Source organism: Aureisphaera galaxeae (genome assembly GCF_028561275.1).
Classification (GTDB): Bacteria; Bacteroidota; Bacteroidia; order Flavobacteriales; family Flavobacteriaceae; genus Aureisphaera; species Aureisphaera galaxeae.
This window is the reverse complement of sequence record NZ_JAQQTF010000019.1, coordinates 1-57,281: the sequence shown is the minus strand read 5'-3', so window position 1 is coordinate 57,281 and position 57,281 is coordinate 1. Positions and strand designations below refer to the sequence as shown.

Below are 57,281 nucleotides of genomic sequence, written 5' to 3'. Positions count from 1 at the left end.
CAGTAAAGGATTGAAAATGCCGGAATCACCTATAAGAAAGCTGGTTCCATTCGCCGAAAAAGCCCGTAAAGAAAACAAACATATCTACCATTTAAACATCGGGCAGCCCGATATAAAATCGCCAGCTATTGCCATGGAAGCCGTAGCCAAGCACGGGATCGATGTGTTGGCGTATTCGCGTTCTGAAGGTTCGGAAGAATACCGTGAAAAGATTGCTGCCTATTATCACAAAAACGACATCCATGTGGAGGCAGATGATATTATCGTAACCACAGGAGGAAGTGAGGCACTATTGTTCGCCATGGGTAGTATTTGTGATGCTGGAGACGAGGTCATTATCCCAGAGCCTTTCTACGCCAACTACAATGGTTTTGCAACGGCCTCTGGCGTTAACATCGTTCCGGTAATCTCCAAAATCGAGGATAATTTCGCCCTTCCTCCCATTTCGGAATTCGAGAAATTAATCACTCCCCGCACCAAGGCTATCTTAATTTGCAATCCTGGAAATCCAACTGGATATCTCTATTCCGAAGAGGAAATACAAACGTTGACACAAATCGTGAAGAAACACGATCTGTTCTTGGTGGCGGATGAAGTATACCGTGAGTTTGTTTATGACGGATTGGAGCACTATTCTATCCTTCAGGAAGAAAGCATGGCCGAAAATGGAATCATTATCGATTCGGTTTCCAAAAGATACAGCATGTGCGGTGCCCGTATTGGGTGCTTGGTATCTAAAAACAAACAGGTAATTTCTACTGCCCTTAAATTCGCACAGGCTCGTTTAAGCCCTCCTACCTTTGCCCAATTGGCAAGTGAAGCGGCATTGGACACCCCTCAAAGTTATTTTGACGATGTGATCGAGGAATATGTAGACCGCAGAAATACGTTGGTATCCGAATTACAAAAAATACCAGGGGTAACCGTTGGAGTTCCTAAAGGTGCATTTTACTGTATTGCCCAACTTCCGGTAAAGAATAGCGACCGATTCGCACAATGGCTGTTGGAAGAATTCGACCTAGACGGGGAAACCATCATGGTAGCACCAGCAGCAGGATTCTATTCTACCGAAGGCGTTGGATTGAATCAGGTAAGGATTGCCTACGTACTGAAAAAAGAAAGTCTCTTAAAAGCCGTTGAAATACTGAAAACCGCTTTGGAGCAATATCAAGATTAATGTTAATTGAAGAACATAAATCCCTAAAACCCTTCAATACCTTTGGGATCGATTGCAAGGCCCGATACTTTGCATCGGTGACTTCTGTTACTAAACTGAAGGAACTATTATCCCAAAACATACATCCCTCTCGCTTCATTTTGGGCGGAGGCAGCAATCTATTACTTACTCAGGATGTGGACGCCTTGGTTATTCACGTGAACCTAAGGGGTATCTCTATACTTTCTGAAGAAAACGGACAGGTGATCTTGGAAGTAAATGCTGGTGAAAACTGGCACGAGTTTGTCATGCATTGCATTGAAAATGGATATGGCGGCGTTGAAAACCTTTCTTTGATTCCCGGAAATATAGGAACCGCACCCATACAGAATATTGGGGCCTATGGGGTGGAATTGAAAGATGTCTTCGTGAATTGCAAAGCACTTGAAATTGAAAGTCTGGAAGAACGAACTTTCGACCATTCCGAATGCGAATTTGGATATCGGGATTCTATCTTTAAGAATGAAGCTAAAGGCAAATACATTATTACAAGCGTTACACTGAGGTTAACAACCCAAGATCATACCTTGAGCACTTCGTATGGTGCCATAAAGACTCAGTTGGAAAAACAGGGGGTCACAACACCTACTATCAAGGATATTTCGGATGCTGTGATTACCATACGCAAATCCAAACTGCCCGATCCTGCAGAGATAGGAAATAGCGGTAGCTTTTTTAAAAATCCTGTGATTGGTTCGGATGACTTTCAGCAATTTCGATTGTCTTATCCCAATGCACCTTTTTATGAGGTCTCCCCTACTGAGTTTAAAATTCCAGCGGGATGGCTTATTGAACAGGCTGGATTTAAAGGGCAACGCTTTGGCGATGCAGGAGTGCATAAGAACCAGGCTTTGGTATTAGTAAATCATGGCAATGCCTCCGGTTCGGAACTCTGGGAACTGGCCTTAAAAATTCAGAAAAAAGTAAAAGAGGATTTCGGGATCTACATTGAGCCCGAAGTGAATGTTATTTAACCGGTGATTTCGATACAATTTTCTATCGAAAATCACTCAATCACCTAATGACTTTTCGAAACGTCACGCGGATCCCTGAGTGTTCTGCAAAGCAGAATGTATCAAAGGGCATGTGACACTCGAAGTTCGGTGTAACAACGAACTACTTCACATTCACACTCAACACCTTATCCAAAAGGTGCAGCTTTCCATTAGAAGCTAGAATATCTGTTTTCCCTAAAGTGGCTTCGTTTCCCTTGGCGTCGGTCAAGAAAATGTTCCCATCTTTCATAGAAACTTTCAATACGGCGTCTCCCAGTGTTTTTACCTCGTAATTGCTACTTTTTTTGGCATTTTGCAACAGATCGGCCGAGCTTAGATCGCCTTCAATGATGTGGTTTTTAATGAGTGTTATAAACGCTTCCTTGTTGGTAGGATTCAGATAAAAATTCAAATTGTTTTTGTTCATTGCGTCGAAAGCAGCAACCGAGGGAGCAAATACCGTGTAAGGCCCTTCATCATCCAATACATCCGATAAGCCCGTGGTCACTAAAGCACTGGTGAATGTCTTTGCTTCTTGGGTAGCCATGGTCTTCACCAATAAATTCTTATTATTCAGTTGTTTCACAACAGTTTCCTCCTTAGCTGGAGCGTTGGTATCTACCTGATTCTCTTGTTTTTCGGGATCGGACTTACAAGAAATCAGGATAAGGCCGGCACATAAAAAACTAAGGGTAAAACGGATCATTTTCATCATGGATTTTCGTTTAATCGAGGCTAAAAATAGACAAATTCTTACCATTTCCGTAAGAAAGGTTGTATTTTTGCCTCCTAATTATTTTTTATGGGAATTCTACTTATAACCCTAGTTCTTTTGTTGTTGGCATTTGCAGGAATCGCTATAAAATTATGGGCGAAGAAGGATGGTAAATTTGCAGGAACCTGTGCAAGTCAAAGTCCTTTTTTAAACCAAGATGGTGAAAATTGCAGTTTTTGTGGAAAGTCCCCAGATCAGTTTTCCACCTGTACCGAAAAAGAACACAACTAATTTGTAGCCTGCTGCTATGTTGCTACTATGGGTATTTATTGCCGTCGTACTTATTAACGCGGCCTATTTTCTCCTTTTTTCCAAATTCACATTCGCTCAGCCAGAGACTTTGGAAAAGAAAGGATCGTTCCCTGTTTCCATTATTGTCTGCGCCAAGAATGAAGCAGAAAACCTTAGAAAAAACGTCCCACATTGGTTGGCCCAAGACTATCCCAATTTTGAGCTGATCCTTATCAATGATGCCTCTACCGACGACACCTTGGAAATCATAGAGTCCTTTGCTCAAAATGATGCTCGGGTTCACACGGTTAATATCGAAAACAATGAGGCCTTTTGGTCCAACAAAAAATACTCACTTACCTTAGGAATAAAGCGTGCAGTAAATAAGCGAATGCTTTTTACGGATGCCGATTGCCGTCCCGCCAGTAATGATTGGTTATCGCTTATGACCTCGGAGTTATCCAACGAAACAGAGCTCATTCTCGGCTACGGAGCTCACGAAAAGAAAAAAGGGATATTGAATCGGTTGATCCGTTTCGAAACCCTCATGACTGCGATTCAATACTTTTCCTATGCCAAGGCAGGAATGCCTTATATGGGAGTGGGACGCAATATGGCTTATACGAGTAAACTATTCTACGACAATCGTGGTTTTATGTCTCATATGGACATCCCTTCGGGAGACGACGATCTCTTTGTAAACGAATCGGCTTACAAGGATAATACCTCCATAAGCTTTCACCCCAATGCTTTTACATATTCCGTTCCAAAAAGCTCGTTTGGAAAATGGTTTACACAGAAAAGAAGACATGTCTCCACAGCGAAACACTATAAACCGAAGCACCGATTCCTATTGGCTTCCTACTACATTACCAATCTTTTGTTTTGGGTACTTGCTGGACTGTGCTTTGCCTTTGCCGATTGGAAAATGACATTGGGTATTTTTATCTTCCGAATCGCCCTTCAATACATTTTTATTGGGAATGGAGCAAAAAACCTTAAAGAAAAAGATCTCACTCCTTTTATTCCTTTATTGGAACTATTCTTGGTATTATTTCAATTAACTATCTTTATTACCAATTCCATTTCAAAACCGAAACGGTGGAAGTAAATAAGGCCGAGGTAAAAGAACAAATAGAAAAAGCAAAAGAGGGAAGCCAGAGCGCCTTCAATTTTCTTTTGGATCGATTTTGGAACACCGTATATGGCTTTCAGCTAAAGCGGATACAAAATGAATATGATGCGGAGGACATCACTATAGAAACCTTCTCCAAGGCTTTCGACAAGATTTCCAGTTTCAACCCGGATTACAACTTCAGCACCTGGCTGGTGACCATTTCAAAAAACATTCAAATAGATAAGAGTCGTAAGAAGAACGCATCTATCCACATGCAAACTACCGAGGCTACGGAAGAGCAAGTACATAAAATTGTAGATAGCACACCTTCCCCAGAGGATAGGCTCATTCGCGAGCAAAATCTGGCTGAATTGCTTCGCTGCATCAAGGAATTAAAACCGGATTATCAGGAAATCATTAACCTTCGGTACTTTCAGGAAATGAGCTACAATGAGATATCGGAAGCCTTGAAAGAACCATTGAGCAATGTTAAAGTACGATTACTTCGCGCCCGGAAACTGCTGCTGGAAGTCATTACCAAAAACAGACAGAATTGAGAAAAACCCTTAAAAAGTTAGGCCCCGGATTTCTATTCGCAGGTGCGGCCATTGGTGTATCGCATTTGGTACAATCGACCCGGGCTGGTGCCGATTTTGGATTTGCCCTTCTATGGGCCTTACTTCTCATTAATTTGGTAAAGTACCCTTTCTTCGAGTTCGGACCCCGTTACGCCAGTGCTACGGGTGAAAGTCTTCTTAAGGGATACGAAAAGATGGGCAAGGGTGTTCTCATTGCCTATTTCGTAGTCACCTTCGCCACCATGTTCACCATACAGACGGCCGTAACCATTGTAACCGCAGGAATCGCTTCTTCCCTATTTGGTGGCAATCCAAAACTTTGGACCGCTATCATCATTGGTATTTGCTTCGTAATCCTGCTCTTGGGCCGATATAAAGTATTGGACAGCTTAATGAAGATCATCGTTATTGGCCTTACCATTAGCACTATAACGGCTGTTACCTTGGCTTTTCAAAAAGCAGACAGCGTCTCCTTTACTCAAGTAATCCCTACCGATGCCATTTCACTAGGCTTTCTCATTGCTTTTATGGGATGGATGCCGGCACCTCTGGACATTTCCATCTGGCAAAGTATCTGGACCGTAGAAAAGAAAAAATTGGATCCCGATATCACTCCAGCTCAGTCGAAATTCGATTTTAATGTAGGTTATATAGCCACGACCATTTTGGCTATTGGTTTTGTGGCTTTGGGCGCCTTGATCATGTTTAATTCTGGGAGTACGTTTTCCTCAAATGGGACTCAGTTTGCCAATCAGTTGGTAGCCATGTACACTTCCAGTTTGGGAGATTGGGCCAAAATAGTTATTGGCGTGGCTGCTCTTACTACCATGTTTAGCACTACCCTTACTACCTTAGACGCCTCCCCAAGGGTCATGCATCGCACCAGTGAGATATTTGCCAAGAAGCCTTTGAAAAATGGATACCTCTCTTGGCTTTTGGTTTTGGTTTTGGGAACGCTATCCATCTTTTTCTTTTTCATTGCCGAAATGGGACTACTCATAAAAATTGCTACGATATTATCGTTCTTAACGGCTCCTTTTTATGCGATCCTTAACTACAAACTAATTCGCGGAAAGCATACCCCAAAAGAAGCACGACCTAAAAAGGGCTATAGCATTTACAGTATGGTTTCCATTCTCGTGCTTATCGGATTCAGTATTTGGTACCTCTACACCATCTCGGGCTAATCCGCACTCATTTTTTGAAACCATGTCGTTGGAATATGGAAATTTTAAGTAGTATCTTTGCATAGCTATGGAGACAACATCCCTTGAAATACAAAAACCCACACCCAAGCCAAAATGGTTACGGGTGAAATTACCAACGGGTAAGAAGTATACCGAATTACGTGGACTGGTAGACAAGTATAACCTGCACACTATTTGTACCTCCGGAAGCTGCCCTAATATGGGAGAATGCTGGACCGAAGGAACCGCTACGTTTATGATATTGGGTAATATCTGTACACGATCCTGTGGATTCTGCGGGGTAAAAACAGGACGCCCCGAAACGGTAGACTGGGACGAACCCGAAAAAGTGGCCCGCTCTATCAAGATCATGGATATTAAGCATGCGGTGATCACATCGGTAGATCGAGATGATCTTAAGGATATGGGATCCATTATTTGGGCAGAGACGGTGAAGGCCATCCGTAGGATGAACCCTGAGACTACTTTGGAAACACTCATCCCAGACTTTCAAGGAAACACACGAAACATAGACCGCATTGTGGAGGTAGCTCCCGAAGTGGTATCGCATAACATGGAAACGGTAAAACGTTTGACGCGTGAAGTGAGAATCCAAGCAAAATACGAGCGTAGTCTTGAGGTGTTGCGTTATTTGAAGCAAGAAGGTATTGGTCGCACGAAAAGTGGGATTATGCTAGGATTGGGAGAAACCGAGGACGAAGTACTGCAAACCATGGAAGATTTGCGCAGCGTAGGATTGGATATTGTTACCATAGGACAGTACCTGCAACCTTCGAAAAAGCATTTGCCCGTAAAGGAATTTATTACTCCAGAACAATTCAAAAAATATGAGGAAATCGGACTGGAAATGGGCTTCCGTCACGTTGAGAGCGGTGCTTTGGTACGATCCTCCTATAAAGCTCAAAAGCACCTCACCTAACTTCCCCGCTTTATGAAAGGCAAAATAACGATTGGAATTAACGGTTTTGGACGAATCGGGAGGAATCTCTTTCGGCTACTTTTAAATCATCCTACCATCGAAGTGGTGGCCGTAAATGATATTTCGGATGCCCGAACCCTAAGCCATTTATTGAAATACGACAGTATTCATGGGGTTTTGGAACAAAACGTATCCCACGGAGCGGATTATATCGAAGTGGACGGAAAAAGGGTACGGTTTACCTCCGAAAAGCAAATCGAAGATATTTCCTGGCTGGGAGTTGATATTGTGGTAGAAGCCACAGGAAAGTTTAAGGATAGAGACAATTTGGAAAAGCACCTCGTTTCAGGCGCTAAAAAGGTGATTCTATCGGTACCACCTATCGAAGATTCTATAAAAACCATTGTTTTAGGCGTTAACGACCATATTATTGATAATGGCGAGACCATTGTCTCCAATGCCTCCTGTACTACCAATAACGCAGCCCATATGCTGCGAATCATACACGAGCTATGTGGCATTAAACAAGCCTATATCACTACGGTACACTCCTATACTACGGACCAGAGTTTACATGACCAGCCACATAGGGATCTAAGAAGAGCCCGGGCTGCAGGACAATCCATCGTGCCAACGACTACAGGAGCTGCCAAGGCCTTGACCAAGGTATTTCCCGATTTGGCCGATGTTATTGGAGGTTGTGGTATACGGGTACCCGTTGCCAACGGATCATTAACGGACATTACCTTTAATGTCTCGGAAAACACAAGTATTGAAGCGGTAAATTCAGCTTTTAAGCAGGCCGCAGAAAATGAACTAAAAGGAATACTTCAATATACGGAAGACCCAATTGTATCTATTGATATTGTGGGAAACCCACATTCCTGTATCTTTGATGCTGGAATGACGTCGGTTATCGGAAATATGGTGAAAATCATCGGATGGTACGATAACGAGATTGGATATTCATCAAGAATTGTAGATTTAATCTTACAATTATCGAGGAAATAACTATATTTATCGGCGAAGTACGTTAAAGTTAATGCTTTACTTACGAAAAATATACCCGCTACTTGCCCTTCTTTTTGCTTTCCTACTTTCCCCTCAATGCGTGTTGGGTCAGCAAAAGGACCAAGATACTTTATCCCTAATTAAAAAGTACCATACGGAAGCAATGTCTTCGCTATCCGTGCAAAGTTATGACCTGGCGATCATCAACCTGAACAAGGCCTATAGACTTGCCAATTCTGCTAAATATCAGGATGAACGGGTGGAAGTACTCTTCAGCATTACGCAGGTTAATTACTTTATTCAGAATTACGACAAGGCTGCTGCCGAAGGGCAACGAATCATTACAATTTTAGAAAATAAGGGAGATAAGCAGGCCCTTGCCGAAGCCCATACCATTATGGGGCTTATTACCACAAGAATGGGGGAATTCGAAAAATCTGAAAAATTCCTACGAAAAGCAGATGACTGGTTTACCGCCAACAATGACGAAAAATATAGGGCCCAGGTGCTGCTTGGCTTTGGAATTTTGGAACTAGAAAAGGAGCATTACAAGAATGCTGTCAATTATTTCGATGCTGCATTGCCGCAATTTGAAGATCCCAGATCCGCCTATCAAAAGGCCTTCACCTTAATGAATAAATCCGATGCCTTATTGTATCTAAGCGATTTGGATATAGACAATAGCCTTGGGAAGTCTAAGAAGGCCATGGAGGAAGCCTTGGAGATTATCGAAGCCAAAAATTACACCCGACTGGAAATTGACAGTTATAGAATTAGATCCTACATTGCTTTAAGGGAAGATAAATATGCATTGGCCAAAGAGAATATGCAGATTTATGAAACCCGCAACGATTCACTATATCGTATTTACATTAATGCCGTTTCCAAAGGTATCGATGCAGAAACTGAGGTAGGTGACCTAAAATTACAAATTGCAAGCCAGCAGGACGATATTAATAAACAGCAGCGTTCCATTAATTTCGGTAAGATGACCACTGGCTTAAGTATTGCCCTAATTGTGATTCTATCGTTGCTAACGCTTTCCCTCTATAAGAACAACAATCTACGGGCAAAGGCAAACGAACTCCTGCAGGATAAGAACAACGAATTGCAACTTGCCAAGGAAAAAGCGGAAAAGGCATCGCTGGCCAAAGCCCAGTTCCTTTCTACCATTACTCACGAACTTAGGACACCACTCTATGCGGTAACAGGACTTACCCATCTATTGCTGGAAGAAGACCCGAAACCCCACCAAAAGGAGCACCTTAATTCATTGAAGTTTTCAGGGGAATACCTGTTGTCCCTGATCAATAACATTTTGGACCTCAACAAACTTGAAGCCAATAAGGTGGAAGTTGAGAAAACGTCCTTCAATCTTAAGAAGCGTACCAACGACGTATTGGTAGCCTTGAAGAAGTCTGCAGATGATCGAAAGAACAACCTGCACTTCGAGTTCGACGAAAGCATTCCAGAAAAATTAATGGGAGACCCGCTAAAACTCTCTCAGATACTTATCAACCTTATTGGTAACTCCCTGAAATTTACGCAGAATGGTGATGTACATGTGCGAATCAAGAAACTGGGAGAGACGAAAGAACGCGTAGCACTTCGATTCGAAATCGAGGATAATGGAGTGGGTATTTCCAAAAAGAAACAGAAGAGCATTTTCGAAACCTTTTCGCAGGCTTCCCTACAAATTAACCGTAAATTCGGTGGTACCGGACTTGGTCTTTCCATTGTGAAGAATCTATTGGAATTAATGGGTAGTAAGATTCAATTGGAAAGTCAGTTAGGAAAAGGTTCCAAATTCTGGTTCGAGATCAACTTCGCGGTGGTAGAAGAGGTGAAGGAAGTATCCAACCCACAGAACATCATCTATGATGTAGATTATGTGGCCTTGGAGAACCGAAATATTCTTGTGGTTGAAGATAACAAGATCAACCAAATGATCACCAAGAAGATTCTTGAAAAGAACAAGATGAAGTGCTTAGTGGCCGACAATGGTTCTGACGCCGTAGCATTGGTGAAGGAAAACAACTTCGATGTGGTACTTATGGACATCCACATGCCAGGCATTAGTGGTATCGAGGCCACACAAGAGATCCGTAAGTTCAATAAGGACTTACCTATCATTGCCTTGACCGCTGTGACGATCGATGAGAACCTTGACGATTTCTACCGAGCTGGTTTCAATGAAATCATACCGAAGCCTTTTAAAACGGAGGAATTCTTCGAAAAAATCTACCGTACCCTAGAAAGCCGAAATCTTTTGGTAAACTAGGACTTTCCAAATCCTTCAATAGCATCCAACACCTGCTCATTCAAAGCGAATGATTGACTGTTTAGTATTTCTGTCGTTATGGGTAAATAGTACAATGCGAACTTATCCAATTTCGGTTGGAGTCGCATATAGTCCTTTTCAGTAGTTAGGATGATCTCTTTTTTCTTAAGTGTATTTATTTCTGAAGGGGTAAAATCATGGTGGTCCGGAAACTTCAGGTGTTCAAAACTGTATTGACGTTTCTTTAAGTGTTGTACCAAGGGTTTAGGATTGGCGATACCCGTAACCAAGGAAAAAGGTTTGTCCATAAGATACTCCACGGGAAGTTCTTCGGTTTTTCCTTTTATGAAATTCCCGTACCCAATCCTGGAAAAGAAAAGACTTTGCTCTGTAGACAGTTCCATTCTATACTGAATCTCCTGAAGGCTCGCATAGGGAACATCGGGAGGGCATTTGGTAACGATCACCATATCGGCTCGCTTTATTCCTGACCGGGACTCCCGAAGATTGCCAGCAGGCAGTAAATGGTCATTTAAATACAAATCATCGAAAGGGGTGAGCACAATCGTAAAGGAAGGCTTTACCCGCCGATGTTGAAACGCATCATCCAGAAGGATAACACCTGCCTTTTTCTTCAATTCTTCTATACCTTGCCTTCTATCCGCACAAACAGCCACCGTCACTTCCGGAAATTTCTTTTTGAATTGAAGGGGCTCGTCCCCTACTTCATCGGCCGTACTATGGGTTCGGACTTCCACATAGCCCGAGGTCTTCCTTTTGTACCCCCTACTCAACACGGCTACATTGTATTTCTCTTTCAGAAATTGCAGTAAATATTCGATCATGGGCGACTTCCCGGTTCCTCCTACCGAAAGGTTCCCAACACAGATAATAGGAAGATCATACGACCTACTTTCTTTCCATCCAATATCGTAGGCGTGGTTCCGCAAAGCGGTAACGCCATCGTATAAAATGGAAAAGGGATAAAGGAGTTTCCGAAAGTTCATACAACGAAAGTATACTTTTTTATCTTTACGGTAAAATACTCCCTTATGAAGGTAAAAGATGTCATTCATGCGCTGGAAGAGCTCGCGCCCTTGGCCTATTCGGAAGATTTCGACAATACAGGATTGTTGGTAGGAAATGCCCAAAATGAAGTTACCGGGATACTGGTTACTTTAGATACCTTGGAGGCTGTTGTTGATGAGGCCATTGCTCATGACTGCAATCTTATCGTGAGCTTTCACCCAATCATTTTTAAAGGATTGAAGCGCATCACTGGAAAAACTTATGTGGAACGCGTTGTTCTTAAAGCCATCGCCCACAACATTTCCATTTTTGCCATTCATACGGCCCTAGACAATGCTTGGAATGGGGTAAATGCCATGATGTGCGAAAAATTGGGATTGAAAAACCGCCAGATTCTCATTCCACAATCGGGGACCATTCAGAAACTGATCACTTTTGCGCCACATGAGGCCGCTACCGAAGTAAGGGAAGCCCTCTTTGCTGCTGGGGCCGGCAATATTGGCAATTACAGCAACTGTAGTTTCAATCATTCGGGAATGGGAAGTTTTATGGGCAACGAAGACTCCAATCCTACCATCGGCAAAAAAGGGGAAACCCATTTTGAGCCCGAAATAGAAATTGGGGTTACATTTCAGAAACACTTAGAATCTAAGGTACTTCAAGCCCTTTTTAGTGCGCATCCTTATGAAGAAGTGGCTTACGAGGTAACCACTTTAAACAATACCAACCAACATATCGGTATGGGTATGATGGGGGAGTTTGAAGAAGCCCTTTCTGAAGAAGTTTTCTTGAAACATGCCAAGGAGGTATTTAAAACAGGATGTGTTCGTCATAGTTCGCTCTTGGGAAAACCCATAAAAAAGGTAGCCGTTTTGGGCGGAAGCGGAAGTTTTGCCATTAAGGCCGCTCAAGGGAAAGGAGCCGATGCGTTTATCACGGCCGATCTAAAATACCACGACTTTTTTAGTGCGGAAAACAGAATCCTACTTACCGATGTGGGACACTATGAAAGTGAGCAGTATACAAAAGATTTATTAGTTGCTCACCTTAGCAAAAAAATTACTAATTTTGCACCTGCCTTGCCGGAAGGCAGGGTTGTGTTATCACAGGTAAACACCAATCCTATTACTTATTATTAAAACTTATGGCAAAGAAAACAGAAAGCACTGTAGAAGAGAAGTTAAGAGCATTGTTCGATTTACAGTTAATCGATTCGCGCGTGGATGAGATTCGTAATGTTCGTGGAGAGCTTCCTTTGGAAGTGCAGGATTTGGAAGATGAAGTTGCCGGAATGAACACCCGATTGGAAAAATTGAATGCCGATCTAGGGGTGATAGAGGAAAACATCAAGGACAAGAAAAACCTGATCGAAGAGTCCAAAGCTTTGATCAAGAAATACACTTCTCAGCAGGACAATGTACGTAACAACCGTGAGTACAACAGTTTGAGCAAGGAGATTGAATACCAAGAGTTGGAAATTCAATTGGCCGAGAAGCACATTAAGGAATTCAAGGCTCAGATCGAGCAGAAGAACGAGGTAATCAACACGACCAAAGATCGTTTAAAAGAGCGTGAGGAGCACTTGAAGCACAAGCAAGGAGAATTGAATGAAATCCTGGCCGAAACGGAAAAGGAAGAAGAAGCTCTATTAAAAGAGTCTGCCAAGTATGAGAAGAATATCGAAGAGCGTTTGGTGAGTGCCTACAAGCGTATCCGCACCAATGTAAAGAATGGATTGGCTGTGGTTCCTGTAGAGCGTGGAGCTTCTGGAGGTTCTTTCTTTACTATTCCACCACAGGTACAAATGGAGATTGCTGCCCGCAAGAAAATCATTACCGATGAGCACAGTGGACGTATTTTGGTAGATCCTGCCCTAGCAGAGGAAGAAAGAGAGAAAATGAACAAGCTTTTTGCTAAATTGAAGTAAAAGTAAATCATCCAATTATAACAAAGCCTTCACGTTATCGTGAGGGCTTTTTTTGTTTCTTTAGGGTAAGGTTTTAGAAAATCCCCGTACTAATACTACGAATTAGCTAAATAGATACGATGAAAAAAATTGCATTACTTTCCCTATCCCTCATGCTATTGGGAACCCAAGCGTCCTGCCAGGACATGCAAAAGAAACACAAGGAAGACGAGGCCATGGCCCAAAAGGAACAAACCGCGGTAGAAGTAAAAAGTACCGATGGTTATGAACGTGCTTACTTTGCCAGTGGCTGTTTTTGGTGTGTGGAAGCGATTTACGAAAGCGTAAAGGGTGTTAAGGAATCCATTTCGGGCTACAGTGGTGGCCACACCAAAAATCCAACGTATGAGTCCAGCAATACGGGACGTACGGGTCATGCGGAAGCTGTTGAGATTATTTATAATCCTAAAGTGATTTCCTTCAGTGATTTGGTTGATGTGTACTTCGGATCGCAAAATGTGACCCAGGTAAACGGCCAAGGACCTGATCGTGGCTCGCAATACCGTTCGATCATCTTTTATCAGAATGACGAGCAGAAAAAGATCGTAGACGAAAAGTACAAGGAACAGGAACAAATCTACGGTGAAGGCAATGTAGCAGCCCAAATACTTCCTTTTCAGAAATTCTGGGTGGGAGAAGACTACCATCAGAATTACGAAAAGAGAAATCCGTACAACTCTTATATTTTAGGAGTGTCTATTCCTAGGCTTATCCGTTTCCAACAAAAGTTCCCGCATTTGTTGAAAGAAGACCAAAAGCACTAAACACGCTTCACATTTTTTAGTAACTTGAGCGAGTCCCAACGGGCTCGTTTATTTTTTGCTATGAAAAGACTAATCAACCTATTTGCGCTACTACTTCTTGTATCCTGCTCCAGTGATGATGGCAATAATGTTGAGGATAACGCACCCCTTTCCCTAACCGTCACCGTAAGTAATGTTACCGATCATGAAGCTACATTAACTTGGACGGTTTCTGGGAACACGAATGCCGTAACTTATAGGGTGGTGCTCGACAACCAAACTATTGTGGATGGGTATAACGATACCTCGTATACACTTACTGGATTGGATGAAACTACGAGCTTTTCAGGTTCTGTTTTTGCTTTTGAACAAGGTGCAGAACAGGCGTTCCAAGAATTCAATTTCACCACCTTGTTGGATACAACTTTTGAAGGTGACCTATCTCTTACAACTCAAAATGAGATAGATAACTTTATATATACCAGTGTTTCGGGGGAACTTATTCTTTGGGGAAATGAAATCAACAGTCTTTCGGGACTGGCTTCCCTCAAGGAAGTAGGTCACCTAACCATTCAGTTTACTGAGCTAAATACCCTAAAAGGGCTTGAAAATCTAGATCGTTTTTCTAACGGAACAGGGAGAATCCATCTTGAGGAAAACCAGAACCTAAACAATGTAAACTCTTTATCCAATATATCATCCTACATAGGTACTTTAATCTTGAAAGATTTACCAAGTCTGATGAACTTGACCGGGCTTAATATTGCAGAAAATGGAAATCTTACCATAAGGAATTGTCTAGTATCTGACCTCTCCGTTTTCCAAAATGTAAGCAAAATCAATAATTTAATAATATCGGAAGGCACGCCTAATATCAACGACTTTGAAGATTTTCAAAGTTTAGAAGAAATAGACTTGTTATGGATAAGAGAACGCGTAAACAAAATAAGTCTTTCTGCTTTGGCGAACGTTTCCATAAAAGAAGATCTTTGGCTAGAGTTCTTACCGGGTTTACAAAGTTTGGATGGAATACAAGGAACCACCAATTTAAGCAACCGTTTAATATTAAGAGAATTACCAAATGTATCTCATTTAAATGGTCTTAATAATTTACAAGCAGTTGGATCCGTCTTACAAGATGGTCCTTTTGGGGCCTTATATATTGACGAACTCCCTATTACTGATCTTACAGGTTTGGAAAACCTTGAACAGACCAGTTATATCCAAATATATGATTGCGACAATCTCACGAGTTTAGATGGAACACAGCTCATATCTGCTAAACCAGAAGGGTTTAGATTAAAAATTAAAAGAAACTCTAACCTAACAAATTACTGCGGTTTTAGAGATTTAGCCAACAATGTAAACTTCGTTGTGTACGAAGTAGGGACTAATGGTTACAACCCCACACAAGCACAAATGAGATCGAATACAGACTGCAGTCTCTAACTAAAAATACCATACTCTTGAATCCAAAAGAATTCAGCATTTTCAAAACCTTCGATAATAAAGAGCTGGCCGCGGAACTTGCCATACTCCTAAACGAACATAACATCGAAACCGAAATCGGGGATAATTCGGCTCCCGTAGATTCTAATTTTGGAGGAAGCACACTACAGTACAATATTGAAGTACGAATTCCCAAGGAAGATTTCAAAAAAGCGGAGGAAATCCTGAAAAAGGAAGCGGAATCTGCTATAGACAATGTAGCTCCGGATTATTATTTGTTTTCTTTCGAAGATGATGAACTCTACGATATTCTATTGAAGCCCGACGAATGGAATGAATTCGACTATGTTCTCTCCCAGCAAATTCTCAAAAAAAGAGGCAAGCAAGTGGATGATGAACTATTGAATTCTCTAAAAAGACAACGATTGGAAGACTTGGCAAAACCTGAAGGTGGTCAGACTGCTTGGATTTATGCAGGCTACTTCTTCGCTTTGTTAGGTGGATTTTTAGGCCTGATCATTGGCTATCTCCTTTGGAAATCGAAAAAGACCCTCCCCAATGGCGAAAAGGTATATTCTTATGCCGCCAAGGACAGAAAGCACGGGCAAAACATATTCATTATTAGTGTGATCGTTTTTCCTGTACTCCTCATTATCCGGACCTTGCCCATATTCGATTAGATCAGTGTTTTTTGGCCTTCACCTCAAAAAGCAAAGGATACAATTTATCCTTCAATTCATAATACCCGGTTTCGTTCTTCACCAAATCGGGAAAAACATTATAGGGTGAAGCATCCATTTCGTTTACGGTTTTAATGGTAAGCCCAGCTTCTATAAGGACACTTAATACTTCACTTAGGGAATGGTTCCACCCGTATTCCTTACTAATCATTTTGGCATCACCATCCTCGGCATAAGTACCTTCGTATTCTTCGTAAATGGCTTCTTTTTGATGATATCCATACTTCATTTCCGGTGGAGACACCGTATAATCGAACATCCAAGCAATGGGATGGAATTCCACTATATAAAAAACACCTCCCGGCTTCAGTCGCTCGGAAATCATTCGAGCCCAAGATTTCAGATCGGGTAACCATCCTATGGTTCCATAACTGGTGAACACGATATCGAATTGTTCTGACACATGTTGGGACGTATCCAATACATTACAGCACACAAACTCAGCATTCAATCCGAGTTCATCATTCAACGTACGCGCCAATTTCACGGCCTCATCAGATATATCCACACCTGTACACTTAGCCCCCATCCTACTCCAACTGAGCGTATCCTGCCCAAAATGACACTGCAAATGCAATAGACTTTTGCCAGAAACATCGCCCAAGGCCTTCAATTCGTAAGAATTCAAAGAAGTTTTCCCCTTTTTGAAATCTTCCAAAGCATAAAAATCGCTCGCGGCATGAATGGCCACTTTTTGGTTCCATGTTTCTTTATTTATCTCGAAGGCTTTCTGCAAGTCCATGACAGTTAAAATTTTCGCTAAAAATAGAAAATGCAAAACGAATACTTTGCGTACTTTTACGGAAAACACCAATACCATGAACAAATACCTTTGGATCATCGCATTATGTGCTGTCTTTTACGCCTGTAAAGACACCTCAAAAACCGATGGGGAACAACAAACCACCAGCGAAGAAACAACTACTGAAAAAACAGAAACAAAGCTTTCCACAGCCGAAACGATCGCTTACAAAAGTGGTTTTGAAAAATGGAAAGACGTGAACGAAATTTCCTTTACTTTCAATGTAGATCGCGGGGAAAGACATTTCGAACGTTCCTTTACTTGGTATCCCAAAACAAAGAAGGTTATTTATATGAATAGTAAGGATACCATCGCTTTCGAAAGAGGAACCGAGTTGGATTCTTTGCAAACCAATGCCGATCAGGCATTTATCAACGACCGATACTGGTTATTAACCCCTTTCCAATTAGTTTGGGATGAAGGGACTACTTTTTCAGAAAAAGAAAATCAAATCGCACCGATTTCCAAAGACACGCTTTCCATGCTTACCATTACCTATGGAGCCGATGGCGGTTATACTCCCGGTGATGCTTATGATTTATACTACGGAAAGGATTTCATGATCAAGGAATGGGTGTTCCGCGAAGGAAACCAAGAAGCCCCATCCATGATCAATACTTTTGAAGACTATGAAGATTATAACGGAATTAAAATCGCAAAAACCCACCGCGACAGTACAGGGAGTTTCAAATTACACTTTACCAACATTGTCGTAAAATAAAAATGCAAGACAACGTAACTACAAAAAACAGCATTTTGACCTACCAAAACAATCGTGAATTCGCCAAAGCTTGCGACGCAAATGATCCTTTGGCCTCCTTTCGGAATGAATTCCTATTTCCCAAGGATAAAGATGGAAACCCGCTTATCTACCTATGTGGAAATTCCTTGGGATTGCAGCCTAAGCGCACCCAATCCTATATTGAACAGGAACTAAAGGACTGGGCAGCCTTTGGAGTAGAAGGCCATACAGACGCTACCCATCCGTGGCTTCCTTACCATGAATTCCTTACGGAAAGCATGGCAAGTCTCGTGGGAGCCAAACCCAGTGAGGTGGTTGTTATGAATACCTTGACCACCAACTTGCATTTATTGATGGTTTCCTTCTATCAGCCAACAAAAACGAAATACAAAATCGTAGTGGAAAGCGATGCCTTTCCCAGTGATAAATATGCCGTGGAAAGCCAATTACGCTTTCATGGTTTCGATCCGAAAGATGGACTGATTTTATGGAAACCCCGTGAAGGTGAGGAATTGTGCCGATATGAGGACTTGGAAGCCATCATGGAGACCGAAGGAGACGAAATCGCATTGTTAATGATTGGTAGTACCAATTATTACAGCGGACAACACTTTCCCTTGAAAAAAATAACCGAACTCGGACATAGCCATGGATGCATGGTTGGTTTCGACTTGGCACATGGGGCCGGTAATATTGCACCCGATCTACATGAAACCGGTGCCGACTTTGCCGTTTGGTGTAGCTATAAATACCTAAATAGTGGCCCAGGAAGTTTAGGAGGGCTGTTTGTTCATGAACGGCATGCACAAAATCCCGAATTGAAACGATTTGTGGGTTGGTGGGGACATAATAAACAAACCCGATTCAACATGCGGCACGATTTCGATCCGTTGCCGGGAGCCGAAGGTTGGCAGTTGAGCAACCCTCCCATCCTAAGTATGGCTGCCATTAGAGCGAGTTTGGATGTGTTTATGGAGGCAGGTTTTCAAAATCTACGGGAGAAGTCGGTGAAGCTAACCGGCTACTTGGAATTTTTAGTAGACGAATTGAACGATCCCCGTATTTACATCATTACTCCAAGAGAGCCTAAGGAACGCGGGTGCCAATTGAGCATTCAGGTGAAAAGTGCCGATAAGCGTTTGCATACGCAATTAACCGAAGCGGGCGTTATAAGTGACTGGAGGGAACCGGATGTGATACGTGTGGCCCCTACTCCACTCTATAATAGCTTCGAAGACGTTTACGAATTTGTACAACGATTGAAAAGTATATTGAATTAATAACCATGTCCCCCCGAGCGCAGTCGAGGGGTATGTGAATATAATGACAGATAAAAATAGGTCTCGACTGCGCTCGACCTGACAGAAAGTTTGAAAGAAAAAGGAAACATACTCATTATAGGTGCCGGACTTTGCGGTAGTCTATTGGCATTGCGCATGGCGCAACGTGGTTATAAGGTGCAATTGGTTGAAAAAAGACCGGATCTTCGAAAAACTGAACAGGATGCCGGACGTTCCATTAACCTTGCCTTAAGCGATCGCGGATTGAAAGGCCTTCGTTTGGCAGGTGTGGAAGATAAAGCCAAGGAATTGTGCATCCCTATGAACGGGCGGATGATTCACGACAAAGAAGGAAATACCTTTCTAAGCAAATATAGTGGTCGGGAGGACGAATACATCAATTCCATTTCCCGTCCCGGGTTGAATATGTTGCTTTTGGATGAGGCCGAAAAAATGCCGAATGTAAGCCTTGCCTTCAACAAAGGATGCCTGAATGTAGATTTGGAAAACGCCGAAGCTACCTTCTATGATTATGAAACCATGGAAGAACTCACCTATTCTGGCGATATCATTTTGGGTACCGATGGTGCGGGTTCGGCAGTGCGAAAAAGTATGTTCGATCATCGTAAATTCCTTTTCAGTTTTTCGCAAGACTGGCTCACCCACGGATATAAAGAAATTACCATTCCGGCTGCCGAAGAAGGAGGCTATCGTACGTATAAAAATGCCCTTCATATCTGGCCAAGAGGTGAAGATATGCTCATCGCCCTACCTAATCTCGACGGAAGCTTTACGGTAACGCTATTCCTTCCATATGAAGACAGTGACTATGGGTTCGATAATCTTACCACTCCAGAAAAGGTGACGGAATATTTCAACAAAGAATATCCCGATGCTGTGGCGTTAATGCCCAACTTGGTGGAGGAGTTTTTCGACAACCCCACAGGTCCATTGGGTACCATAAAATGTTCCCCATGGAATAGTTATGGTAAGACATTGCTTCTTGGGGATGCCGCTCATGCGATTGTTCCCTTTTATGGACAAGGAATGAATGCCTCTTTCGAAGATGTGGTAGTCTTCGATGAAGTATTGGAGCAACATGAAGGCGATTGGCATGCCACTTTTAAAGCCTACGAAAAGGCCCGCAAAAAAGACACTGATGCTATTGCCGATTTGGCGGTGGATAATTTCCACGAGATGAAAGAACATACGGCAAGCCCTCTATTTCAGGAAAAGCGAAAATTGGAAGTAGCCTTCGAAAATGAATTCCCTAACGACTATTATAGTAAATATTCCTTGGTGACCTTTAACGAAGACATCACCTATCACGAAGCTATGACGCAAGGAAGAGCGCAGGACAAAGCGATCCTGAATCTTCTGAATGATGGCAAATTACCCGACGATCTTTCTTTACGGGAAAAACTAGAATTGGTAAAAAAAGAGACCCAACACATACTTCATGACGACGAAGTAGCACATAACCTATCGTAACAATGAGCAATAAAAGCAGACTAGTAGAAGGCAAGGCCACCCCAAGGGGAGCATATCCCCATGTAAAACGTGTGGGCGACTTTATTTTTATAAGTGGCACCAGTTCCCGACGGCCGGACAATACTTTTGCCGGCGTACACCGGGTAGATGAAATGGGATCCATGCGCTTGGATATCCGTGAGCAAACCCGAGCTGTTCTGGAAAATATAAAGGATTACTTGGCAACCGAAGGGGCTACTATGGAAGACGTGGTAGACGTAACCAGTTTCTTGGTAAATATGAACGATTTTGCGGGCTATAATGAGGTCTACGCAGAGTTTTTTAACAAAGAGACGGGACCAGCACGAACCACAGTAGCGGTGCACCAATTACCGCACCCGCATTTGGTTGTGGAAATAAAGGCCATGGCTTATAAGCCTAAATAAATGTGATGTGACAAAGATTCAAAACTATATTAACGGCACCTATTGCAATCCTGAAACTAACGCTTGGTTAGACAACTACGATCCAAGTATCGGTGAAGTGTATTCCCAAATTGCAGAAAGCACTCCCCAAGATGTACAAGCGGCCTACGAAGCTGCTAAAGCGGCATTCCCGGCTTGGTCACAAACACCCATTGAAGAGCGTAGTAGGATTCTATTGAATATCGCCGACCTCATAGAGGCCGATTTAGATACCTTGGCTGCGGCCGAATCCAAAGACAACGGAAAACCGCTTTCTTTGGCCACCGCAGTCGATATTCCAAGGGCAAGCGCCAACTTCCGTTTTTTCGGGAACGCAATTACCCAATTTGCCAGTGAAGCCCACGAAAGTGTAGGACGCAGCACCATGAATTTTACACTCCGCCAACCTATCGGGGTGGTTGGGTGTATTTCTCCATGGAATTTACCATTGTACTTATTCACTTGGAAAGTAGCTCCAGCTATTGCAGCAGGAAACTGTGTCGTGGCAAAACCCAGTGAAGTAACTCCTATGACAGCTTATCTTTTGGGAGAAATTCTCACCAAAGCAGGGCTTCCCAAAGGAGTTCTGAATATTGTCCATGGAACCGGGCCGAGTGCCGGACAGGCCATCGTAGAACATCCCGGAATAAAAGCCATTTCCTTTACTGGGGGCACCAAAACCGGAGAGCATTTGGCCAGAACTGCTGCTCCTATGTTCAAGAAGTTATCTTTGGAATTGGGTGGAAAGAATCCCAATCTCATCTTCGCAGATTGCAATTATGACAAAATGTTGGCCGTAACGGTTCGTTCCTCTTTTGCCAATCAGGGGCAAATATGCCTTTGTGGGAGTAGAATTTATGTGGAGGAATCCATTGCAGATCAATTCAAAAAAGACTTTGTAGCCAAAGTTTCTCAATTAAAGGTGGGCAATCCTATGGATAGCGACACTAATTTGGGAGCCTTGGTTTCCAAACCACACATGGAAAAGGTATTGTCTTATATCGATATTGCCCAAGAAGAAGGAGGAAATGTGTTGTATGGAGGCAATCAAGTAACCGTTCCTGGTTTGGAAGAAGGCTATTATGTGGAACCCACGGTGATCGAGGTAGATTCCAATGATTGCACCATACAAAAAGAAGAAGTGTTTGGCCCAGTGGTAACCATTGTTACTTTCTCTAACGAAGAAGAGGCAATTGCAATGGCCAATGACGTAAAATACGGTCTGTCTGCCACCTTGTGGAGTTCGGACTTGGATCGGACCATGCGGGTTTCCAAAAAACTGGAAGCCGGTATTGTCTGGGTAAACTCCTGGTTAAATCGTGACTTGAGAACACCGTTTGGCGGTGTAAAAGCAAGTGGCGTAGGACGAGAAGGTGGTTTCGAAGCTCTTCGATTCTTTACAGAACCCAAAAATGTTTGTATAACCTACAATGAATCTTAATCCCAATTTCGATGAATCTTGATCTTTCAAATAAAAATGCTATTGTCTGCGGAAGTAGTGCCGGAATCGGTAAGGCTTCTGCCCTAGAATTGGCTGGTATGGGTGCCACAATTACTTTGGTGGCTCGAAATGAAGAAAAATTGAAAGCTGTCTTATCCGAACTTCCTACTGGGCATGGACAGGAACACGATTATATGGTGGCCGACTTTACCCAACCTGCGGCCTTAAAGGAGAAACTACTCAATGTTACCCTTCAGAAAAACTATCATATCCTCATTAATAACACCGGCGGCCCTAAAGGAGGTGCTGCTTACGCAGCCGAAGTTGCGGAGTTCGAAAATGCTTTTAAAATGCACTTGGTATGTAACCAGATTTTGGTACAAAGTGTGGTTCCCGGAATGGAACTGGAAGGCTATGGTAGGATCATTAATATTATATCGACTTCTGTAAAACAACCCATTGAAGGATTAGGGGTAAGCAATACCATTCGAGGTGCAGTGGCCAATTGGAGCAAAACGCTATCCGTAGAATTGGGCCCCAAGGGTATTACCGTGAACAATGTTCTTCCAGGATTTACGGCTACCGACCGTCTCACTGATATTGTGTCAAATGCTGCGCGTAAAATGAACAAAACAGAAGACGAAGCCATCGCATTTATGAAAAAACTGGTGCCCGCCCGTCGATTTGCGCAACCTGAAGAGGTAGCAAATGCCGTTGCCTTCTTGGCAAGCCCTGCTGCTGGCTACGTGAACGGAATTAACCTTCCGGTTGATGGTGGTCGCACGAAAAGTTTGTAACTTTATCGGATTGGCGAATGGGAATTGACAAACCTTTCCCTATGCCTTAACGTAACTTACAAACACTACACCCATGGCCCAGAGAAAACTCCGAATAAATGGTCACTCCCACCTTCTTCCTTATCCGGAAGAAATCCCTCAATTCATGCAGGACAAAGGCATCTTTTGGGTAGACAAGGATCGAAAGTTCATGCTACAAAAGGATTGGAGCCGCCCTGTAACCGATTCCAGTTTCTTTTTGAACGAAAAGCTGGAGTGGATGAGTAAATTCGATATCGACCATGCCGTGGTACTTAATCTGTCCCAACTTTATGGAAACGGACTGCGTTTAGAGGAGATGAAACAGGCATTGCGGTTTCAGAATGATTTCAATGCCCGAATCCAGCATGATCATCCCTCCAAATTTACCTGTGGTTTTGTAGTGCACCCCGGATTTGTGCGGGGAGCCCTTTGGGAAATTGAGCGTTGTGTAGAAGAGCTGGGCATGCGATTACTCTGTCTGCCTACCCACTATATGGATACCATTGGTACGTGGCGATGTATTTTTGATGAAGAGAATGAACCCATTTTTGAATTGGCCAGCAAATACAACCTCGCCGTAGAGATTCACCCGTATGATGGGGAAAAGTTCATTAAATTGGAAAACACAGCTTGGCGTTTTCACCTCATTTGGATGTTGGCCCAATGTGCCGATGCCTATCACTTCCTTACCCTTAACGGTTATGCGGACAAATTTCCAAATATGCGTACTTGCTTTGCCCATGGCGGGCAATTGGCCCAGATCAATTTGGGAAGACGAATACAGGGATTCGATGGTCGCCCCGACCTTTTTGAAGGTAAGTCCCACCCAAGAAAATCGGTTGGACATAAAAATATCTTCTTCGATACGTTAGTACATGACACCGGTTCTTTAAAACTCCTAATTGAGAATCAAGGCACAAACCAAGTTTTAATGGGCTTGGACGATCCATATCCTTTAGGGGAAATGGAAAGTGCGCCTCAATCTTCCTACCCTGGAAAGATTTTAGACTTGGCTCGGGAACGTGATATTGTTACCCAAGATGAGTGCGATGCGATTTGGGAAGATAATGTACTTCAATGGCTGTTTGGTGCCGATGAGGAAGCCAAAACGGCTATGCGTAATCGTATTCTGGCAGGATAGTACGCATTTATTTCCCTATCTTTAAGCGAATTAACCAAATTAAATTTTTATGAGAAAAATAGGGATGTACGTGGCCTTCTTTGGCCTACTGGCCATTGTTTTGAATTTTTTTAATCTAGTTCCAAGAATTTTAAGCTGGATTTATGACTGGGGTGACGGTGTCGCTTGGGCCATTAAAATAGGCTTGGTGGTCGTTGGTGGCCTCCTCTATTTTATGGGAAAACCCAAAGAAGCCACCGAAATGGTTGCCGCTGGAGCGGCAGCAGGAGCGGCTGACCCCTCCTCGGGTGCCGAAAAGGTCGCTGCGGAAGCGAAAGGATCAGAATCCACAGGTGCCGAGGCTAAAGCCGGAGCCGAAGCAGTTGCTACAGAAGCAAAAGGATCAGAAGCAAAAGCTGGAGCCGAAGCAGTTGCTGCAGAAGCAAAAACTGGAGCCGAAGCAGTTGCTGCAGAAGCAAAAGGATCAGAATCCACAGGTGCCGAAGTTAAAGCCGGAGCGGAAGCAGTCTCTGCAGAAGCCAAGGGATCAGAAGCAAAGGCCGGAGCCGAAGCAGTTGCTGCAGAAGCGAAAGGATCAGAATCCACAGGAGCCGAAGTTAAAGCCGGAGCGGAAGCAGTCGCTACAGAAGCCAAGGGATCAGAATCCACAGGAGCGGAAGCTAAAGCTGGAGCCGAAGCGGTTGCTGCAGAAGCCGTTGCCGGGGCTGAGGCAAAAGGATCTGAAGCCGTGGCAGAAGCCACTGCTGGAGCAGAAGCCAAAGCTGCTGAAGCTGTTGGAGCCGAAGCCAAAGGATCGGAAGGATCCGAGAACAAGGGATCGGAAGGTTCCGAAAATTAAAATTCCCCATTTCAATAAACATTCCCCGTTTTACAATCATACAAGCTCCACAATTTTTTAGTAACATTGTGGAGCTTATTTTTTATTATGCATTTCCTTCCTGAAAACATAGATAACTACGCCGTAGCACACTCGCAACGAGAACCTGAATTATTGCAACAACTCTCCCGGGAAACCTGGCAAAAAGTATTGGCACCGCGGATGTTGAGCGGACATTTTCAAGGGCGTGTGCTTAGTATGATCTCCAAGTTGATCCGTCCCAAAAGTATTCTTGAAATTGGCACCTACACAGGGTATTCTGCACTGTGTTTGGCCGAAGGAATGGCCAAAGAGGGTATACTTCACACCATCGATATTAACGAAGAACTATACGACTTTCAGCGGAAGTATTTCGATCTTTCCGACCATGGTGATCGCATCGTACAGCATTTGGGAAATGCCTTGGAAATCATCCCAGCATTGGATGTCTCTTTCGATTTGGTCTTTATCGATGCCGACAAGCGAAACTACCTCAACTATCTGGAGTTATTGCTTCCCAAGCTGTCTTCTGGCGCTGTGATTTTAAGCGACAATGTGCTTTGGAGCGGTAAGGTAGTCGAAAAAGTTGCCGAAGATGACATCGACACTCAGGTGCTCATAAAATATAACAAAGCACTCAACGAACATCCAGGTCTTGAGACTGTCCTATTACCCATTCGCGACGGATTGACGGTGACGAGGGTGAGGGAATGAGTTAATGGTTGAATGATTTAATGATTTAATGCTTGGATCGTTGAATTGTTTAAATTTTACCCTCTGTCCTATATTATGCTTCTATCGCTACTGCTTTACATACCTCAAGGTAGTCGTGCCCGCTTGTGTGCTTCCGGGTGCACTGTATTGTGCATTATCGATGGTGAGGGTTAGGTTGTCTGAGGTAAGCTCAGTGATTTCGGTAATGAGATCGAAAGCTCCTTCTTCATCAGGGTCTGTTTCGTAAGCACGAGTTACCAAATTGCCGTTTTCTATCCTCCAATTCCCAACATGATAGCCTTCCCCAGCATCGCCAAAAATGCTTGCTGTGAAGTTTGTGGTATTACTGCTGCCATTTTGTGTAATCGTCTCCTCTACGGCATAAGTTAAAGTACCACTCACTGCAATATCCTGAGGCGAATTCCTAAACCGTATTACATAGTCTGAAGTAATGTTTTGCTCAGTTCCGGTAACTTCGGTTCCATTGATCGAGTAGTCTCGTGAATATTCCACAAGCTCCCAACTTCCAATGATCAATTCTGAAGTACCCTGGGTATTGGAGTCGCCATCATCATCGGATTTACAACCAATTAACAAAAAAGGGATAATAAGATAGAGGAGTTTAATTTTACTCATGGTGTTGTTTTAGCGTGTTGGTTATTTGTTTCCTTTTCAACCTAATTGTTACCCAGATTTCAGGCAAATATATGTAGGTTCCTACTTTGATTGGTCTAGATTCATGAAAGTCTATTAAATGACTTAACCCAAGGAATTGGGATCCCTAGCTACTTTCAAAATTTAACCTATTCTTTACCAAAGACTTAAAGAATTTTCTTACATTCGATAGTCAAAATGGGTGCTTCCCCTCACTCAGTACTTATTTTGTTTTGATAACCAACCCAAATCCCCATGAAAAGAAAGCTACTTAAATTTCTTGTAGGCTGTCTATGCTTTTTCGTCTATACCACAGCCTTTGCACAGCCTGACACCACAGTAAATCGTTATGCAACTACCGAAGATGCCGACTATTGGAGTTCGGTGAATGAGGGAGATTATATCTTCTTTACCGGTACTATAAATGATGGACAGGACATCTATGTGAATGGCACCAATCAAAGCATCAACTTGCCCCTAGGCAAGAAAATCCTCATCTGGAGAGGAGAATACCGCCGAATTTATATTAACGGGCAGGACTGCGCTAGTACAGCAGAGCAACCCACCATTATCACCAATCTGGGAGGACAGGTAAAATGGGGATATAGTGAGGCCCAAAACCATTATCGAAGTTTAGAGCTCTACAACTTTGATCATTTGTTCGTAACGGGTAAATACGATCCGGCGAATCAGACAGGAGATGAAAATTTTGTAGGCCATAACGACGGGCTTAACTACAACGATCCCAACTTTCATGAAAAATATGGACTCTGGGGACATCCGAGATGGTCGGGATATCGATTCAACGGCACTTTCAGCAATATTGTACGGATCCGGCACTTTCAAACTTGTAAAATCTCTTATGTAGCGGCCTCTGAAGGCGGCTTCGCGGGATTCAATATTAAAACCGATAACCCAAGTTCGCCACAGGAAGTGGAAGTGGATATTCAGGATTGCTTTACGGCTATGACCGAAAGTGAAGGTTTCTATGTTTCCTATTCTACCGCTGCCGAAGGACAGGACATCACCAAACTTACCCTTCGGAATAATATCATGGCCTTTAATGGTTCAGAAGCCATGCAAACGGATAATCTGGTAGAGGGCAGCGTGATTGAGCATAATGTGGCTTTTGCTGGATCTTGCTTCTTCAGAAGACCTTTTCAGGATAACTATCAAGATGGATTGCATCAATTTTCGTTTTGCGAAGGTGGCATAAGTGTGAATAACAATGCCATGATCACTGGCAATTATTTTCACAAAATACGGTATCTGTATCCTGGCCCGGGTCGTGTGGATCCTTCAGAAAGCAAAGTAGTTACCATGGAAAACAATTACTATGGCTTTTCCCGAAGCAATATATCCTATGTATGGCAGGGCGATGGCATTACACCTTACGTCATCAATGACAATATGTACGGACCGGTTTCCACTCCTACCACTCGGGATGCTTATGTGACTTCTTCGGAATGGGACTCGTATTTCAGAATTTGTAATAACAATACCGATATTACCATTACAAATTGCACCTATCCCGGAGACAGGCCCCTTTATGAAGAATATTGTGGGGATGCCTTGATTACCGATTCGGCAAATGTAACGGGAACCGCCCCCACTTTAGCGTTTGTGAATTCCGGCTTCGATGATGCCACGGACTACCGAAAGTTCACCTTTTGGTCGGCGGAGTATGGTACTGCCGAAAAAGCAGGCATTTTCATTCCATATGAGGTAGGCGACTATGTATTCTATTACGATAACGATGGATACACAAGGTTCTACCAATGCATTCAGGATCATGCTGGGGATTACGATCCCAATCTGCATCCGGAGTATTGGCAGTTATTGGAATGGGACGGACAGCGATTGCCTCCTTTGGACCTCCGTATGCGCAATGGAAGCTATTACGACCAAAGGGATATAGGGCTTATGTATGAAGATGTGCTACAGGTAGAAGAATTCACTGCAGCTGATGTAAACATTGCTCTCTACCCTAACCCTACTCGCAATTTCGTTGAAATTGATAGCGAACAAGCCATTGCAAAAATGGAAATCATTGGAGTTTCGGGAGTTTCTGTTTTCACCACGGACCGGGTTATTGAAAATACCCCGATTCGCCTACCTCATTTGGCTCAAGGACTCTATATGGTACGGATGTATTTGGACAACGGAATCTATGTGACCAAGAAGCTGCTTATTGAATAGTAAGTGAAACTTCGCTGAACTGTGATTTAAAGCCCAATGTCTTCGTAATTCCATGAGTCGATCTGATTTTTCTTTTCGGTTCGGTAAAAGATGGCAAACCGATTTCCGATGAGCCAATCGGTATCGGGATAATTGAAACTGCCTTTAAAATAGAGCCGGTTAGAGCGAATGAAATCATACTCGGCTCCACCCCAAAGGGCGTAATTCCGAAATTCTTCAATATGAAGACTGTCCTGAAAGGTTTCCTTTGTGAGCATCGTATTGAGAATGGTATCGGTGTCTTTCGTTAAGATAACTTCAGTAACATAATTATGGTAAATGTCCTTGTAAATTCTGGGACTATTGCCTGTATTTATTCTGACTACAGCACTGTCGTTAAGGGAATAGCTTTTTAGTAGTAACTGGTGCTTATCATTACCAATATGCACTGCTTCCGTCTTTGAGATGGTATCGAAATTGGTTTGCCAATACACAACAATGGTGTCTATTGTTTCCGGAATTGTAGTTTCTTTCTCTTTTGTTGTGGTCTTTGTATCGGTTACAGAAGTGGCTTCTTTGGTCTTTTTGGAGTCGCAACTGGCGAATATGAAAATAGCTATAAGTACAACTAAACCCTGCTTCATTTAAAATAAATTTTGAATGGTTTGCTTACGATTAGTTCCCCAGAATACCTGTTTCGAAACCGTCGATGCTTTCAGTGTTCTTTTTCTCCCAATATTCTTGGAGGCCGTCTTCTCCTTTTGCAGCTGCCCAAGGTTCAAACAGGTGTCGTTCGTCCTTGTATTCCATAAAGGGAACCCCAAAGCCACAGGAGGTTTGCACCAAATCTACCTTCATCTCTACAATCTGACGGGCACTAGGTGCTTCTGGAAACATATTGATATATGTATCGTATTCGGTGTCTCTCTGATGGTAGATTTTAGCATTTCCATATAAACGCAAGATAAGGGGATTACCATCGAAAGCACAGAACATAATCGTCATCCTATCGTTCTGCAGTAGATGTGCGGCGGTTTCGTTTCCGCTTCCAGTAAGATTGAGCCAAACGATTTTATTTTCATCAATGACCCTAAAAGAGTCTGTTCCCTTGGGCGAAACATTGACCCTACCACTGGGCGCCGCAGTCCCAACGAAAAAGATCTTCTGGTTTTCGATAAAGGTTTTCAGTCTTTCGGGTATGGCTTTCATTCTTTTTCCCATGTCAGTACGATTATGCGGTTATTTTTTTTCGCTATAAGGGTTGAATTATAGCTCCTGCAATGCTGTATGTAAAGCTAACGAAATAATGGGATTTTCTTTGAATGACTGAATGAGATAATGACTGAATGAGATAATGATTTAATGAGAGAATGATATAATGGGTAAATGAATCGGACTCCAAGTGAGCCGTAGGATTGCCTGTGAGCTGTAGGATTATATCGAGGAGTCATTTGAGAGAAGAGAAGCTATCTATTAATGACCTTGACAATATTATTTTCAAAAAGGAGTGATTGTAAAAATAGTTTGCATTCGAAAAGAAAAAGACCTAACCGAATAAGCTAAGCCTTTAAACTATTGTATGTGATATGTGGATTGGGTTATCTCGTAATGCTAGTGATCTCGCTATAGCCCATCATCTTCCCCTTTTTGTTATACGATTCGGTGCGGACGACACCAATATTGGGAGAATACCATTCCTTGGACTTTCCGCGTACATTCACCAACAACTTGGTTCGTACTTCTTGGGTGAGCACTAGGCAATCGAAATCACCTGCTGGGGTGGTAATGGTTTCCCTAGCTTCTACCTTTCGGTTGGTTACCTCCACGATCATATTCAATCCAATGGGTCCTCCGCCTGCTGTCACCTGAAGGGTGCCATCGGCTAAATCGGTTCCCGCTGCAGTGTCCATATCTGGTATGTCGTAACGGCTCGCATCCACTTCAACTTCCATATTTTGGTAAGGCCCCATAGAAGCACCGTCCATTTTCATGGCCATATCGAATTCAAATTCGCCATCTACGCACTTAGCGGTAAAATTATTGGTGTATAGTTCTTTGCCTTTTTTATCGAAGGTAGTGGTCTGTACCGTAAAAACGATCTCGTTTCCGTTGGTTTCCTTACTTAGCAGTTCGTACTGAATTTTCCCTTGCTGCTTGCCCTTGGCGTTGTAATTGGTCATTTCCCATTGGGTTCCCACATCGACTGGGAGATAGGGCTCGCATTCGGATTGTGAAAAGGAGATAAAGGGTATTAACAGGAATACTAAAAGTGAGATTAATTTTTTCATCTTATTGAAATTTAGGTAGTTACATGAACTACAAATATAAAAAATGTGAACTCCCGATAGTCATTTTACGGGTTTACATTTCTTAGTGTGTTTTGAAGAAGGGAATGTAACGCTGGAGAGAAGACAAATTTTATGTGATCTCGATCACCTTTTCTGTATCGAACCCATAGTGTTCGTGCATGCCTACATATCCCAATTGATTGGTAACCATTTTTGTATTCCCGATATTGAAATCGCCCAAGTTTCTATGGCTATGACCGTACACCCAATAGTCGACATCGTGATTTAGAATAAAAGGGGTTTTATCTACACAAAAGGCATCGTTCAATAGGCTGTCCTTAAATTCCTCCACATTGCATTGGTAGCTGGGCAAATGATGGGTCACCACTACTTTCTTGCCTTCTTTCTTTACGGCATCGAAAATGTACTGAAAGCACACTTCATGAATCTCGTTATAATGGTTCACAGAAAACCGTTCTCCATTGAATTTAATCCTATGAAAATCGGTCATGCCCCTCATCACATCTAAAATATGGTGTTGAATCTTGGACCACATGGTGGAAAAGATGAATTGGATATTGTCAATTTCGACCGTGTGATTATTTACCATAAAAACATTGTCCAATATCTTTTCATAGGTAACATCGAAGGCTGTGGCAACATTGTAGCCGCCATAGTATTCATGGTTTCCTGGGATGAGATAGACCTGCTTAAAGTCCTGGGATACTTTCTGAATGAAGTCTAAAGCACTGAAATCCTTGTTCAAATAATAGGTATCTCCAGCTATGATGAGAATATCTGCTTTGGGCACCAAAGGATGTTCCTCCAACCATTCGCGATTGCTGGCAAATTCTAGGTGTACGTCTGAGCAGATTTGGATTTTCATTCAACCGTTATTTGAATTGTGAGACGTTATCGATCGCGACATATAATAAATGTAAAGCTAAGCTATTTCACAGTCCAACCACATCCTTCCTAATTTTCTTTCTCCATTTATCTCCGTGTAATATGGTCAAGAGAGACGTAGCCCGTTCATTATAATTGGCAATACACTCATAGGATTTTCTCTCGTATCCTAAATCGACTTATTGAATGCGGTAACGCCTTTCGAATCTATTATCTGCCCTAGTGTTCTCCACAGGTGCAATTCCACCTTGTAAATAAAGCTTTAGATTTCCTTTTTTCATGTCTTCATAGGGGTTTCCCAATTCACAATGCTCTTTTATAATTATTGACTTTGGATACTTTCTCGACATCCACTCTTTCTTATAGGTATAATCAAAGGACGGGATAATACCAGAGGAAATTTCCAAAATATAATCTTGCTTCAGCGAAATTGGCTTGAATTCAAAATACCCCAAACTATCTGCTATCGCACCATTTGTTGTTCCTTTTTCCTTGATGTAAGTTATCTTGTAAGGAGCTTCCTTTGTGAATGCTGAAATAACGCGCCCCTTAATCAATAAACTGTCTTGGGCATATAAAAATACACCCACGAAAAGAAACAGTATTGAAACAAATGGCCTAATTAGATTCTTCAAAACTCCAATGATTACACTTTGCTTTATTTATTGTTTGAATCAATTAATGGATTCATGAAAAATGCATTTTCATTCCTTCGTGTGTAGGCTCGAACCCTAAATCCTTATAAAACTGAATGGCCTTTGGGCGTCTTTTATCGGTAGTAAGTTGTAGTACATGGGCGTTTCGTTCTTTGGCGCGTTCTATGGCCCATAGAAACATCTTTTTCCCAATGCCCAGACCTCTTTGATCCTTCCGAATGCGCACGGCTTCGATCTGTGCCCGAATCCCACCACGATAGGTGAGGTACTGAATAAAACTGAGTTGAAGGGTACCAATGATTTCTGAAGCTTCATTTTCAACCACCATCAGCTCCTGATTTTTATCGGAATCGATCGCCTGAAAGGCCTCTATATAGGATGCTGGCAAGGGATTTCGATAATTTTCCCTTGTTTTTCCCAATTCGTCATCGGCAAGCATGGCGACAATGAAGGGAACATCTTCTTGGGTGGCTTTTCTGAAGTTCATATTAATTTTCCTTAAAGTCTATCTTAGGCAAAACCTGATTGTCTTTCCATTCAAGCAATCTTTGGATAATTTTGGTTTCTTTCCATTCGGTTTCATATTCTAGCGTACTTCCTTCCTCCCTTTTGTACAGGATTTTATTTCGTTTCCCCGATTCATCGAAAGGAAAGATATATTCCTCAATAAACCAATACAAATCGGCATCGGCAACTCTAGAAAATCGGATGGCCTCTAGTAAACTGTTTCCCGTATGGAAAAGATAGATTCCTCCCCCATCGACCCCACAGGACTCAGATATATAATTAACTAGAAAAATACCCTCGAGGTCTTGAAGTCCCCTATTACCATAGGCTTTAATTGAGAAAGCGTGCGTATAAAGCGCCGAAACATTCTCTATATAGCCTTCTTCCTTACCCATTACTCGGGTTTTCAAATAAAATGTCCCCTTGTCCTCCTTTAAAGCGACCAAATAGGTTTGATCCCTATAGGTGGCTTTATCCATTGAAATAAGCCCTCCCAAAACAAATCCAACTTTCTCCTTGTATTTTACCTTATACCAAGGTGATTTCATCCCTTCGTATGTCATATGGGAATCGGTCTTTTCAAGAATCTCGATGGCTTCACCAATACCCAAAAGTGCTAAAACTTCGGATGCTGTGTTGGGAGCTTCGCGCAACTTTACTTGATCCCCAAATAGATAAGCGGTTTCACCACTTTTAAATTCAAAACTTTGCGAAAGGTATTTGGCTTCCTGTCCAAAGCTTAGACCGGAAATACAGCATAGAATAAAAACTAGTTTTTTCATTTTTTAATTTCCCACAGCTTTAAAGTCCCTTTTCATGGATTCTACCGAAGGTTTTAGAAAAGCCATGTAAAAAATCAGTAATAATCCAACCAAAATAAATTCCCTCTTCACAAAGAGCAGGAAAAATGCGGCTCCATCCAACAGTGCCCAGCGAACAATAGACGCCGATTGATAGACGGGAAATTTTTCTTCCAGAGACATCGTGGGATCACTATTTTTTAGCTGTTGCTTATAGAGCAAGTTTCCTAATAAGACGGCCGCTAGGGGCATTAAAAGAAAGGGAACAGAAGAAGCATCAACTTTAGGTATTTTCAAAAAATCGAGCGTTTGTAAGTCCCCAAAAAAGTAATAGGCGAAAGCAGCCCCTACACATAAGGCAATATGAATGATTTTGATAGGCTTAATCTTTTCTTCCATTATGGTTTGTTTTATGATTAAAAGTGAAATCCCTGTATTATTTCTCCCAAATTTTACGAACCAATTTTAGCAAGGGAAACTTCACATCTTTTTCCTTGCTATCTTCTTTATCTGCAGTATCTGTAATTGTTACTTCCTGGTAATGTTTTTGTATATAACCCCATTCATCCAGTTCGGATTGCTTTAAATCTGCCCCTCCTTTATGTGGATGTGGAACATAATCTTCTGGTGGCTTTGGCAAAAGCTCTTCGCATTCATTGGAACAAGTGTTGACCAACAAAGGGACTATATCCGTCGCTACCCACAACGTGATCCATAGCTGATTTGTTTCTTCATAGGATATAGCCTTCTTACAAACACTGCAATGCAATGTTTCGCCACCATATCTAACTGGATTGTGATTTAGCCGTGGAAAGCCCATTCGATTTTTGTAGTTTCCATAAAGGGCACGGGTACTAATCCTACTATCGATTAAATTCTTGCAATTCGTTATTTCATAAGGCAGCCAATGTAAATCATAAGAGGTATAGGGATCGAAATACTCCAAAGCTTCCATTTCGCCAATCTCGGGCGGAATTCGCTTCAAATTACTTCCATACAACCCTATTTTCTTTACTTTTTTAAGTTTCCGAATAGATTCTGGCAACGTATAAATTTGTGAAAACAGTTCGTCTCCCAAAGCCTCCCTAGGTACGAATTCATCCTTTCCGGACTCGGCCAAGTGATTTATATATTCACAAAGTTTTTTCCATGCAGGTGCTTTTCTATCCTGCACATCATTAGGAATTTTTGAAATCCTGTTGTTCACCCTCTTTATTTGTTTCGAATAAAATTGAATCCTAAATGTACGGGAGAAATTGGATATGACCTACGCATGGTTAGGATATTCGATACGGTATCCATCGATATTCATGAATCGGGTTTTATCGCTACTAGTACTGGTCTATGAAATCGACCAGAAGATCCTGATTATTAATACCCAACTTTTTGCGTATTCGGTATCTGCTTACCTTAACGCTATTCACCGATATCCCCTTGAGATTGGCAATTTCCTTGGAAGAAAACTTGAGCTTGAGCAGTGCGCACATGTTAAGATCATTATCGGTAAGGGATGGAAAGTCTTCTTTCAGTTTTTGATAAAAACTTTCATGGGTGGCCAAAAACCGCTTTTCGAATTCTTCCCAATTGTGTCTTACCCTATAGTCCAATTTCTTTTGTAACTGGGCTATCTTATTTTGTATTTGGTCTCCTTTCACATCTTTTAACTCGTCCAATTCACTTCGTACATCACTAAGCCCTTTCTCCCGATCCAACGCCTTAAGGGCATGAGAGACCAGTTCCTTGTCCTTTTGCTTAAGGGTTTCTTGCGATTCTTCTATTTGGGCCCTGTACTCTTGTTTTTGATGTTCGGATTGCTCCTTTTCTTCACGGTGTCTTTTCCGTATTCTGGAAAGAAAGATGAAAATCCAAGCCAAAATGGAAACGAACACCAAGATAATAATCAATCGATTCTTTTTATTGATGGTTTGCTCCTTTTCCAAAAGGGAAATACGGCTCTTATACTCAACTTCTTCCTTCTGCCTATTGATCTCAAAGGATTCGAAGACTTTCTCCGCATCCAAATAGTCTTCCCAAATGGCCATTACATTATCCTTGGCATCTACTTCTTTGGCTAGGTCACCATTTTCTTTGTAGTAATCTGCCAAGGCCTTATACGCCTCCATAACCACTTTTTTATCCCCTAAATGAGGCAATGCAGCAGTAATTTTTTTCTCATAGATGTCCGAGGAAGCTGCATCACCCTCGAGCAACGACAACTTTAACAAACCAATATGGAAACGTGTTTTATACGATTTGTGAATCCTATTTTCTATTCCTTGGAGGTCTATTGCACCGTAGTATTTCCTTGCTTTTACGAGGTCCCCTTTTTGTAAATACATGTTTCCTACAATGCTGTTATAATAGACGAAATACATCTTCTTGTTTTCGCTAGCGGTATCCCATGTATCAATTAGGTCATACGTAGTTTCGGCCAATTTCTGTCCCTCTTCATAATTCTCAAGCGCTGCTCTCACATGAATTAAATTGAGTAAGGAGATGACCCGCCCATCCATAAATCTGTCTCCCAAGTAATTTGTTGTGTATATTTCATGGGACCTAAGGTAGTACTCAAGAGTTTTGTCATACATTCCGTAGTCTTGGTACACTAGGCCTATATTATTATTGATACTTGCCCTTAAGCGATGTAGATCGGTGCCTTCCAATACGGTCAGGCCTTCCAAAAAATTATCGAAAGCGGCCTTAAAGTTAGATTCAGATTTGTAGGTAAGACCAATTAAGCTTCTTGCAAAACCTTGATAGTAGGGATGATCTGATTCGCTCAGTACTTTGTTATAGTAGGTCCGTGCCAATACGGGATCTTCAAGAGAAACTCTTTTCCCCACATTTATCAAGGAGTCCAACTGCTTGATATGATAGGATCCGTTTTGGGCATAAAAGGACAACGAAAGAATAAGGAAAGTCCACAAAACAAACCTAGTACGGATGGGCAGTGCTGGTATCATACATTACAATTTATCTGAATTAGACCTGTAGCCACAGGAATTCGACATGAAACAATGATAAAATAGGTTTGTTAAAACGGCAAAGTAACATAAAATCGTAACTTTTTGCGCTCTTCAATAACTCGATTTGCAATTTTCACCCGCAAAATTGTAAATCCTAATACACACGAAATAAGCTCCATACACCCTTCATAATCTCATTGTACACCTATTGTATACCCAATAATTTAGAAGTTTAGTAAATGTTGGATACTTTGGTCACAGAAAACCAGTGGTGTTATCCCCGTGCATGGAAGTGATGAATTACTCATTACTTACTCCGCAGCTACTCAAAACAAAATGAGTGTCGCGAGCATACCATCAACATCACTATAAATTAACAAACCATGAAAAATCCGTACAACGAAGTATCCCCGACGTTTTTAAAATTTATCGAATTCATTTTTCTTTTTAGCCTCCTCTTCTCGGACCAGCTTGAAGTCCCTAAACCCTAACCCGTTTCAATTCTATTGTCCCCACCGATAGAATAAAAAGAAATTGGGAAACTGATGGTAGTCTATACCATAAGTGATTTGGCGACCCCCCGGTAACTACTGGGGGTTCTTTTTTAAGTGATAGCAACATAAAAACCAATCCATTTCATTGCCAAAAGGCAAAGGCCTCATTATCTTAAATCACCATATTCAAGTTTGTGATATCACACTGCTGTATACCTTAATTAACCGTATTGTATACCTAAAATAACCCCACTAAATACATAACTAAGCAGGTCCTTTATAATTTCGAATTCAGTGTTTTGGCAATAAGTAAATGGGATCGAGACTAAGCCATTTTTGCATATACATCATCACTTAGTTCTCTTTTTCATGGGTAGTCAAGGTCGAAAAATGCATGTACCAAAGAATAGATAAATAGCTGGTTAAACTGTTTATTACGTTCATTACTTTGGTTTGATTAGGCTCCATGCACGGCCTTGACACATCCAAAGCACTATCCCACAACCTATTTGGCCATGGAGGTTCTTCTTACTATGATTTTGCTAATTTCTAATGAAATTATTTCATTGAGTATATTCCTCATTGTTCTATTCCTACTCATCGTGGTGCTCAACATTTCACTTACCCTCCAGAAGATAAAACAGTATAGATACCTAGGAATCAAACTATGGAAGAAAAACAGCTATTACAAACTGCTTACACTCATCTTTCTTCGTAAATACTTATAGATTCCCAAAAGCCATAACCCGAATTACTCAAGGAAAGGGTAATGGAACATTGAGGTAATAAAAGAACAGCTAGGGTACAAAAATCTTATTCTTAATCGCATAAATAACCAAACCCGTGCGGTTTCGAAGGTTGAGTTTTTCGAAAATGGCATTGCGATACCCTTCTATGGTCTTCGGACTTAAAAACATAACGTCGGCAATTTCCTTGTAGGTCATTTCGGTACAGGCCAGTTTTATGAATTCAATTTCGCGCTCCTTCAGAATACTTTGTGGGGATTCCTTTCCGGAAAGGGAATCCACAAGCACTTTGGTTACGGTATTGGTATGGTGAAAGCCTTTTTCCATTACTTCCAACAACGCTTGTTGCAACTCGAATTTCTTCACATCCTTCATTAGATAGCCTTTGGCACCTGCGCGAAGCATCTTTAAAATGGTAGACTCGTCTTCTTCTATAGAGAGGGCCAATACTTTTACCTGTGGAAAATGTTCATACAAATGGGCCGTGGTCTCTATTCCATTCAAGATGGGCATGTTAACATCCATAAGTACGATATCGGGGATGTTCTTAGGATTTCTGAATTTGTCGAGCAATTCCTGTCCGTTTTTACAGGTATACAATACTTCGAACTGCTCGAAACCTTCTACAAGACCTCCAATGGCCTGGGATAACAAATTATGATCATCTACCACTACTACCGAATAACTCATAACTCTTGGTTTTTATAGGTTAAATTGAGTTGTGTTCCCTTTCCCTCTTGGGAAACAATCTCTGCATTTGCATTAATTAGTGCTGCCCTACTCTTAATATTGGTGAGGCCAATTCCTTTTTCTTTTTTGGCATCCAATTCGGTTGTGTCGAACCCGATACCATTATCCTTTGCAGTAATAGACAAAAGATCCTTCTTGTAATCTACATTCACCTCAAGTTTACTTGCCTTAGAATGCTTTATGGTGTTGGTAAAGAACTCCTGAAGAATCCTGAAAAAGATCACCTCCACCTTATGATCTAAGGCAAATGTCTCCTTGGAGAACTTAAGGCTGGCCTCCAAATACTGCATTCGATTAAAGCGCTCTATCTCTAACTTGAGCGCTTCTACAAGGGAAAGACTATTAAACGTATCTGGGTTTATCAATTTGGATAAACTCCTGAGTTCCGTTAAGCTTTTTCCTATGGTTTCGGAGGCATCGTGAATACTGGGCGTTGGATTGTCCACATTTTGCAACTGTATCTTGGCCAATGTGAGCATTTGCCCAATATTATCGTGTAGCTCCCAACTAATATTCCTAAGGGTTTCCTCTCGAATCTCTACTTGGGTTTCTATGATCTCCTCCTTGAATCTGTTTTCAGCCTCCTGCTGTTCCCGTAATAATTTATTTTTCCGTTTCTGAAAGATGGCAAACAGTATGATTACCGTTAAGGCCAAACAAAAAGTGATAATCGAAAAAATAATTAAAAACGATTGTACTCCTTCTTCGTCCATAAAAATCCTATGATGTAACAGCCATAGAGAATTAAATTCAAACTAATTAATATGATAAAATAACTTAAATATTCGATCCCTGTATACTCTATGAGAAAAATTAAGGGAACCATTCCCATATAAAATAACAACAAGGCGGTCGATATCCAAAAACTTAGCTTATACTTAACAATGAGTACTTCGTTGCTATTTAACAACTGATAGAAGTGGAAAATGGTAAGTACCAATAAAAATACGGCTCCTGTAAAAAAGGTATAGGTATGGTACTCTTTCCAACTTTCTGTAAACAAACTAATAAGCGCCACAATGACAAAAATAATTGTGAAGGGCATAACTACTTTCTTGAAATTGGGGCGCTTAAGAATATTGTAATACCAATTGAAATAGAACAAAAAGCTTATAATAATGAAACTGTTGTAAACCCATGCATTCACGATACCGAACACATCGGCCAACAAAGCGCCTACGGCGTCCACCAGTACAGTAAACCATAGAAAGAATACAAAGTATTTTTCATGGGAAAACGCATACTTCTTATAATGAAAAGTGGCTACTATGGCGGCTATTAGTTGCAATACATTAGTTATATAAGCTAAGTCTATAAGCTCCATGCTTTTACAAATCTTTTGGCGGCTTTCCTCCGTGCCCGAAGTTTAATGAATTAATGCTATCTGCGGGCTCATCTTCTTCGTCCATTGGGAAAAAGCCTTGCTTGATGCCAGAATCACCACTACGGGTGGTTGGAACCAATACTACGGTAGAATACGGATAGCGGTCATTGCCTTGTGGCTCCGGATAGGCCGCAAAATGAATACGGATTCCCAAATCCTTGTATCCACGTTTGTGCGCTTCGTATTCTACATATTCTATATATCTCTTAATAGTGTCTAAAGAGAACCAAAAATCACGCGTGTCCTGGAATCCCAAGGCAGAATCTAAGATGACCGACCGGGTTCTAATAAATTCGTTCTGAAATTCTTGGGCTTGTTCAAAATCAATGGCCTGTGCAGGAGGGTCTACGGGATCCTCGCAAGACGCGAAAAAGAGCGTGGCACAAAATAAAACAAGAACTAACGCTGTAATAGGGGTTTTTGACTTCATAATTATTGGTGTTAAAGTTTTTTATAAAATTAGATATAAAATACTGAAAAACAGCGGCTCAATTTTTGTTCATATCTGTTAAATTCATTATATTTCATTGATTTATAGTACTTTAAAGCCCCTCCTAATCTACAAAAAGGTGAAAAAGACCTTGGGGTAAGGGGATTTTCCCCTAAATACGATAAGAAAACAACTTATGCATTTTGCGGTTTTACCTTACAATAGGTAGGGGGAAACCTTTGAAAAAACACAGTACATAACACCTTCATTAATAGCTATTTAACTCTTGATGAAGCTGACTCTACTCCTCATCTTTGTCACTGTGATTTCGAAACTCATATTCAGTTAATTGATCAGTAACCACGTAACATTAAATATGAAAACTATGAAAACAATCTATGCACTACTGTTAGTGGTGGCAACCCTGGGGACGGTTCAGGCGCAAAGCTTAGGCCAAACGGTTATGGCCAACTCCGGTGCTACTATTAGCGGTGCTTCCAACACCCTAAGTTTCACATTGGGCGAACCCGTGATCGGGATGATCGACAATGGAGAATCATTGGGACAAGGATTTTGGTTGGGTGCCATCGTAGAGATTACCCTCAGTACCGAGGACTTCTCACTTGAGGCCAACGCCACAGTGTACCCTAATCCGGTAAGCAATTACCTAAACATCTCCTTTAAAGAGATGGCTGGTGAAACCTTCCAAGCAATGCTTTTTGATATGCAAGGGAAAAAAGTAATGCAACAGGAATTAGAAGCCAGCAACACTGCCGAAACCCTTTCCCTAAGTGCGCTGAGCACAGGAAACTATGTACTTAAGGTAGTACAGGAGTCCACCAACAAATCCAGAACATTCAAAATCGTTAAAAACTAAAAACCACAATCATGAAAGCTAGAATAACATACATTACTGTAATGACCCTTATGATGGTCACTGCTATCTCCTTCGGTCAAGAAGGGGTAAATACCTCGGCTACCCAAATCCACGACAATTCCAGTGAAGTCGTAGCCGTACAAAAAGCCGATAACAATGACAGCAGGGAATTTGCTGCTGCCGAATTAATCAACTACCAAGCTGTCGCTAGAAATGCAGGTGGTGGACTAATTATCAACACTGCTGTAACCGTAGATTTCGAAATTAGAGATGGTGCCGGTGGAGGAGCCGTGTTCAATGAAACCCAAAATCCAACTACCGATGCGAATGGAGTATTCTCCGTACAGGTAGGAAGTGTAAACTCTTTGGCCAGTGTTAACTGGTTGGGCATTGAGCCTTGGTTGCATGTAACCTTAAATGGTACAGCTGTGGGTGAAACTGCTATCGGAAGTGTGGCCACTGCCCTACACAGTAAGCAGAGTGCACAAGTAATGATCTACGGGGGTGGAACTACCAACCCAGATAAAATGATCGCTCAGCACTCTCCAGGTTTCCCAGGATGGGGTATTGGATATGCCGATGTTGGTGATGATGTATTGTTCATGGCTGGTGGAACCGCCAATATGTCTATAGATTTAGCTACAGGTAATACGACTACTTCTGGATACTACGAAAGTACCCTGACGACTGATTCGCCTGCTGCTAACCGTATCTATGGAAACAGTACTGCCATTGCATACGGAAGTATCGATTCCTTGGGAGGTATTTCTACAGGATACGGAATTGCTTCTGTAAACAACTCTGCAACGGGAGTATATGAAATCACTTTGGACCTAGATTCCAATCCAGCGAATACCATTGTAACCATTACTCCGTTTACGATCGGATTTGGTGTTCCAGAAATTGCCGGATACGAAACTACGGGTGCCAATACCTTTACAGTTAGAATCCAGGATGCTTCGGGAACTGCACGTGATAGTGCCTTCTCTTTTGTAGTGTATCCGCAATAATATATAAGGGGTCCTACTCAAGGCGCAGCCGGGCTTGGGGAGGACTCCCAACACATTAATAAGTTATCTTCAAAATAGATAAATTCGAGAAGTCGAGTACTTATGAAGAGGCCTGGGACTGAGGAGATCCCGGGTCTTTTCGTATATAAAACTTATATAAACGGAACGATAACACTGCAAGCAGCGTTCCTACCAAAGCCCCTACCAAAATATCGAATGGATAATGTACCCCAACATATATCCTACTGGTGCAAAACAACAGCGGCCATAGATACGCCAAATAGATCCATTTCGTAAACGGACGTAAGAGCAATACCATAAAAGTAGTAATGGCAAAACTGGTGGAGGCATGCCCAGAAAAGAAACTGAAGGTATCCGGGAATTGCAACACCCTAAGCTGCTCGGCCAAATCTGTTACATTATTGGGACGTAACCGTTCTACCCATAGCTTGGTTCCATCGGTCAAGAAAAGAGTGATGGCGAAAGTGATGAGTGTCCAAAAGAATGCTTTAATCCCTTTTCTCTTTCCGAAGTAATAAAAAAGAATGATGGCAAAAAACAAGAATAGCGGAGTCCAACTTTCAATCTTCGTAACGAAGACCCAAAAACCGTCGAACGTACTTGTCCCTAAATTGTTCAGAAAAATTAATAGATCCCTATCCCATTGCCTGAGTGTCTCCAGCATTTAGAAGTTGCGTTTGATAGGTCCGGTAATCTCGTTGACATCTTCCTTTACCTTATCAATTTCCTTCTTCACATCCTTGGTAATGTCCACATCGATACCTTGCTTCTCCGCACTCTTGGTGATTTCGGTTTTAATATCGTTGGTAGCATCCTTTATCTGCCGCATTCCTTTTCCCAATCCACGTGCGATTTCCGGCACTTTATCGGCTCCAAAAACCATAAGTACGATGAAAAGGATGAATGCAATCTCGGCACCGCTAATAAATAGAGGAAGTGTCATAGGGCAAAGATACAAATTTAGAAATGCAGTTATAGAAAAAAGCCCCTTCCGAAAAGGAAAGGGCTTTCATTTTATCGGTAAACGACTATTGTCCTTTTACTTTGTTTTTGAATTGGTTGAATTCTCCCAATTTCTTTTTCTTAGGCCAAGTGTTGTTAGACGTGTCAATATCGGCAGTTTCTTCATCCGGATCTACAACAATCTTGGTAATTTCTTTTTCTGAAGCGATTACCTTTCCTACAGAAGCATCGTCCTTTCTCCAAATCTGTGCAGGATAGGTTACCCTTTCGGTAGAACCATCGCTATACGTGTACTCTGCAATGATAGGCATTGGAATTCCTCCTGGCTTTTCGAAGGTTACTTCATAGAAAAACTTAGGGTTCTTAAGATTCGCTCTATCGGCAGCATCTACATTATCCATGATGTACTCTTGAAGTGTAGTTACATCGTCTAAGGTAGCATTCTTCATACTCTCATCGTAGTCCTCGCTTCCTTCTTCAACCAAATATACCAATGGTGGAAGATCACTTTCCTTTAATCCTCGAGCCTCCATCATTTCACGGATCTCCTTGTTCATTTTAGAAGTTACATAGAACTTCTTCACTCCCGTAACACCTATGTCAGTATAGTCGGTAGTGAAGAACCAAGCTCTCCAGAACCAGTCTAAATCTACTGCAGAAGCGTCCTCCATAGAACGGAAGAAATCTTCTGGGGTTGGGTGCTTAAACATCCATCTTTGTGAGTACGTTCTAAAAGCATAGTCGAACAATTCGCGTCCCATAATAGTCTCACGAAGAATATTCAATCCTACGGCTGGCTTAGAATAGGCATTGGATCCAAAATTATAGGTATTCAATCCTTTCGTCATAATAGGTGCCATACGATCTTGGTTACCGGCCATATAATCTACAATGGTCTTGGCAGGTCCTCTTCGTGAAGGATATGTTTTGTTAGGCGCAATGGCTTCTGGGTATTTTTCACCAAAATCCTGCTCAGCCACATACTGTACAAAGGTGTTGATTCCTTCGTCCATCCAAGTCCACTGACGCTCATCACTATTTACGATCATAGGATAGTAGTTGTGTCCTACCTCGTGAATGATTACACCAAACATTCCATACTTGGTTCTTTCGCTGTAAGTACCATCGGCGTTAGGACGACCGTAGTTCCAGCAAATCATAGGATACTCCATCCCTTGGTTCTTAGCATGTACCGAAATGGCTTTGTGGTATGGATAATCGAAAGCCATGCGGGAATACGTTTCCAACGTACTTGCTACTAACTTGGTAGACCAGTCTTCCCACAATGGGTTTCCTTCTGGCGGATACATAGAAACCGCCATTACGTCTCTATTTCCAATCTTAACCGCCATCATATCCCAAATGTAACGACGCGAAGTAGCGATTCCGTAATCACGTACATTCTCTGCGCGGAACTTCCAAGTCTTGGTGTCCGTCGCAAATCCTTTAGATGCCGCTTCTGCCTCTTCTTGAGAAACAATAATTACAGGTTCATCATAACTTTTCTGAGCCTTGTTGAAACGCTTCATCATTTCCTTGCTAAACACTTCCTTACGGTTCAATAAATTTCCAGTAGCATCTAACACATGATCTGAAGGAACGGTAATATTTACGTCGAAGTTACCAAAGGGAAGTGCGAATTCATCACGCCCCCAGAACTGACTGTTTTGCCATCCTTCTACATCATTGTAAACCGCCATACGAGGGTAGAACTGTGCGATAACATATCCACGATTACCATCGCCGAAGGTTTCGAAACCACTACGGGCACGATCTACCGTATGTTCTGGAATGTTGTACCACCACTTAATGGAGAATACAAATTTTTCACCTGTCTTAAGATTCTTAGGCATTTCCACACGCATCATCGTTCTATTGATGGTGTGCGGAAGTGGCTTTCCTTTTTCATCCTTAACCCAATCTATTTTGAAACCTCCGTCAAATCCAGCACCCATGTACTTATTGATGAAAGAACCTGTCATCTCCGCTGGAAATGCACCATTGGGCTCGATAAGTGGAGATTTAGAATCCCTTGCACGTACGTTTTGGTCCAACTGTACCCAAAGGTATTCCAATTCATCTGGAGAATTGTTCGTATACGTTATGGTTTCTTCTCCATAAAGCTTAGCATTCTTGTCATCTATGGTAAGATCCATTACGTAATCAGCCTGCTGCTGATAGTAGTTAGGTCCCGGTGCCCCATTACCAGAACGGTACATATTCGGGGTAGAAAATTCTTCGTACAATTGCTTAAAGCGATTGTTGTTGTAATGCCCAGGCTTGCGCTCCTCTTCTTTTTCGACATCATCCTGTGCGAAGGACGCTCCTGCCATTAAGAACAGAACCGCTAGGGATAGGTACTTAATTAGTTTCATAATTATTATTGATTGTTTTGATTGTTGATTATTTTTAAAACCTTTAAAAATAGCTTTTCTCAGCGGTTTTGGCAGGTGACTACCCGAAGTTTAACGTTCCTTTAGGATTATCCTTATCCAACACCAAACTTTTCCGCTTCTTAAATTTCTTTACATGAATAATATTTTGCTGTTCTTCGAATTTATCCATCAATATTTTGTTTTCGATCATGATGGAATTCAATTCAGAAACCTGCTGTATTTCTATATAAACTTTTAGAATATCATTTTCGTATTCGTGTCCCAGGATTTCATACTTCATAGGTACACCATTCACCTGCACATCAAACTTCTGAAGCACATATTTGTTCATGAGAAGAACATCCTTGGGTTGTTCGGATTCGGCCCCTAACACCAAGGTTTTGTCATATCGCTCCTGCAATACATCTTCTATATCGTCTATGAAAATTTTGGAAATAATCTGAAGGGTCTGTTCCTCTTCAGCAAATTCGATCTTGGTAATGCTCACGTAGAACTTGTGGGCTGTAAAAGAAGCCAAAACCGGAATGCATAATGCGATGATCGCAATTCGGAAAAATTTCATTTTTTTAAATCGATTCTAAAATTAATAGGACGCTCACTTTTTAGGTTTGTTACAAAATCTATTCCTTTTTTTCGTTCAAGCGTTTTCTGTATTCGGCAGCCTTTTCTTCGAAGATTTCCATGACCTGTCCGTGGTGGCCACCATCAAAGTACTTTTGCATATTACTGGTCTCGACACAATAGAGCAAAAAATCGTAGGTACGTTCTTCGGGAATCTGGTAGGCTTCGTTGAAATATCCTTGTGGATAATGATACAGGAGCAAGGAAACCAGAACATTCTGCGACTCCCATTTACGGCGCATCTTCAGCTTTTTGTAATACCCGCTTATGTATTTGTAGAGCCCTTCAACATTCACCGAAAATGGTGTAATTACCTGCCCCACTAGATTAGGGATTTTTTCTTCGGCCTTCCCTTTAAAACCCGGTATACCTACATCATCAAAATTAATTTGATCTTCTACCTCGATGTTCTTTAGGTCACGTTCCAGATCGCCGGATAAATTAGGCCCCAAAAACACTTCATCCAATTCATTGACCAAATCCCTCAGGGTAATGGAAATGTATCCCTGTTCATATACTTCTTGGGTCACCACTACCTGTTCCGGCACATAGGTTACCGAAGACACCAAAAGAGTATCGCTGGGCTTCACGGTAATGAAAAACTCACCAATTTCGTTGGTCACCGAATTGTAGCGCGAAGAAGTATTCAGAATATGAATCCCTTCCATGTCCTTTTTGTTTTCAATCTTACCGTATAATTTCTTTTGCTGCGCAAAAAGCGCAGATGAGAAAAGGAAGGTGAGTAGGAAGGTATATTTAGTCACACCGTAAATATAGGTGGAGTTTTCTTAGAAAAATCCTAATGTGGCCGTCAAGGTTTTGTTAAATTTGAACACAAACCCATTTTATGAAACGTCTTATTGTTGCCAGTACCTCCACTGTCTTTGGAAGTGGTTATCTCGAATACCTACTCCCCGAACTCTCCCTGCTTTTTTCGGAAACCGAAGAGATCGTTTTTATTCCTTATGCCAGACCGGGTGGTGTTTCCCATGATGCTTATACCGCAGCTGCAGCAAAGGCATTTTCAAGTATCGGAAAAAAGGTAAAAGGGTTACATGAGTTCAACGACCCCGTACTAGCCATACAAGAAGCCAAGGGCATTTTTACCGGAGGCGGTAACACCTTTGTATTGGTATCACAACTGTACAGGAATGGGGTGATGGAACCCTTGAGACAGGCCATTCATACCGGAACGCCATATCTGGGAACTAGTGCCGGCAGTAATATTTGTGGGCTCACCATGCAAACCACCAACGATATGCCTATTGTGTATCCTCCTTCTTTTAAAACCTTGGGAATCCTGCCCTTCAACATCAATCCACATTATTTAGACCCTATTGAAGGCAGCACCCATATGGGCGAAACAAGGGAAACCCGAATCAAGGAATTTCATACACAAAACACGATTCCCGTAGTTGGCATACGCGAAGGAAGCTGGATTGAGGTAGATGGCGAAAACATCTTATTGAAAGGACCGTTGACAGCCCGTATTTTTGAACAGGGGAAGAAACCTTACGAAATGGAGACTGGCAATTCTATGGCTCAAATTACTTAGCAGGTCACCTCGAGCGCCATCGAGAGGTTGAATAAGGTCTCAACTGACGCTTCCGCTAGAGCTTTGGCGGCATGTGGATGCTCGACCAGACAGCACAAAACAATTATACTATTTAGTAATATCCTTAATAAAATGATAGCCTTTGGCCACAAACCCTTGGTTGTAATAAAACTTATGAGAAGGGAAATTGTGAACGTAGGTGTTTAACTCTACCCAACGGCAACCTTTTTTCTTGGCATGTTCATACACAAACTGCATCATTTTGTCACCAATACCTTGGCCACGATAAGTATCATCAATAATCACGTGGTCTACCTCACAACTCCTACCCGCATAATGACGAGTCTGAAACCACATGCCACATACGCCAATTAGGGCATCGCCATCATAGATCCCCAAACATTCATAACGTTGTTGCGCCATTTCCAAAATACGCTCTGTTAAAACTTCTTTAGTGATTCGCCCCTCGTTCAGTTTGTAAACCAAGGGCAAAATGTCCATAATTTTATCGGAAGGAATGATGCGGAAATCGATAGCCATAACTCACAAATTAGTAGTACTTTTAGAAACCACTAAAGTAAGAAATGAACCGAAAAGATTTTATAAAAACATCACTCATTATGGGTGCCGGATGCAGCCTCCTTCCCTCCTTTTCCTTAGGCGCATTTCAGGAGGAATTTACCCGCAATCAACTCATAGGAAAAGGCAATCCCGATATTTCTGGCGACAGCTATACCTCGACCATGCATCGGGAAACAGCACAAGCACTTAAAAAGATGAGCACTGCGGCAGCGACAGAAGGAATAAAAATTGAAGTGGTTTCCGCCTACCGCAGCTTCGACCGACAAAAACAGATTTTTGAAGGTAAATACAAGCGCTTTACAGGACAAGGCCTATCCCCTATGGAAGCCATTGAAAAAATCATTGAATATTCTACCATCCCAGGCACATCGCGACACCATTGGGGCACCGATCTGGACCTCATCGATGCGAATGCACCCAGACCTGAAAGTGTCTTGCAAGCCCAACATTACCATGGCAAAGGCCCCTTTTGTAAATTCAAGGAATGGATGGACAAACATGCAGAATCCTTCGGATTTTATGAAGTATATACAGACAATGCCAACCGAAAAGGATTTGAATACGAACCTTGGCATTTTAGCTATGCCCCTGTTTCCATACCCATGTTGAAAGCCTATGAAAAATTGGACGTAAAAGCCATCTTACAGGAAGAAAGCATCATGGGACATGAACACTTCACCGATGAATTCATTACCAAATATCGAAAAGAAAACATTTTAGATATCAACCCAAAATTACTTTCGTAAATTTAGAAAAGAATAATTCTGACTATCATGAGAGGAAATTGGAAAATACGGATCTTTATAGGTTTGGCTTTGGCCGCCTTTGCCTTGGTTAAATATTGTGGCAGTAAAGAAGAAAATCCATATACAGGAAGGGTTCAGGCCATTGCCTTGGATCCTAAGGAAGAAATAGCATTAGGTATCAATTCTTATCCAGAAATGGCGCAACAGCATGGCGGATTACATCCCGATCAGGGGGCCCAGGCAACTGTGGATCGTGTAGGTGCAAGATTGGTTAGCAGTAGTGTTGCGGGAAGAAGCGAATACAAGAACAACTTTGAGTTCCATTTATTGGCGGATGATCGCACCATCAATGCCTTTGCACTACCTGGTGGACAAATATTCATCACTGCTGCCTTGTATTCCCAATTGGAAAATGAAGATCAGTTGGCAGGAGTGCTTGGGCATGAAATAGGACATGTACTGGGAAGACATTCCAGTGAACGTATTGCCGAAGCCGGTCTGTGGCAGGACCTCACCCGTGCGGGATCGGTAGGAGCTGATGCTGGTGGAATCATTGCCAGTATTGGACAGAACAAATTGTTGACCAACGGTCGTGGAGACGAACTGGAAAGTGATGATCTGGGAGTTCGTTTTATGATGGATGCCGGATACGATCCCTATGAAATGATCGACGTGATGAATATCCTTAAGGCAGCTGCCGGTCCCAACCGAGTACCAGAACATAAGAGTACCCATCCCGATCCCGAAAACCGAATCGAACAGATAAAGGCTTCTATCGAGAAATACAAAAATCAGTAGGTTAATAAAGTGCAAACAGGCCTAAAATCTGATGGCGATCTTACTATCTTTGTTCCATGAACAAAAAAGTCCTACTGCTCATCCTAGATGGATGGGGCATTACCCAAAACCCAGAAGTTTCGGCCGTTGCCAAAGGGAAAACACCTTTCATGGATTCCCTTCCCCACAAATATCCTAACGCAGAATTGCTTACCCACGGTATGAATGTGGGATTGCCTGAAGGGCAAATGGGCAACAGTGAAGTAGGACATATGAACCTAGGAGCAGGAAGGATCGTGTACCAAGACTTGGCCAAGATCAACTTGGCGGTTCAGAACAATACGTTGAAAGACGAGCGGGTAATCCAAGAAACCTTTCAATACGCCAAGGACAATGGCAAAAAGGTGCATCTGCTGGGCCTACTTTCTGATGGTGGCGTACATTCCCATATTAATCACTTAAAAGGATTGCTCGATGTTGCCAATGACTACAATCTTCAAGATGTTTTTGTACATGCCTTTACCGATGGCCGGGATGTCGATCCTAAAAGTGGAATCGGATTTGTAGCCGAACTTCAAAAGCATATGGATCAATCCACCGGGAAATTGGCTTCGGTCATTGGACGCTATTTCGCCATGGATCGTGATAAGCGCTGGGAACGTGTAAAAAAGGCCTATGATTTAGTAGTGCATGGAAAAGGAACCGAGACCGGGAATCCTTCAGAAAGCATCAAGAACAGTTACGAAAATGGTGTGACCGATGAGTTTATAGAGCCTTTGGTAGTTACTGAAAACGATGTACCGATCGCTACGATCGCAGAGGATGATGTCGTCTTGTTTTTCAATTTCAGAACCGATCGAGGAAGGGAATTGACACAGGTACTGAGCCAAGAAGATTTCCCAGATTTCGAAATGAGCAAAATGCCGTTGTATTATGTCACCATGACCAATTACGATGATACCTTCCAAGGCATCAAAGTGGTGTATGACAAGGAAAACATAAAAGATACGCTGGGCGAAACCCTTGCCAATGCGGGAAAAACGCAAATACGCATTGCAGAAACCGAGAAATACCCACACGTCACCTTTTTCTTTAATGGTGGACGCGAAGAACCTTATAAAGGAGAAAAACGCATCCTTTGTCCTTCACCGAAAGTGGCGACTTACGACCTGAAGCCCGAAATGAGTGCTTTCGATATTCGGGATAAGATTCTGCCAGAAATAAAGGAACAAACGGCCGATTTTATCTGCCTTAATTTCGCCAATCCCGATATGGTAGGACACACAGGCGTTATGGAAGCCGCCATGAAGGCTTGTGAAGTGGTGGATGAGTGCACAAAGGAAATCGTTAACGAGGCCTTAGCTCAAGGATATGCTACTATTATAATTGCGGATCATGGGAATAGTGAGACCATGAAAAATCCTGATGGATCTCCCAATACGGCACATACCACCAATCCTGTTCCCCTCATTCTAGTAGACAAAGACATTAAGTTCATAAATAAAGGGGTGTTGGGCGATATCGCACCCACCATCCTTACACTTATGGGTGTGGAACAACCTGAGGCCATGACCCAAGAATCATTAATTTAAAAACCGATAACCATGAAATACATCCTAATTTGTTTTACACTGGTGTCCCTTATTGCTTGTAAATCGAATACAAAAGAAGAAACCATAGAAGAAGGCACTACCGAAACTGAGATGGTGGAAGTAGATCCATCTAAAACCATTAATGTTCGCGTACCGGACGAAGAAGATGGAGGAGAGATGTTGTTAGGAGAGATTAATTGCAAAGGTCTACAAGAGGAGCCTTTTAAGGAATGGTTTACCGAGAATTATAATTTACATGTATTGGACTCGACCGTGGTAGACAGCCTTGCACCCTTGTTAAAAGATGTGACCATCAAAACTTTTATGGGTTCGTGGTGTGAGGATAGCCAACGTGAGGTACCCGCCTTATTTAAGGTTCTGGATCAAGTGGATTATGAGGAAAAGAATGTCCATATGATTGCCATGACGCACGATAAAACCACGCCCCAGAATTTTGAAAAGGATTTGAACATCGAATACGTTCCTACCATCATTTTTTATAAGGATGGAAAAGAACTGAACCGAATCGTGGAATATCCCCAGCAAACACTGGAAAAGGACATGTTATCCATTCTAAAAGGCCTACCGTACAAACACGCCTACGAAGAATAATTTTCTTCGTAATTTTGCGCTTTCAACCGTCCCCATTATGATCAAAGATACCATGACAATCGCTGTGGATTTCGACGGCACTATTGTGGAAGACAATTATCCGAACATTGGCAAGCCACAATTATTCGCCTTCGACACACTAAAAAAGCTTCAAGATAACGGCCATAGGCTTATTTTATGGACCTACCGTCATGGTCGTGCATTGGACGAGGCCGTTGCTTTTTGCAAGGAAAACGGAATTACTTTTTACGCGGTGAACAAAAGTTTTCCGGAAGAAGAATATGAAACAAAATACAGCCGAAAGATAAATGCAGATATTTTTATCGATGATCGGAATTTCGGCGGAATGGTGAGTTGGGGGGAAATCTATCAGAAAATTATTGGAGACACCTCCCCTCCTGTGGCAACCCGAAGAAAAAAGAAAAAAAACTGGTTCGGCTTTTAAATTATGATCATTACAAAAACGAGAGAAGAAATTGAATTGATGCGCGAAAGTGCCCTAGTGGTTTCAAGAACGCTGGGTATGCTTGCCAAAGAGGTAAAACCTGGGGTTACCACGAATTATCTCGACAAAATTGCCGAAGAGTTCATTCGGGATCAAGGAGCCGTTCCTGGATTCCTAGGACTGTACGGCTGTCCCTCTACCCTTCTTACCAGTGTGAATGAAGCCGTGGTGCACGGACTGCCTACCGATAAGCCTTTAGAGGAAGGGGATATCGTGGCTATCGATTGTGGTGCCGTAAAAAATGAATTCTACGGAGATCACGCCTACACCTTCGAAGTAGGAGAAGTAGATCCGGAGGTAAAAAAGTTGCTACAGGTAACCAAAGAGTCGCTTTATATTGGTATCCGAGAACTAAAAGTCCATAACCGTGTGGGCGATGTAGGATACGCCATCCAAAATTATTGCGAATCTTTCGGATACGGTGTTGTGAGGGAATTGGTAGGACATGGTCTTGGCAAGAAATTGCATGAGGATCCCGAAATGCCAAATTACGGACGAAGAGGCCGCGGGAAGAAACTCGTTGAAGGCATGACCGTGGCTATAGAACCTATGATTAATATGGGAACCCATCGGGTAAGCCAATTAAAGGATGGATGGACCATAGTAACCAAAGATGGCAAACCCAGTGCGCATTTTGAGCATAATATTGCCATTGTAGACGGAAAACCTGAATTGCTTTCTACCTTCGGCTATGTGTATGAAGCATTGGGTATTGAAAGCGACGAGGAAAAAGAATTCAGACAGAAAGAACTGGTCCTATAGCATTCTCCATGCAACGCATCGCAAAATTTTTCCTGAACCTCATCCCAAGGCCGCTACTTATTCGGATAAGCTATGTGCTAAGGCCCTTAATGGCCCTTTTCCTTCGTGGAAGCAAGCATACAGATCCTATTGACGGAAAATCCTATCGAAAATTTCTACCCTACGGTTATGAAAATGTCCGTGAGAACGTTTTGGCACCAGGCACTTTTTCATTGGAACGGCACCGTCTCTTTTGGTTGTATCTATCGAATGAAACCCCATTTTTCGACAAGACATTGAGGGTATTGCATTTTGCTCCGGAACAGGCATTTCTGAAGCGTTTCAAAAAACTTACAAACCTTACCTATACCACCACCGATCTCAATTCACCCATTGCCGATGTAAAGGCTGATATCTGTGATCTTCCTTTCGATGACAACAGCTACGACTTTATCATCTGTAACCATGTCATGGAACACATTCCAGACGACACCAAAGCCATGCAAGAACTCTATCGTGTGCTCGCTCCCGGTGGATGTGCCATTGTCCAGGTGCCCTACGAAAGCAAGCGCGATGTCACTTTTGAAGATGATTCCATTACCGATCCCAAGGAACGCGCTAAGATCTTCGGACAGTACGATCATGTACGTGTTTACGGAATGGACTATTTTGAGAAACTCCGTTCGGTTGGTTTTCGGGTAGACCCGGTAGACTACACTGCGAACTTTTCTGAAGAAATGATCGAAAAGTACCGTCTTCCTAAAGGAGAATTACTTCCGATTTGTTATAAGTAGAATAAGGGTCTTCTCAGTACCAAATTACCCCTCGATTCATTTCTCGATTATCTCGAAACACTCGGGGTTCGATAGACAATAAATTATTTATATTCTTAAGGTCTTCGAGCCTGCCTGCCGGTAGGCAGGTGATTTTTCGAAGAAAAATTGTATCGAGAAGCCCTCAGCTTAAAGACTTTCCTTAATGCTGATGTCCGTGGTGATCGTGATTCTGCTTGGGTTCACTCCCCTCCTCTTTCACCACCAAACCAAAAAAACCTCCAGACATGAACGACTGTGCTTCACCCCTTGGATTGATATAGGTGAAATACGCTTCAATATCCACAGATTCCTTTACCAAACGCTTCGCATTAGAAAGTCCCATAGCCATAAAAGCAGTCGCATAGGCATCTGCCTCGGCACAGGTGGGTGCGATTACGGTGGCACTGGTAATTGAAAGCTGCTCGGCCTTTCCGGTTAAAGGATTAATAGTATGCACATATTTCTTACCCGTAGCGGAATCGATCCGGAACTTTCTATAGTTCCCGGAGGAAGCCATGGACATATCCTTCAAATAGATTTTTTTGTCATACGAACGATGCTCCAAATGGGAATCTACACTTTCAATCCCAGCAATCCAAGGCTGTTCCTTTTCAATATGACTCCCTTTAGCCCGTAATTCACCCCCTAATTCAATAAGGTAATTGCTAATTCCTTGAGACTCGAGATATTCACCCAAAAGGTCTATGCCATATCCTTTGGCAATGGCATTGAAGTCGAAATAAATATTGGGGTTGGCTTTTCGTATGGTCCCGGCTTTGGTCAATTCTACTTTTTCGAACCCTACATAATTCATCAACGAATCGAGGGTTAGACTGTCGATCTTCTTCAAGGGTTTTTCGTCCCCAAAACCATAGGCATTGCGAAGCACTCCAATGGTAGGATCGAAATATCCTTCGGAATCCCGATGCATCCAGCCAGATAATTTGAAAACTTTCTTGAAAATTGCATCCACAACTACGGTAGAATCCCCCTGATTGATTTTTGAGATATCGCTATTGGGCATGTAGGTGCTTACCGATTTGTTCACGGCATGAATCACCGAGTCAATTCCCTTTTCCAGATCCATTTTAGTATCTGTGAAATATTGAATGGAATAGGTTGTTCCAAAAGCGTTGCCCTGCATAGCAGTTAGTTCGGGGCTTTTCTTTTCTTCCTTACAGGCAAAAAAAGCGATGGCAACCATCGCCAGAAGTAGTTTTTTCATCATTACTTGATTTCTTGTAATCCGTTATATACTAAAGAATAATGTTCGTCTTTTATGACCGGCTTGGCATAATCGCTCCCATGGCCCAATCCTACTCCCGCGTAATAGGTCTTGGCTTCAAACTTCTCGGCATGCTGTTTTATGGTCCGCATAAAAATAGGATCGTAAGCATCGGCATCCTGTGGATAGGAAATGGCACGTACAATCACAAAATGGAGGTTTTTATTCTTCAGCGCCACAAACTGCGGGTCTTTTTTCAATTTCGAATTGACGCCCAAAAATTCGTATCCCTTAGATTCGAGATCCTTGCCCACAATATTCATAGCGAGGTTGTGTAATTCTTGTTCGGTAAGGGGTTTGCTCATTATTTAAATCGGACCATCTGAACGTTTTCGAAATAATAGGTCGGAATCTCCAAACGCTCTCCCAATGTAATTTCATACCAGGGGCTCAAAGAAGTGTCATTCGGGTTTTTAAGAATGTGAACACTCTGCGCTGGGGTATTTCCTTGTGCAAAAATAAATATTTTTTCCCCCATTTCATTCTCCGCTTTGTCCGCCACCAAAATAACATGTCCAGGACTTCCCGGATAAATGAGAAGATCCCCTACTTCGATATCATCCAGACTATTTATTTTAGGCAATTCGTGATACAAAGAAAGGGTCCCGGCGTAGGTATAGACAAGATCAAGGTATTTGTAAAAATTCTCTTTAGAAGTATTGGCAACAGCTGTTTTGTGAAAAGTCACCTTGTTACCATTTATCTTAGGACGGTATCCTTCGGCGTACTTTTGCCAAGAACAATGGTGTCCCGAGGTAAAGTTGAAACCAATTTCACTTTTTCTTCCCTTCTCCCAGAGATATTCTGAACGCAATCGTATGAGGGCATCGGCACATTGTTGCAATCCATTAGCAGGTACGGAAAGTTCGAAAACACCTACATGGCCTCCTTGGTACACATAAGGCTCCCCATCATAATTGATGACCTCTGCACCAAACTCTTTTAAAGGATAGTCCTGAATGTACTTCTGAAAACTCCCTTCTTCATACACATCGCGTGTGTACCCTTCTGGAACTATAATTCTATCCACTACCGTACGTCCTTCTTCATTTAAATAATCGGGAGTGACTACATAACTGACAGCGACATTTTTCATGACCTGTCCCTTGTCCGTGAAGAAGAAATAAACAATACATGCAATGGCAAATAAGGCTAGTAGTAGTCGTTTCATACAGGTAACAACTGTATCTTCAGCAATTTATTTTGAAATGAACCATAAAAAATGCCCCGATTTTCATCAGGGCATTCTACTTATATATAAATTAAATTACTTTTTAATTACTCGCTTCGTTAAGGTTCCATGATCGGTAGTGATCGTAACGAAATACACCGAACTATTAAGTCCTGAAAGATCTAAACGCTGGGAAGATGTCCCGGCAACCTCAATGGATGTCACTTTTCTTCCCATAAGGTCATGTACTTCCACTTTCTCAATGGC

At 42.1% G+C, this 57,281-nt stretch carries 61 protein-coding genes and 1 pseudogene (1 of these 62 running past the window's edge); 34 read left to right on the top strand and 28 right to left on the bottom strand.

The genetic code is table 11. From position 1 onward, the window contains the following. On the top strand, positions 1-1,177 hold the 3' portion of the coding sequence (locus POV27_RS18790; RefSeq protein ID WP_272864341.1) for a pyridoxal phosphate-dependent aminotransferase. 14 nt of this gene lie to the left of the window's left edge; 1,177 of the gene's 1,191 nt are visible here — the last part of the coding sequence; its start codon lies beyond the left edge, outside the window; it ends in the stop codon at positions 1,175-1,177. Then, positions 1,177-2,190: a UDP-N-acetylmuramate dehydrogenase gene (gene murB, locus POV27_RS18785; RefSeq protein WP_272864340.1), complete on the top strand. Its 1,014-nt coding sequence runs from the start codon at positions 1,177-1,179 to the stop codon at positions 2,188-2,190. The genes POV27_RS18790 and murB overlap by 1 nt, the downstream gene beginning before the upstream one ends. 142 nt (positions 2,191-2,332) lie before the next feature. Here murB and POV27_RS18780 read toward each other — a convergent pair whose 3' ends face one another. After that, entirely contained in the window at positions 2,333-2,926 is a 594-nt protein-coding gene (locus POV27_RS18780) for a fasciclin domain-containing protein (protein ID WP_272864339.1), read from the bottom strand. A gap of 87 nt (positions 2,927-3,013) precedes the next feature. Here POV27_RS18780 and POV27_RS18775 point away from each other — a divergent pair, with 87 nt between their 5' ends. The 7 genes from POV27_RS18775 (at position 3,014) to POV27_RS18745 (ending at position 10,331) form a co-directional block, all read left to right on the top strand. Beyond that, positions 3,014-3,217, top strand: coding sequence for a membrane or secreted protein (locus POV27_RS18775; RefSeq protein ID WP_272864338.1), 204 nt, complete (start codon positions 3,014-3,016; stop codon positions 3,215-3,217). A 16-nt stretch (positions 3,218-3,233) separates the two neighbouring features. Continuing rightward, positions 3,234-4,328 (top strand): glycosyltransferase, encoded by a 1,095-nt coding sequence (locus POV27_RS18770; RefSeq protein WP_272864337.1) that lies wholly within the window; start codon positions 3,234-3,236, stop codon positions 4,326-4,328. Further along, positions 4,319-4,891, top strand: coding sequence for an RNA polymerase sigma factor (locus tag POV27_RS18765; protein WP_272864336.1), 573 nt, complete (start codon positions 4,319-4,321; stop codon positions 4,889-4,891). The genes POV27_RS18770 and POV27_RS18765 overlap by 10 nt, the downstream gene beginning before the upstream one ends. Continuing rightward, a complete protein-coding gene (locus tag POV27_RS18760) occupies positions 4,888-6,099 on the top strand; it encodes an Nramp family divalent metal transporter (RefSeq protein ID WP_272864335.1) in 1,212 nt (403 codons plus the stop codon). Before POV27_RS18765 ends, POV27_RS18760 begins: the two co-directional genes overlap by 4 nt. 67 nt (positions 6,100-6,166) lie before the next feature. Next, complete coding sequence (lipA, locus tag POV27_RS18755; RefSeq protein WP_272864334.1) at positions 6,167-7,039, top strand: lipoyl synthase; 873 nt, start codon at positions 6,167-6,169, stop codon at positions 7,037-7,039. 12 nt (positions 7,040-7,051) lie between these two features. Beyond that, on the top strand, positions 7,052-8,050 hold the full coding sequence (gap, locus tag POV27_RS18750) for a type I glyceraldehyde-3-phosphate dehydrogenase (RefSeq protein ID WP_272864333.1): 999 nt from the start codon (positions 7,052-7,054) through the stop codon (positions 8,048-8,050). A gap of 163 nt (positions 8,051-8,213) precedes the next feature. Next, positions 8,214-10,331, top strand: coding sequence for a hybrid sensor histidine kinase/response regulator (locus tag POV27_RS18745; RefSeq protein ID WP_272864332.1), 2,118 nt, complete (start codon positions 8,214-8,216; stop codon positions 10,329-10,331). Here POV27_RS18745 and lpxK read toward each other — a convergent pair. Then, positions 10,328-11,338 carry a tetraacyldisaccharide 4'-kinase gene (lpxK, locus tag POV27_RS18740; protein WP_272864331.1) on the bottom strand — a complete coding sequence of 337 codons (1,011 nt, stop codon included), beginning with the start codon at positions 11,336-11,338 and terminating at the stop codon, positions 10,328-10,330. The genes POV27_RS18745 and lpxK overlap by 4 nt on opposite strands. Positions 11,339-11,383: 45 nt before the next feature. Between lpxK and POV27_RS18735 the strand changes: the two genes are divergently transcribed. The 5 genes from POV27_RS18735 to POV27_RS18715 all read left to right on the top strand — a co-directional run bounded on the left by POV27_RS18735 (position 11,384) and on the right by POV27_RS18715 (position 16,198). Beyond that, positions 11,384-12,499: a Nif3-like dinuclear metal center hexameric protein gene (locus POV27_RS18735; protein WP_272864330.1), complete on the top strand. Its 1,116-nt coding sequence runs from the start codon at positions 11,384-11,386 to the stop codon at positions 12,497-12,499. A gap of 5 nt (positions 12,500-12,504) precedes the next feature. Continuing rightward, positions 12,505-13,287 (top strand): zinc ribbon domain-containing protein, encoded by a 783-nt coding sequence (locus POV27_RS18730; protein WP_272864329.1) that lies wholly within the window; start codon positions 12,505-12,507, stop codon positions 13,285-13,287. A 119-nt stretch (positions 13,288-13,406) separates the two neighbouring features. Beyond that, a complete protein-coding gene (gene msrA / locus POV27_RS18725) occupies positions 13,407-14,090 on the top strand; it encodes a peptide-methionine (S)-S-oxide reductase MsrA (RefSeq protein ID WP_272864328.1) in 684 nt (227 codons plus the stop codon). A gap of 60 nt (positions 14,091-14,150) precedes the next feature. Then, on the top strand, positions 14,151-15,518 hold the full coding sequence (locus tag POV27_RS18720) for a fibronectin type III domain-containing protein (RefSeq protein ID WP_272864327.1): 1,368 nt from the start codon (positions 14,151-14,153) through the stop codon (positions 15,516-15,518). A gap of 17 nt (positions 15,519-15,535) precedes the next feature. Then, positions 15,536-16,198: a hypothetical protein gene (locus POV27_RS18715; RefSeq protein ID WP_272864326.1), complete on the top strand. Its 663-nt coding sequence runs from the start codon at positions 15,536-15,538 to the stop codon at positions 16,196-16,198. 1 nt (position 16,199) lies between these two features. Here POV27_RS18715 and POV27_RS18710 read toward each other — a convergent pair whose 3' ends face one another. Continuing rightward, positions 16,200-17,000, bottom strand: a complete 801-nt coding sequence (locus POV27_RS18710; RefSeq protein ID WP_272864325.1) for a class I SAM-dependent methyltransferase — start codon at positions 16,998-17,000, stop codon at positions 16,200-16,202. Positions 17,001-17,076: 76 nt separating this feature from the next. Here POV27_RS18710 and POV27_RS18705 point away from each other — a divergent pair, with 76 nt between their 5' ends. The 9 genes from POV27_RS18705 to POV27_RS18665 all read left to right on the top strand — a co-directional run bounded on the left by POV27_RS18705 (position 17,077) and on the right by POV27_RS18665 (position 25,986). Then, complete coding sequence (locus tag POV27_RS18705; protein WP_272864324.1) at positions 17,077-17,781, top strand: hypothetical protein; 705 nt, start codon at positions 17,077-17,079, stop codon at positions 17,779-17,781. 2 nt (positions 17,782-17,783) lie between these two features. After that, entirely contained in the window at positions 17,784-19,082 is a 1,299-nt protein-coding gene (gene kynU / locus POV27_RS18700; protein WP_272864323.1) for a kynureninase, read from the top strand. A 90-nt stretch (positions 19,083-19,172) separates the two neighbouring features. Next, on the top strand, positions 19,173-20,573 hold the full coding sequence (locus tag POV27_RS18695) for an FAD-dependent oxidoreductase (RefSeq protein WP_336375847.1): 1,401 nt from the start codon (positions 19,173-19,175) through the stop codon (positions 20,571-20,573). A 2-nt stretch (positions 20,574-20,575) separates the two neighbouring features. Then, on the top strand, positions 20,576-20,998 hold the full coding sequence (locus tag POV27_RS18690; protein WP_272864322.1) for a RidA family protein: 423 nt from the start codon (positions 20,576-20,578) through the stop codon (positions 20,996-20,998). 7 nt (positions 20,999-21,005) lie between these two features. Next, the gene (locus POV27_RS18685; protein ID WP_272864321.1) at positions 21,006-22,457 is read left to right on the top strand and encodes an aldehyde dehydrogenase; all 1,452 of its coding nucleotides are present in this window, start codon (positions 21,006-21,008) and stop codon (positions 22,455-22,457) included. Positions 22,458-22,468: 11 nt separating this feature from the next. Continuing rightward, the gene (locus POV27_RS18680) at positions 22,469-23,254 is read left to right on the top strand and encodes an SDR family oxidoreductase (RefSeq protein WP_272864320.1); all 786 of its coding nucleotides are present in this window, start codon (positions 22,469-22,471) and stop codon (positions 23,252-23,254) included. Positions 23,255-23,327: 73 nt separating this feature from the next. After that, on the top strand, positions 23,328-24,416 hold the full coding sequence (locus tag POV27_RS18675; RefSeq protein WP_272864319.1) for an amidohydrolase family protein: 1,089 nt from the start codon (positions 23,328-23,330) through the stop codon (positions 24,414-24,416). Positions 24,417-24,465: 49 nt separating this feature from the next. Beyond that, positions 24,466-25,254 carry a hypothetical protein gene (locus POV27_RS18670; protein WP_272864318.1) on the top strand — a complete coding sequence of 263 codons (789 nt, stop codon included), beginning with the start codon at positions 24,466-24,468 and terminating at the stop codon, positions 25,252-25,254. Positions 25,255-25,341: 87 nt separating this feature from the next. Then, positions 25,342-25,986, top strand: a complete 645-nt coding sequence (locus POV27_RS18665; RefSeq protein ID WP_272864317.1) for an O-methyltransferase — start codon at positions 25,342-25,344, stop codon at positions 25,984-25,986. A gap of 87 nt (positions 25,987-26,073) precedes the next feature. Here POV27_RS18665 and POV27_RS18660 read toward each other — a convergent pair whose 3' ends face one another. Then, complete coding sequence (locus POV27_RS18660) at positions 26,074-26,622, bottom strand: hypothetical protein (protein ID WP_272864316.1); 549 nt, start codon at positions 26,620-26,622, stop codon at positions 26,074-26,076. A gap of 273 nt (positions 26,623-26,895) precedes the next feature. On the opposite strand from POV27_RS18660, the gene POV27_RS18655 reads away from it, so the two are divergent. Continuing rightward, positions 26,896-28,839, top strand: a complete 1,944-nt coding sequence (locus POV27_RS18655) for a T9SS type A sorting domain-containing protein (RefSeq protein ID WP_272864315.1) — start codon at positions 26,896-26,898, stop codon at positions 28,837-28,839. A gap of 26 nt (positions 28,840-28,865) precedes the next feature. On the opposite strand, the gene POV27_RS18650 is transcribed toward POV27_RS18655, so the two are convergent. From POV27_RS18650 to POV27_RS18585, 14 genes and pseudogenes are all read right to left on the bottom strand, one after another. Further along, complete coding sequence (locus tag POV27_RS18650; RefSeq protein ID WP_272864314.1) at positions 28,866-29,462, bottom strand: DUF4738 domain-containing protein; 597 nt, start codon at positions 29,460-29,462, stop codon at positions 28,866-28,868. A 31-nt stretch (positions 29,463-29,493) separates the two neighbouring features. Beyond that, positions 29,494-30,039, bottom strand: a complete 546-nt coding sequence (locus POV27_RS18645) for a pyridoxamine 5'-phosphate oxidase family protein (RefSeq protein ID WP_272864313.1) — start codon at positions 30,037-30,039, stop codon at positions 29,494-29,496. A 377-nt stretch (positions 30,040-30,416) separates the two neighbouring features. Further along, positions 30,417-31,106, bottom strand: a complete 690-nt coding sequence (locus POV27_RS18640; protein WP_272864312.1) for a TapB family protein — start codon at positions 31,104-31,106, stop codon at positions 30,417-30,419. 130 nt (positions 31,107-31,236) lie between these two features. Beyond that, positions 31,237-31,992, bottom strand: coding sequence for a metallophosphoesterase (locus POV27_RS18635; protein WP_272864311.1), 756 nt, complete (start codon positions 31,990-31,992; stop codon positions 31,237-31,239). 67 nt (positions 31,993-32,059) lie between these two features. Further along, positions 32,060-32,602: pseudogene (locus POV27_RS18630) on the bottom strand (FEKKY domain-containing protein). Between the two features lie 97 nt (positions 32,603-32,699). Beyond that, entirely contained in the window at positions 32,700-33,155 is a 456-nt protein-coding gene (locus tag POV27_RS18625) for a GNAT family N-acetyltransferase (RefSeq protein ID WP_272864309.1), read from the bottom strand. Between the two features lies 1 nt (position 33,156). After that, positions 33,157-33,957, bottom strand: coding sequence for an SH3 domain-containing protein (locus POV27_RS18620; protein ID WP_272864308.1), 801 nt, complete (start codon positions 33,955-33,957; stop codon positions 33,157-33,159). Positions 33,958-33,960: 3 nt separating this feature from the next. Further along, positions 33,961-34,374, bottom strand: a complete 414-nt coding sequence (locus POV27_RS18615; RefSeq protein ID WP_272864307.1) for an MFS transporter — start codon at positions 34,372-34,374, stop codon at positions 33,961-33,963. A gap of 37 nt (positions 34,375-34,411) precedes the next feature. After that, positions 34,412-35,149, bottom strand: coding sequence for a hypothetical protein (locus POV27_RS18610; protein ID WP_272864306.1), 738 nt, complete (start codon positions 35,147-35,149; stop codon positions 34,412-34,414). A 157-nt stretch (positions 35,150-35,306) separates the two neighbouring features. Beyond that, on the bottom strand, positions 35,307-36,938 hold the full coding sequence (locus tag POV27_RS18605; protein ID WP_272864305.1) for a transcriptional regulator: 1,632 nt from the start codon (positions 36,936-36,938) through the stop codon (positions 35,307-35,309). Between the two features lie 1,294 nt (positions 36,939-38,232). Next, the gene (locus tag POV27_RS18600) at positions 38,233-38,871 is read right to left on the bottom strand and encodes a response regulator transcription factor (RefSeq protein ID WP_272864304.1); all 639 of its coding nucleotides are present in this window, start codon (positions 38,869-38,871) and stop codon (positions 38,233-38,235) included. Then, positions 38,868-39,644, bottom strand: coding sequence for a sensor histidine kinase (locus tag POV27_RS18595; protein WP_272864303.1), 777 nt, complete (start codon positions 39,642-39,644; stop codon positions 38,868-38,870). The genes POV27_RS18600 and POV27_RS18595 overlap by 4 nt, the downstream gene beginning before the upstream one ends. Next, the gene (locus POV27_RS18590) at positions 39,614-40,255 is read right to left on the bottom strand and encodes a hypothetical protein (RefSeq protein ID WP_272864302.1); all 642 of its coding nucleotides are present in this window, start codon (positions 40,253-40,255) and stop codon (positions 39,614-39,616) included. The genes POV27_RS18595 and POV27_RS18590 overlap by 31 nt, the downstream gene beginning before the upstream one ends. A gap of 4 nt (positions 40,256-40,259) precedes the next feature. After that, complete coding sequence (locus POV27_RS18585) at positions 40,260-40,745, bottom strand: hypothetical protein (RefSeq protein ID WP_272864301.1); 486 nt, start codon at positions 40,743-40,745, stop codon at positions 40,260-40,262. Positions 40,746-41,130: 385 nt separating this feature from the next. Here POV27_RS18585 and POV27_RS18580 point away from each other — a divergent pair, with 385 nt between their 5' ends. Together POV27_RS18580 and POV27_RS18575 are read left to right on the top strand one after the other, a co-directional pair. Next, entirely contained in the window at positions 41,131-41,622 is a 492-nt protein-coding gene (locus POV27_RS18580; protein WP_272864300.1) for a T9SS type A sorting domain-containing protein, read from the top strand. Between the two features lie 11 nt (positions 41,623-41,633). Continuing rightward, positions 41,634-42,632: a hypothetical protein gene (locus tag POV27_RS18575; protein WP_272864299.1), complete on the top strand. Its 999-nt coding sequence runs from the start codon at positions 41,634-41,636 to the stop codon at positions 42,630-42,632. A gap of 100 nt (positions 42,633-42,732) precedes the next feature. Here POV27_RS18575 and POV27_RS18570 read toward each other — a convergent pair whose 3' ends face one another. From POV27_RS18570 to POV27_RS18550, 5 genes are all read right to left on the bottom strand, one after another. Further along, a complete protein-coding gene (locus POV27_RS18570; RefSeq protein ID WP_272864298.1) occupies positions 42,733-43,317 on the bottom strand; it encodes a phosphatase PAP2 family protein in 585 nt (194 codons plus the stop codon). Continuing rightward, positions 43,318-43,596: a Sec-independent protein translocase subunit TatA/TatB gene (locus tag POV27_RS18565; protein WP_272864297.1), complete on the bottom strand. Its 279-nt coding sequence runs from the start codon at positions 43,594-43,596 to the stop codon at positions 43,318-43,320. Between the two features lie 85 nt (positions 43,597-43,681). Beyond that, a complete protein-coding gene (locus POV27_RS18560) occupies positions 43,682-45,991 on the bottom strand; it encodes a M1 family metallopeptidase (RefSeq protein ID WP_272864296.1) in 2,310 nt (769 codons plus the stop codon). Positions 45,992-46,070: 79 nt separating this feature from the next. Continuing rightward, positions 46,071-46,574 carry a DUF6702 family protein gene (locus POV27_RS18555; RefSeq protein WP_272864295.1) on the bottom strand — a complete coding sequence of 168 codons (504 nt, stop codon included), beginning with the start codon at positions 46,572-46,574 and terminating at the stop codon, positions 46,071-46,073. A 58-nt stretch (positions 46,575-46,632) separates the two neighbouring features. Continuing rightward, on the bottom strand, positions 46,633-47,397 hold the full coding sequence (locus POV27_RS18550) for a peptidase associated/transthyretin-like domain-containing protein (protein WP_272864294.1): 765 nt from the start codon (positions 47,395-47,397) through the stop codon (positions 46,633-46,635). Between the two features lie 83 nt (positions 47,398-47,480). On the opposite strand from POV27_RS18550, the gene pepE reads away from it, so the two are divergent. Beyond that, on the top strand, positions 47,481-48,188 hold the full coding sequence (gene pepE, locus POV27_RS18545; protein ID WP_272864293.1) for a dipeptidase PepE: 708 nt from the start codon (positions 47,481-47,483) through the stop codon (positions 48,186-48,188). Between the two features lie 108 nt (positions 48,189-48,296). Here pepE and POV27_RS18540 read toward each other — a convergent pair whose 3' ends face one another. After that, a complete protein-coding gene (locus tag POV27_RS18540) occupies positions 48,297-48,728 on the bottom strand; it encodes a GNAT family N-acetyltransferase (protein ID WP_272864292.1) in 432 nt (143 codons plus the stop codon). A 44-nt stretch (positions 48,729-48,772) separates the two neighbouring features. Here POV27_RS18540 and POV27_RS18535 point away from each other — a divergent pair, with 44 nt between their 5' ends. Genes POV27_RS18535 through POV27_RS18505 form a run of 7 tightly spaced genes read left to right on the top strand, consistent with a single transcriptional unit; the run spans position 48,773 to position 54,537 of the window. Further along, entirely contained in the window at positions 48,773-49,516 is a 744-nt protein-coding gene (locus tag POV27_RS18535) for a M15 family metallopeptidase (RefSeq protein ID WP_272864291.1), read from the top strand. Positions 49,517-49,540: 24 nt separating this feature from the next. Next, positions 49,541-50,314: a M48 family metalloprotease gene (locus tag POV27_RS18530; protein ID WP_272864628.1), complete on the top strand. Its 774-nt coding sequence runs from the start codon at positions 49,541-49,543 to the stop codon at positions 50,312-50,314. A gap of 56 nt (positions 50,315-50,370) precedes the next feature. Then, positions 50,371-51,885 carry a 2,3-bisphosphoglycerate-independent phosphoglycerate mutase gene (gene gpmI, locus POV27_RS18525; protein WP_272864290.1) on the top strand — a complete coding sequence of 505 codons (1,515 nt, stop codon included), beginning with the start codon at positions 50,371-50,373 and terminating at the stop codon, positions 51,883-51,885. A gap of 12 nt (positions 51,886-51,897) precedes the next feature. After that, positions 51,898-52,497, top strand: a complete 600-nt coding sequence (locus POV27_RS18520) for a TlpA family protein disulfide reductase (protein WP_272864289.1) — start codon at positions 51,898-51,900, stop codon at positions 52,495-52,497. Between the two features lie 37 nt (positions 52,498-52,534). Further along, positions 52,535-52,942 (top strand): BT0820 family HAD-type phosphatase, encoded by a 408-nt coding sequence (locus POV27_RS18515; RefSeq protein WP_272864288.1) that lies wholly within the window; start codon positions 52,535-52,537, stop codon positions 52,940-52,942. 3 nt (positions 52,943-52,945) lie between these two features. Beyond that, positions 52,946-53,764 (top strand): type I methionyl aminopeptidase, encoded by an 819-nt coding sequence (map, locus tag POV27_RS18510; RefSeq protein ID WP_272864287.1) that lies wholly within the window; start codon positions 52,946-52,948, stop codon positions 53,762-53,764. Between the two features lie 8 nt (positions 53,765-53,772). Then, a complete protein-coding gene (locus tag POV27_RS18505; RefSeq protein ID WP_272864286.1) occupies positions 53,773-54,537 on the top strand; it encodes a class I SAM-dependent methyltransferase in 765 nt (254 codons plus the stop codon). 181 nt (positions 54,538-54,718) lie between these two features. Here the strand turns inward: POV27_RS18505 and POV27_RS18500 are convergent, their stop codons facing one another. The 4 genes from POV27_RS18500 to POV27_RS20365 form a co-directional block, all read right to left on the bottom strand. Beyond that, the gene (locus tag POV27_RS18500) at positions 54,719-55,786 is read right to left on the bottom strand and encodes an FAD:protein FMN transferase (RefSeq protein WP_272864285.1); all 1,068 of its coding nucleotides are present in this window, start codon (positions 55,784-55,786) and stop codon (positions 54,719-54,721) included. Next, entirely contained in the window at positions 55,786-56,148 is a 363-nt protein-coding gene (locus POV27_RS18495; protein WP_272864284.1) for a Na(+)-translocating NADH-quinone reductase subunit F, read from the bottom strand. The genes POV27_RS18500 and POV27_RS18495 overlap by 1 nt, the downstream gene beginning before the upstream one ends. Further along, positions 56,148-57,014 carry a DUF4846 domain-containing protein gene (locus tag POV27_RS18490; protein ID WP_272864283.1) on the bottom strand — a complete coding sequence of 289 codons (867 nt, stop codon included), beginning with the start codon at positions 57,012-57,014 and terminating at the stop codon, positions 56,148-56,150. Before POV27_RS18490 ends, POV27_RS18495 begins: the two co-directional genes overlap by 1 nt. Positions 57,015-57,110: 96 nt before the next feature. Next, entirely contained in the window at positions 57,111-57,269 is a 159-nt protein-coding gene (locus POV27_RS20365) for a T9SS type A sorting domain-containing protein (protein WP_419179957.1), read from the bottom strand. Between the last annotated feature and the right edge of the window lie 12 nt (positions 57,270-57,281).

Bases quoted from the DNA above. Each gene is read 5' to 3' on its own strand.
- POV27_RS18720 (WP_272864327.1), top strand. From the start codon at position 14,151: ATGAAAAGACTAATCAACCTATTTGCGCTACTACTTCTTGTATCCTGC.
- POV27_RS18650 (WP_272864314.1), bottom strand. From the start codon at position 29,462: ATGAAGCAGGGTTTAGTTGTACTTATAGCTATTTTCATATTCGCCAGT.
- POV27_RS18560 (WP_272864296.1), bottom strand. From the start codon at position 45,991: ATGAAACTAATTAAGTACCTATCCCTAGCGGTTCTGTTCTTAATGGCA.
- POV27_RS18710 (WP_272864325.1), bottom strand. From the start codon at position 17,000: ATGGACTTGCAGAAAGCCTTCGAGATAAATAAAGAAACATGGAACCAA.
- POV27_RS18535 (WP_272864291.1), top strand. From the start codon at position 48,773: ATGAACCGAAAAGATTTTATAAAAACATCACTCATTATGGGTGCCGGA.
- POV27_RS18490 (WP_272864283.1), bottom strand. From the start codon at position 57,014: ATGAAACGACTACTACTAGCCTTATTTGCCATTGCATGTATTGTTTAT.
- POV27_RS18690 (WP_272864322.1), top strand. From the start codon at position 20,576: ATGAGCAATAAAAGCAGACTAGTAGAAGGCAAGGCCACCCCAAGGGGA.
- POV27_RS18620 (WP_272864308.1), bottom strand. From the start codon at position 33,957: ATGAAAAAACTAGTTTTTATTCTATGCTGTATTTCCGGTCTAAGCTTT.
- POV27_RS18660 (WP_272864316.1), bottom strand. From the start codon at position 26,622: ATGAGTAAAATTAAACTCCTCTATCTTATTATCCCTTTTTTGTTAATT.
- POV27_RS18575 (WP_272864299.1), top strand. From the start codon at position 41,634: ATGAAAGCTAGAATAACATACATTACTGTAATGACCCTTATGATGGTC.
- POV27_RS18505 (WP_272864286.1), top strand. From the start codon at position 53,773: ATGCAACGCATCGCAAAATTTTTCCTGAACCTCATCCCAAGGCCGCTA.
- kynU (WP_272864323.1), top strand. From the start codon at position 17,784: ATGCAAGACAACGTAACTACAAAAAACAGCATTTTGACCTACCAAAAC.
- POV27_RS18625 (WP_272864309.1), bottom strand. From the start codon at position 33,155: ATGAACTTCAGAAAAGCCACCCAAGAAGATGTTCCCTTCATTGTCGCC.
- POV27_RS18555 (WP_272864295.1), bottom strand. From the start codon at position 46,574: ATGAAATTTTTCCGAATTGCGATCATCGCATTATGCATTCCGGTTTTG.
- gap (WP_272864333.1), top strand. From the start codon at position 7,052: ATGAAAGGCAAAATAACGATTGGAATTAACGGTTTTGGACGAATCGGG.
- POV27_RS18665 (WP_272864317.1), top strand. From the start codon at position 25,342: ATGCATTTCCTTCCTGAAAACATAGATAACTACGCCGTAGCACACTCG.
- map (WP_272864287.1), top strand. From the start codon at position 52,946: ATGATCATTACAAAAACGAGAGAAGAAATTGAATTGATGCGCGAAAGT.
- POV27_RS18580 (WP_272864300.1), top strand. From the start codon at position 41,131: ATGAAAACAATCTATGCACTACTGTTAGTGGTGGCAACCCTGGGGACG.
- POV27_RS18645 (WP_272864313.1), bottom strand. From the start codon at position 30,039: ATGGGAAAAAGAATGAAAGCCATACCCGAAAGACTGAAAACCTTTATC.
- POV27_RS18745 (WP_272864332.1), top strand. From the start codon at position 8,214: ATGTCTTCGCTATCCGTGCAAAGTTATGACCTGGCGATCATCAACCTG.
- pepE (WP_272864293.1), top strand. From the start codon at position 47,481: ATGAAACGTCTTATTGTTGCCAGTACCTCCACTGTCTTTGGAAGTGGT.
- POV27_RS18600 (WP_272864304.1), bottom strand. From the start codon at position 38,871: ATGAGTTATTCGGTAGTAGTGGTAGATGATCATAATTTGTTATCCCAG.
- POV27_RS18540 (WP_272864292.1), bottom strand. From the start codon at position 48,728: ATGGCTATCGATTTCCGCATCATTCCTTCCGATAAAATTATGGACATT.
- POV27_RS18495 (WP_272864284.1), bottom strand. From the start codon at position 56,148: ATGAGCAAACCCCTTACCGAACAAGAATTACACAACCTCGCTATGAAT.
- lipA (WP_272864334.1), top strand. From the start codon at position 6,167: ATGGAGACAACATCCCTTGAAATACAAAAACCCACACCCAAGCCAAAA.
- gpmI (WP_272864290.1), top strand. From the start codon at position 50,371: ATGAACAAAAAAGTCCTACTGCTCATCCTAGATGGATGGGGCATTACC.
- POV27_RS18565 (WP_272864297.1), bottom strand. From the start codon at position 43,596: ATGACACTTCCTCTATTTATTAGCGGTGCCGAGATTGCATTCATCCTT.
- POV27_RS18775 (WP_272864338.1), top strand. From the start codon at position 3,014: ATGGGAATTCTACTTATAACCCTAGTTCTTTTGTTGTTGGCATTTGCA.
- murB (WP_272864340.1), top strand. From the start codon at position 1,177: ATGTTAATTGAAGAACATAAATCCCTAAAACCCTTCAATACCTTTGGG.
- POV27_RS18520 (WP_272864289.1), top strand. From the start codon at position 51,898: ATGAAATACATCCTAATTTGTTTTACACTGGTGTCCCTTATTGCTTGT.
- POV27_RS18515 (WP_272864288.1), top strand. From the start codon at position 52,535: ATGATCAAAGATACCATGACAATCGCTGTGGATTTCGACGGCACTATT.
- POV27_RS18670 (WP_272864318.1), top strand. From the start codon at position 24,466: ATGAGAAAAATAGGGATGTACGTGGCCTTCTTTGGCCTACTGGCCATT.
- POV27_RS18780 (WP_272864339.1), bottom strand. From the start codon at position 2,926: ATGATGAAAATGATCCGTTTTACCCTTAGTTTTTTATGTGCCGGCCTT.
- POV27_RS18640 (WP_272864312.1), bottom strand. From the start codon at position 31,106: ATGAAAAAATTAATCTCACTTTTAGTATTCCTGTTAATACCCTTTATC.
- POV27_RS18770 (WP_272864337.1), top strand. From the start codon at position 3,234: ATGTTGCTACTATGGGTATTTATTGCCGTCGTACTTATTAACGCGGCC.
- POV27_RS18655 (WP_272864315.1), top strand. From the start codon at position 26,896: ATGAAAAGAAAGCTACTTAAATTTCTTGTAGGCTGTCTATGCTTTTTC.
- POV27_RS18585 (WP_272864301.1), bottom strand. From the start codon at position 40,745: ATGAAGTCAAAAACCCCTATTACAGCGTTAGTTCTTGTTTTATTTTGT.
- POV27_RS18675 (WP_272864319.1), top strand. From the start codon at position 23,328: ATGGCCCAGAGAAAACTCCGAATAAATGGTCACTCCCACCTTCTTCCT.
- POV27_RS18615 (WP_272864307.1), bottom strand. From the start codon at position 34,374: ATGGAAGAAAAGATTAAGCCTATCAAAATCATTCATATTGCCTTATGT.
- POV27_RS18680 (WP_272864320.1), top strand. From the start codon at position 22,469: ATGAATCTTGATCTTTCAAATAAAAATGCTATTGTCTGCGGAAGTAGT.
- msrA (WP_272864328.1), top strand. From the start codon at position 13,407: ATGAAAAAAATTGCATTACTTTCCCTATCCCTCATGCTATTGGGAACC.
- POV27_RS18500 (WP_272864285.1), bottom strand. From the start codon at position 55,786: ATGATGAAAAAACTACTTCTGGCGATGGTTGCCATCGCTTTTTTTGCC.
- POV27_RS18635 (WP_272864311.1), bottom strand. From the start codon at position 31,992: ATGAAAATCCAAATCTGCTCAGACGTACACCTAGAATTTGCCAGCAAT.
- POV27_RS18605 (WP_272864305.1), bottom strand. From the start codon at position 36,938: ATGATACCAGCACTGCCCATCCGTACTAGGTTTGTTTTGTGGACTTTC.
- POV27_RS18735 (WP_272864330.1), top strand. From the start codon at position 11,384: ATGAAGGTAAAAGATGTCATTCATGCGCTGGAAGAGCTCGCGCCCTTG.
- lpxK (WP_272864331.1), bottom strand. From the start codon at position 11,338: ATGAACTTTCGGAAACTCCTTTATCCCTTTTCCATTTTATACGATGGC.
- POV27_RS18570 (WP_272864298.1), bottom strand. From the start codon at position 43,317: ATGCTGGAGACACTCAGGCAATGGGATAGGGATCTATTAATTTTTCTG.
- POV27_RS18595 (WP_272864303.1), bottom strand. From the start codon at position 39,644: ATGGACGAAGAAGGAGTACAATCGTTTTTAATTATTTTTTCGATTATC.
- POV27_RS18590 (WP_272864302.1), bottom strand. From the start codon at position 40,255: ATGGAGCTTATAGACTTAGCTTATATAACTAATGTATTGCAACTAATA.
- POV27_RS18705 (WP_272864324.1), top strand. From the start codon at position 17,077: ATGAACAAATACCTTTGGATCATCGCATTATGTGCTGTCTTTTACGCC.
- POV27_RS18730 (WP_272864329.1), top strand. From the start codon at position 12,505: ATGGCAAAGAAAACAGAAAGCACTGTAGAAGAGAAGTTAAGAGCATTG.